This is a genomic window from Streptomyces sp. NPDC034670 (assembly GCF_055574875.1).
In genome coordinates, this window is record NZ_JBVITR010000046.1 from 1 (window position 1) to 56,886 (window position 56,886).

A 56,886-nucleotide genomic window follows, 5' to 3' on the forward strand; every position below is an offset into this window, starting at 1 on the left:
TCTCTCCTCCCCCCCCCCCCCCCCCCCCCCCCCCCCCCCCCCCCCCCCACCCTCCCCCCCCCCCCCCCCCCCCCCCCCCCCCCCCCCCCCCCCCCCCCCCCCCCCCCCCCCCCCGCTCCTGCGTGTGCTCTCCCCGACGCCCGGGAAGGTCCGGGCCCGTTCCCGGAATCCGCCCTTCCGGACCTCACCGCGTCAGTGGCGGGCGCGGCTCCCGCGAAGTGTCCTCCGGCTCGTCCCGGACGACCTCGCCCTGGACCACCTTGCCGTCGGGCCGGTGCATGCGGGCCTGCCGGAAGGCGTCGCCCAGGGATCCCTGCGCGGCCTCGCGCAGCTTGCGCTCGAAGGTGCGCTCGGCACGCCGGCTCACCGCCCGCTGGACCGGCGGCACCAGCAGGAGCAGTCCCAGCACGTCCGAGACGAGCCCCGGGACGATCAGCAGCAGACCGCCCAGCATCGTCAGGCCGTTGCCCTCGCTGTTCGGCCGGGGCACGGGGGCCGTCCCGCCCTGCTGCTGTCGCAGGGTCTCGGTGAGGTTCCGGAAGGCCCGTCGGCCGGCCCGCTTCACGACGGCCGAGCCGAGGACCAGACCGGCCGCCAGGAGCAGGAGGACCACCAGCCCGTCCGACGCCCCGGCCACCACCGTCAGCAGCCAGATCTCCAGAACGAGCCACGCGGCGACGCCCAGCGGCAGGAACGTGCGCAGCCGGGAGCGCCGGGGCCGGGCGGGGTACGGGGTCTGAGCGCCAGTCGTCATACCCCCAGTGTGCCTGGGCCGGCCCGGCCCCGGCGCGAGGGGGCGATCAGGCGCCCTGCGGCCCGGCCGGCTTTCCGTCGCCGCGCCCCAGGACCTTGCCGACCCGCTCCCCCACGCCCCACGCCGTGACCCGCCACAGCGCCTCGACGAGGATGTCGCGGCTCATCTTGGAGTCACCGAGTTCCCGCTCGACGAAGGTGATCGGCACCTCGACGACGTGGTAACCGGCCCTGACCGCGCGGCGGGCGAGGTCGACCTGGAAGCAGTAGCCCTGGGAGGCCACGTCGTCGAGGCCGAGGCCCTCCAGGGTCTCGCGCCGGAAGGCACGGAACCCGCCGGTGACGTCGCGCAGCGGCAGATCGAGCGCCATGCGCGAGTAGAGGCTGCCCCCGCGCGAGATGAACTCGCGGGACTTCGGCCAGTTCACCACCCGGCCGCCCGGCACCCAGCGCGAACCGAGCACCAGGTCGGCGCCCTTGAGGGCGGTCAGCAGGCGGGGCAGCTCCTCGGGCTGGTGGGAGCCGTCGGCGTCCATCTCGATCAGTACGCCGTAGCCGTGCTCCATCCCCCAGCGGAAGCCCGCGAGGTAGGCCGCGCCCAGGCCTTCCTTGCCCTTGCGGTGCAGCACGTGGACCCGGTCGTCCCCGGCGGCCAGTTCGTCGGCCAACTTGCCGGTGCCGTCGGGGCTGTTGTCGTCGGCCACGAGAACGTGCGCCTCGGGGACGGCCTCGCGCACCCGGCCGACGATCGTCCTGATGTTCTCCGCCTCGTTGTAGGTCGGAATGATCACCAGAGCCGTGCCGAGCGGGCCGAAGCGCCTCCCCTGGGCTCCTGCCGCGAGGATCCCGTCGCCGTCGTTCACTGCTGCCCCTTCATGTTTTGTGCGCAGGGTCCCACCATAGTGGTCACGCCCTGCGATGACGCGACAGGATTCCCGTACAGGGGTGTCACCCGCCGGGACCGGCCGGGAACGGGCCTCCGGCGGGCGCGAGCGGGACGGCGCACGGCAACGGATGGGGGCCCGGCGCCCTTCGGGCCGGCCCCGGACCCGCCGGCTGCGGATCGGCCGAAGCCGTTGTCTACTGAGCGCCCGGGCCCCATCCGGGTCACACCTCCCCGACCGGCCAGGAGGTTCCCTCGACCCGGCGCCGGCGCTGAGCCTGGCTCCCAGGGGCGGTGCCCCGGTGCGGCACACCGCTCCTGACCCAGCGGCGCTGACGCGAGTGGCCGGGAGTTGCCCGGTCGGGCGTCCGACGGTGGACCCGGCCGAACCTACCGGTCCCCCGCGGCCGCCTGTCAACAGCCGTTTGACCTGCGGAACACAGCTCGCGTGCCTGGTCAGCGCGGTGGAGGCGCAGGTCGTGCGACGAGGGCGCGGCGCCCGGCGGGCACCGCGCCACCCGCGCGGATCACTCGCCCGGCCGTACGAAGACCGTGCGCCCGCCGACCACGGTGCGCAGGCAGACGGGCAGGTCGCGCCCCGGGGTGAGGTCGGGCAGGCCGGGGGTGCCGGAGCGGGGATCGGTGGACCAGCGCGCCACCCGGTCGTCGGGGGCCTGGACGACGAGCCGGCCGGTGCGCCAGACGGCGTAGTCGGCGGGCGCCCCGGGCACCAGGACGCCGGCGTCGTCGCGTCCGACGGCCCGCCAGCCGCCGCGCGTGTGCGCGGTGAACGCGGCACGCACGGAGACGCGGTGCTCCGGCGTGCGGTGGAAGGCGGCGGCCCGGACCGTGCCCCAGGGGTCGAGGGGTGTGACCGGGCTGTCGGAGCCGAAGGCGAGCGGGACGCCGGCGCGCAGCAGCGCGGCGAACGGGTTCAGGGAGCGGGCCCGCTCCGGTCCCAGCCGCCGGGCGTACATCCCGTCCTCACCGCCCCACAGGGCGTCGAAGGCGGGCTGGACGGAGGCGGTCAGGCCGAGTTCGGCGAAGGCGGCGACGGTCTCGGGGGTGAGCATCTCGGCGTGCTCGACGCGGTGGCGGGCGGCCCGGATCCGGGCGAGGCCGACCTTCTCGGCGGCGGCGCGCACGCCGTCGACGACGGCGCTCACCGCGGCGTCGCCGATGGCGTGGAAGCCGGCCTGGAGGCCGGCCTCGGTGCAGTCCGCGACGTGGGCGGCGACGGCGGCGGCGTCCAGGTGCGCGGTGCCGGTGTGGCCGGCGTCGGCGTACGGCTCGTGCAGGCAGGCGGTGTGCGAGCCGAGGGCGCCGTCGGCGAACAGGTCCCCCGCGGCGCCGACCGCGCCCAGCTCCCGCGCCTTGGCCGTGTCCCGCTCGGCCCAGTAGCCGACGACGCGCGGGCCGGGCTCCTCGGCGGCGAGCCGCAGCAGGCCGGTGAAGTCGTCCTCGGAGGAGATCTCCGGGCCGCCGCACTCGTGGACCGTGCCGATGCCGAGCGAGGCGGCGTGGGCGAGGGCGGCGCGCTGGGCCCCGGTGCGCTGGGCCGGCGTCACGGCGGCGAGGGCGGCGGCGCGGACGGCGTGGTGCGCGTCCCCGGTGAGCGGGCGGTCCTCGCGGGTGAGCTCGCCCGGGACGAGGTCGAGCAGCGCGGTGGTGACGACCGCGGAGTGGACGTCGATCCGGCTCAGGTAGAGCGGACGGCCGCCGGTGGCCTCGTCGAGCTCGGCACGGGTCGGGGGCCGGCCGCCGGGCCAGCGGGCGGCGTCCCAGCCGTGGCCGAGCAGCACCCGGTCGTCCGGGCGGGCGGCGGCGAACTCCCGTACGCGGGCCAGCGCGGCCTCGAGCGAGGAGGCGGTGGACAGGTCGAGGCCGGTGAGGGCGAGACCCGTGGCCGTGGTGTGGACGTGCGCGTCCGTGAACGCCGGGGTGACCAGGGCCCCGTCGAGGTCGATCACTTCGTCGACCCCGTCCGCGAAGGCGTCGGCGGCGCCCTCGGAGCCGACCCAGGCGACCTGGCCGCGCTCGACGACCATCGCGGTCGCGAAGGGGTCGGCGGGGCTGTGGACCTCTCCGCGGCGGAGCAGGACGGTGTGCGGCGGGGCGGTGCGTTCACTCATGCCCCCCAGTCTCGCGCGTCGGGCGGGACGGGCCGCACGCAGGTCCGGGTCGCCGCGGCCGGGAGCGGAAGGGGTGTCCGCCGTGCCCCGCCGGCGCCGCCGTGCCCGTCTCAGACGCGCGGCGGCCGGGCTTCGTACGGCGTGGACAGGACGACCGTCGTCCGGGTCGAGACGCCCGCCAACGTGCGCACGCGTGCGAGGAGTTCCTCCAGTTCGTGCGGTGTGGACACCCGCACCTTGAGGATGTAGTTCTCGTCGCCGGCGACACTGTGGCAGGCCTCGATCTCGGGGACCCCGGCGAGGCGGTCCGCGATGTCGTCGGGAGCGCTGGGGTCGAACGGCTTGACCGAGATGAAGGCGGTCATGGGCAGGCCCACGGCTTCCGGGTCGACGACCGCGGCGTAGCCGCGGATGACGCCACGTTGTTCCAGCCGGCGCACCCGCTGGTGCACGGCCGACGTGGACAGGCCCGTGGCCTTGCCCAGGTCTGTGTAGCTCATCCGCCCGTCCTTGACGAGCAGCTGCACGATCCGTCGGTCCAGCTCCTCCATGACGCAAGAACCTACAGGGCCCCTGATCTCCGCGGATACCCGAACGGCCCGGGTCGCACCCGGTTCGTGATGTGCCGGCCCCCCGCCGCGAGCGGCCGGAGGAGAGCGGGAGGGGACGGAGTCGTCGCGCGGGGCACCTGCGATCGGCATGTGACGAACGCCACAGCTCTCGACCGGTCTCCGTGATGTTCTCGTGATTACCCCCCGGGGCCAACGGGAAGTGCTTGCTGTGGTCGAGGCCGCAGCGCCTTTCACGGCCCAGCCCGAGGGGGAGAAAACCCATGCAGAGTCTCAAGCGCCTTGGTCGCACCCCGTCCAAGCGACAGCAGCCGGTCGTCGAGACCGCTTCGGAGGGCGTCGAACCCGACGCCCTCGACGAGGAGTTCGACGCGTACGACACCTTCGAGATGTACCGGGTGGTCTGCCCGGACTGTGCGCAGCCCATCGCCCTGCTGGCGGACGAGGAGGTCCTTCCGGAGCACGCGCTGTGCGCTTCGCCGTGGAACCCGTTCGGCCTCACCGTCTGCGCCGGCACCGGCCGGCCCGCCTCCGAGGCGCGGCCCGCGGACGAGTCCTTCGCGCTCCAGGAGCAGGACACCGCCCTGCTGCTGACGCTGCCTCAGGGGCTCGACTGGCGCACCCAGCCCTTCTCGCACGTCGGCGGTCCGGGCTCGCGTCCGATCAGGGTGCCGTCGATGCGGCGCCACGCGGCCTGAGCGCACGCCGCAGCGGGGGCGGCGCGGCCCGCCGCCCGTCCACCGCGTGACCCCGTGACGCGCCCGTCGGCGGGGGGGGACGCGCGGAAGGTCTTCCGGTTCACGGTCGCCGCCGTCCGCCGCACGGGACGGCCGCGAACGCACGCCCCGTCCCGGCGGTCGGTGACCCGCCCGGCCGCTCCCGCGCCGTCCGGGCACGACGGCCCCCGCGTACTCGACGACCGGGCGTCAGCGCCGCTTCCCCGTGCCACCGCCCACGGACGCGGCCCCGCCGGCCCGGGTCCCGGACCCGCCCGCCCACCGCGATCCGGCGCGGGCCCGGGCGGACCGGGGCGCGCCCTGCCCGGGAGGCACGCCCTGGAGGGGGCACGGCCCACGGCGCCCCGGCGGGGACTCGGACGGTCCGGCCGGTTCAGCGCGACTCCGGCCCCGCGAGGTGGCGGGCGACGACCATGCGCTGGATCTGGTTCGTCCCCTCGACGATCTGCAGGACCTTGGCCTCGCGCAGGTAGCGCTCGGCCGGGAAGTCCGCGGTGTAGCCGTAGCCGCCGAGGATCTGGACGGCGTCGGTGGTCACCCGCATCGCCGTGTCGGTGCAGTGCAGCTTGGCCATGGCCGCCTGCTTGGCGAACGGCCGCCCCGCGTCGCGCAGCCGGGCCGCCGCGAGGTACAGCGCCCGCCCCGCCTCGATCTGCGTGGCCATGTCGGCGAGCATGAAGCGCAGTCCCTGGAAGTCGGCGATCGGCCGGCCGAACTGCCGCCGTTCGGTCGCGTACCCGAGCGCCTCGTCGAGCGCCGCCTGGGCCAGGCCGATCGCGCAGGCCGCGATGCCGAGCCGGCCCCCGTCCAGTGCCGACAGGGCGATCGCGAAGCCCTGGCCCTCCTCCCCGACGCGCCGGCTGTCGGGGACCCGTACCCCGTCGAGGTGGACCTGGGCGGTGGGCGAGCCCTTCATGCCCATCTTCTTCTCCGGCGCGGCGGCGCTCAGCCCCTCGGCGTCGCCGGGCACCAGGAAGGCGGTGATCCCGCGCGGGCCCTCCTCGCCGGTGCGGGCCATGACGGTGTAGAAGTCGGCGATGCCGCCGTGCGTGATCCACGCCTTGGTGCCGGTGATCACCCAGTCCTCCCCGTCGCGCACCGCCCTGGTGCGCAGGGAGGCCGCGTCCGAGCCGGAGGCGGGCTCGGAGAGGCAGTAGGCGCCGAGCAGGCCGCCGCCGAGCATCGCCGGCAGGTGCTCGGCCCGCTGTTCCTCGGTGCCGTGGTCGGCGAGCGCGTAGGCGGCCAGGGTGTGCACGCTGACGCCGAGGCCGACCGTCAGACGGGCCGTGGCGAGCTCTTCGAGCACCTGGAGGTAGACCTCGTACGGCTGGTCGCCGCCGCCGTACTCGGCACGGTAGGGCAGGCCGAGCAGGCCGGACTCGGAGAGCAGTGCGAAGAGCTCGCGGGGGAAGCGCCCGGCGTCCTCCTCCTCGGCCGCCCGGGGGGCGATCTCGCGCTGCGCGATGTCGCGGACGAGCGAGATCAGGTCCCGGGCCTCCTCCGTGGGCAGTTGCCGGTCCACCGGCTGCGGGGCGCGGTCGGGCATGGCGACGCTCTCCTCCCTGTTCGGGCACATCGGCGGATGTGCGCCTTGGGTGGGGGCAGCTCCGCCGGGGGGGTCGTTCTGGTGCCTGGCCGATGCTCGCACTTCCGGGTCTCGGAAGCTGCTGACCAGCGGCTGTGCGCTGTGAGTATGCCCGATCGGCGGCACCGCGTCATCAGTTAACGACCGCTTACTTCGAGAAACCTCCGGGCCCCTCCGGACCGGGTCCGCGCCCCCGGCCGCGCGGGTCCGGCCCCCGGAGGGCCGGGCGCGGGTGCCGGGGTCTCAGGCGCCGCGGCGGGCGGGCCGCGGGGCCGGATGGGCGGGATCCAGTTCCCCGATGGCGCGCAGGGCCCCGCCGAGCGTCTTCACCAGCAGGTCGCGCATGGCCTCGCGGGACAGTTCGCCCCGGTCTATCCAGTCGAGCGCGGCGCCCTCCACGCCGCACACCCAGGACAGCAGCCCCATCCGCGCCAGCGGCGCGATGTCGGTGCGGCCGTAGGCGCCCTCGGCGATGGTCGCGATGATCGCCTCGCGCACCCCGTCCCGGATCGCGTGCACCTCGGCGTCGAAGCCGACTCCGCCGCTGACGATGGTGCGGTAGGCGGCCTGGTTGTGCTCGGCGTACCGCAGGTAGCTGTCGATGGTGCGGTGCACCCGCTCCACGGGGGGCAGCTCGACCCCGCTCGCCGCGAAGGAGACCAGGCCGGCCACCGAGTCCTGGATGATCGCCAGGTAGTAGCCCCGCTTGGAGTGGAAGTAGTAGTAGATCAGCCCCTTGGCGACATGCGCCTGGCGCGCGATGTCATCCATGGAGAGCGCGTCGTAGGACGTGTCGGCGAACAACCTCCGCCCGATGGCGATGAGTTCCGCGCGGCGCGCCAGCGAGCGCTCGGTGCCGCGCACTCCGGGACGCACGGCAGGCTGTTGACTGATATTCAATTTCGACCCTGGTTTCCTGCGGGCGGCGGGACACCCGCAGTATGGCAGGCCCCAGGGTGGACCAGGTCACAGCGGTGCGATGACGCGGGTCACAGGAGTCCGAGCTGGGTCACCAGCATCGCGACGACCACGACGAGGGTCCATCCCGCGAGGTGCTCGAGGATCTTCGGCCCGTCCTCCCGGGGGCCGCCGGTACGGACACGGGTGACGGTGGCGGTGTTCACGCTCATGGCTGCTCGCTGGTCTCGGTGGTGCTGTGGATTCCCCCCACGGACCCGTCCACCTTGCCACCGTCGACGGCTTCTGCGGCCGAGAGGTTGGTCACACGCCCGGCGGGCCCCGGTCCGCGGGACCCGCCGGGCGGGCCGGCTCAGCGCACCCCCACCGCCGCGAGCGCCTTGCGCTGGCCCGGGGTCGGCCGCGCCGGGAAGTACAGGTAGCAGACCCCGCCGGTGCCGGACACGACCTTGCCCGAGGCGTTGTACCGCTTGGTCCTGAGCCAGATGTTCTCCCACTCGCGCCGCCGGTAGACGCGCCGCACGGCCTCGTTGTCCGGGGACGCCGGGTCGTTGGCGATCACGTCGCCGCCGGCGGTGAAGCCGATGACGGTCATCAGGTGCCCGGAGGTGCCGTACCCCGCCCCGGTCAGCTCCTCCGCCGTGAAGGACTGGGACGTGATGGCCGGGATGCCGGCCGCGATCAGCGTCTCCAGGTCGGTGAGGGAGCCCAGGCGCGTGACCACGCCCTGCAGGCCCTCGAAGGTGGCCGCGTAGGCGGCGTTGAACGGCCAGTTGCCGCAGCCGCCGTACTGGTGGTCGTAGGTGGACCGGGCCGCGTGGCACACCTGCGGGTCGTCGTACGACGGATCCACCCAGGCGAGCTGCTCCGCGGTGAGCCGGCCGCCCCAGTACTCGACGACCATCTGCGAGGAGGTCGGGCTGCACCAGGCCTCGCCGCCGTTGTCGTACTCGGGGTAGCGGCCCTTGTGGATCTCCTGCGAGTAGCGCGGGACGATCAGTTCCCGGGCCAGGCGGGGCCGGGAGGCGGGGACGGTGAACCGGTCGGGGACGTCGGAGCCCATCGCGCCGACCCGCCACACGGTCGGGGTGAGCCCCGTGCCGGGGCGGCGGTACAGGGTCAGCCGCAACCGGTAGGAGACGATGCGCAGGCCGGAGGCCGGATCGTCGACGGCGAGGGTGTCGGTCCAGACGCTGCTCCTGCCGTCGCCCTGGTCGTCCACCGAGGTCCGCCGGATGTCCCGGTCGCCGGCCGCCCAGCGGCCCATGACGTACCAGGGGGTGTCCGTGCCGTCGGAGTACGTGCCCCTCAGTTCGGCCTGGAGCCAGGTGCCGTCGGGGGTGTGCGCGTTCCAGGAGGCGATCGCCTCCGTCGCCGGCACGGCGAGCCGGTGGACGGGCGAGGTCCACGTCGCGTACTCCCAGGCGGCCGTGGTGCCGGTGTGCGGGTCGGTGTGGTCCGTGGTGCCGACGGGTCTCCCGATCACGAGGGCGGGACGGGCCCCGGCGACGGCGCGGGTCCCGGCGGCGCTGCCCGCGCGCCAGTCGCCGTACGAGGTCCAGGCCCGGTTGTCCACGGGGCGGACGGCCCGGGCGGCGGCCGCGGTGGCGGCGGGCGCCGGGCCCGCGGATCCGGCGACGGCGGTGACGACCGCGGCCGCCAGGAGGGTTCGGCGGGAGGGCAGTTCGGCTCTGCTCATGGGCGGAGGTCCCCCAGGTGTCGGAGTCGGGGCGGGTCCGGGGCACGGCCGGCCGGACGGCGTGCGTCCGCCGGGCGGAACGGGTGTGCGCCCACTATGGGCACAGCGGGGCGGCTCCTGCCAGCACCCCGGGCCGTGCCGCACCGGCCGGCAGCGCGGATCCTCCCCACGGCGGCGCCCGCGGCTCCTCCGTCCGGACGGCACCCCCTAGAGTGCTCCCGTCACCCCCTTCCGCCCACCCCGGGAACCAGCCATCCACGCTCTCGCCTCCCGCATCCGCCGGCTCGCCCCCTCCTGCGGCCCGGTCCGGCTCGTCGGCGTCGACGGGCACGCCGGGTCCGGGAAGTCCACGTTCGCCGGGCGGTTGGCCGAGGCGCTGGACGGGGCCCCGGTGCTGCACCTCGACGACATCGCGAGCCACGGGGAGCTGTTCGGCTGGACCGGGCGGCTGCTGCGCCAGGTGATCGAGCCGCTCGGCCGCGGCGAGACCGCGCGCTACTCCCCCTACGACTGGCGGGCCCGCCGCTTCGGACCGCCCCGCCCGCTGCCGCCCGCCCCCGTGGTCGTCGTGGAGGGCGTCGGGGCGGGGCGCCGGGACGTGCGTCCGCACCTGGCGCTGCTGCTGTGGATGGACCTGCCCCGGGAGGAGGCGTGGTCCCGGGGTCGGGCGCGGGACGGTGAGGAGCAGCGGGAGTTCTGGGACGGATGGGTCGGGGCGGAACGCGAGCATTTCGCCGGCGACCCCTCGCGGCCCTTCGCCGACCTTCTGGTGCGGCAGTGCGAGGAGGGGTACGAGGTGACTCCCGGGCCTGCCGGGACTGCCGGAACCGGCCGTCCGTTCACGCACGGTGACGGACCGTCCGCAGTGTGGTGATCGCGTGAAGAACGGTGCCGGACAAGTTGCCGGAGTGTCCCAACACGGCTTGACCGGCGGGCCGTACAGGACTTACGTTCTCAATGTGCGGCCGTTCGGAGCCGCCGAAAGACACGAAGCCCCCGGTTGTTCCCCCGTGACCGGGGGCTTCGTTCTGCCCTTTTCGCGTCTCGCGGGCGCTCAGTGGCATATGACGATCACCCTCGGTCACGACGGCCGTTCCGCGTCCCCCCGGCCCTCCCCTCCCCCCGCGTCCCCCGCGTCCCGCGCCGTGCGCGGCACCCTACGGAGGTGACGCCCCCGCGGGTACGATGCCCCTCGGTGCGACCTACGGACGCTGCTTCGCGCACCTTGCAACTCCGGTCCGCGGCACAGTGGTTCGACCAAAGGGAGCCGACGGACGAGGGCCGACCGGCACACCGACGGGGGCACGGTTCGTGGGGGACGTGATGGACTTCGGCACGCAGGGCACGCAGGCCCCGGCCGACCTCGCCTGGCTGCGGGGCGTGGACGCCTACACGATGGGCGCCTACCCGCAGGCGGAGGAGGAGTTCCGGGCCGCGGTGCGGATCGACCCGGGGATGGCCGACGGCTGGCTCGGACTGCACGCGCTGCGCGTCGACACGACGGCGGCGCTGCTGAGGATGTTCCGGCACCGGGACCGCTTCGGCGAACAGCGCGCCCGGCACCACCGCACCCTCAACTCCTGGTACTGGCTGGGCTGGTGGGTGCAACCGGTGCTGGAGAGCCCCCGCGACCTGCTGCTGGCCCACGCCTCCCACTGGCTGGACGGACGCCATGTCCCCGAGCTGGACCGGGCGCTCGCCGGGCTGCCCCCGGTGGACGCCGATCCGCAGGTCCGCTTCCTGCACGCCTGCCGCGCCTACCTGGTCAAGGACTGGGAGCAGCTCGTCCGGCACACCGACCCGCTGGTCGGGGACCCGGTGCTCGGCATCGAGGCGAGCCTGTTCGCCGGCATGGCCCGGGTCCGCCTGGAGATGTACGGGCAGGCCGAGCCACTGCTGTCGGCGGCCCTGATGCGGTGCCGCAGCGAACAGCCGCAGCGCAAGGAACTGCGCTACTGGCTGGCGCGCGCCCACGAGGGGACGGGACGCAGCGCCGCGGCGCTCCCGCTGTACCGGGCCGTGCACCGGGTCGACCCGGCCTTCATGGACACCTCGGCCCGGCTCGCCGCGATCAACGAGGGCGACGGGTACGACGACTCCGCCGACCTCGCCGCGCTCACGCTCACCGGCGCGGGCCAGGACGTGATCGACGGACCGGACACGCTCGACCCGCTCTTCGGCACCGAGGGCCGCGACCTCAGGTCCTCCGAGCCCGAACCGCCTCCCGCCCCCCTCCCGCCGGTCGTCGGCCCGGCGGTGCGCGAGAGGGCGGGCACGGCGTCGTCGTCCCTGCCCCCGGGCCCCACCGATCCCGCGTTGCTGGAGGAGGCACTCGCCGAACTGGAGCGCATGGTGGGCCTGGAGCCGGTGAAGCGCCAGGTCAAGGCATTGTCGGCGCAGCTGAACATGGCCCGGCTGCGGGCCGGGCAGGGACTGCCGGTGCAGCCGCCGAAACGCCACTTCGTCTTCTCCGGCCCCTCCGGCACCGGCAAGACCACGGTGGCCCGCATCCTGGGCCGCGTCTTCTACGCCCTCGGCCTGCTCGGCGGCGACCACCTGGTGGAGGCCCAGCGGGCGGACCTGGTCGGCGAGTACCTGGGGCAGACGGCCGTGAAGGCCAACGAGCTGATCGACTCCGCGCTCGGCGGCGTGCTGTTCGTCGACGAGGCCTACGCCCTCTCCAACTCCGGTTACGGCAAGGGCGACGCGTACGGCGACGAGGCGCTCCAGGTACTGCTGAAACGGGCCGAGGACAACCGCGACCACCTGGTGGTGATCCTGGCCGGCTACCCGGAGGGCATGGACCGGCTGCTGGCCGCCAACCCCGGGCTGTCCTCGCGCTTCACCACCCGCGTCGACTTCCCCTCCTACCGCCCCGGTGAACTCACCGAGATCGGCAAGGTGCTCGCCGCCGAGAACGGCGACCTGTGGGACGAGGAGGCGCTGGAGGAGCTGCGGTCGGTCGCCGGGCACGTGGTGGAGCAGGGGTGGATCGACGAGCTGGGCAACGGGCGGTTCCTGCGGACGCTGTACGAGAAGAGCTGCGCGTACCGGGACCTGCGGCTGTCGGTGTACCCGGGGACGCTGACCCGGGAGGACCTGGCGACGCTGCGGCTGCCGGACCTGATGCAGGCGTACGGGGAGGTGCTGTCGGGCAGGGGCCCGCAGGACCCGCCGCCGGCCTGACGCCGGCGGGGGCGCGGGTACGGAAGGGCGGTCCGTCCGGCACCGGAGGGGGCGTCGCTCGGGTGACGGAAACCCCTGGCCCGCCGGGCGGGGCGGCCGGGGTGAAGGCGCCGTCGTCGCGCCTTCACCCACCGGACCGGTCACGGCGGTGGCCGCGGCGGGGCGGACGGCCCCGTCGCGGCCCGCGCCTCAGTCCCGGGTCGGCTCCGGGCCGGCCGTGGAACGGGCCTCGACGAGCGCCCGCAGGGCCCGGGCGTCGGCGACGGCGCGCTGCTGGGCGATGCCCGGCTGGATGCCGAGCGCGGGCAGGCTGGTGCCGTCGCTGAGGTCGAGGAAGACCCACGGATCACCCGGACGGAGATTCACCCGGAGGATCTCCGCCCATTCCAGGCGGCGCTTGCTCGTGATGTTGACGACGGTGACACCCGCCTCGTCGGCGACGACCTTCGGCCGCGCCAGCAGGCACAGCACGCCGGCCAGCAGCGCGCCGGTGAACACGAAGCTGACCTGCTCGCCCGGGCCGAGCTGCGGCAGCAGCAGGGCGACCAGGGTGATGACCGCGAAGAGCGCGGCGGCGGCCGTGAGCAGCACCACGCGGGTGCTGCGCGGCCGGAAGGCGACGGGCAGGGCGGGCAGCCCGTCCTGGCTGGCGTCCGACATGGTGGTGCTCCGGGGCGCGGTCAGAGGCGGCAGGCGTGGATGGCGGTGGTGAGGATGGCGCGTGCGCCGATGTCGTAGAGATCGTCCATGACGCGCTGCGCCTCCTTGGACGGGACCATCGCGCGGACGGCGACCCAGCCCTCGTTGTGCAGCGGGGACACGGTCGGGGACTCCAGGCCCGGGGTCAGCGCGACGGCCTTCTCCAGCTGTTCCACCCGGCAGTCGTAGTCCATCATCACGTACGTCCGCGCGACCAGGACGCCCTGGAGGCGGCGCAGGAACTGCTGCACCTTGGACTCGACGGCCCCGTCCGCCTCGTCGGCGGCGCCGGCGCGGCGGACGACGACCGCCTCGGACTTCATGATCGGCTCGCCGAAGGCCTCCAGCCCCGCGTTGCGCAGGGAGGTGCCGGTCTCGACGACGTCGGCGATGACCTCGGCGACGCCCAGTTCGATGGCGGTCTCGACGGCGCCGTCGAGGTGGACGACGGAGGCGTCGATGCCGTGGTCGGCCAGGTGCTTGGCGACGATGCCCTCGTAGGAGGTGGCGACCGTCCTGCCGGTCAGGCCGCTCAGGCCGTCCACCGTGCCGGGCTTGGCGGCGTAGCGGAAGGTGGAGCGGGCGAAGCCCAGCGGGAGGATCTCCTCGGCCCTGGCGCCGGAGTCGACGAGCAGGTCGCGACCGGTGATGCCGATGTCGAGGCGGCCGGAGGAGACGTAGATCGCGATGTCGCGGGGGCGGAGGTAGAAGAACTCGACCTCGTTCACCGGGTCGACGATCCGCAGTTCCTTGGACTCGCGGCGCTGCTGGTAGCCGGCCTCATGCAGCATCTCCGCCGCAGGGCCTGAGAGTGAACCCTTGTTGGGGACGGCGATGCGCAGCATGAGGTCGGCTTCCTTCGTGTGGCGGGGTGACGGGGGAGGTGCGGTCACAGGTGGGCGTAGACGTCGTCGAGGGAGATGCCGCGGGCGACCATCATCACCTGGACGTGGTACAGCAGCTGCGAGATCTCCTCGGCGGCCGCCTCCTTGCCCTCGTACTCGGCGGCCATCCAGACCTCGGCGGCCTCCTCGACGACCTTCTTCCCGATGGCGTGGACGCCCTTGTCCACGAGCTCGGCGGTGCGGGAGGTGGCGGGATCGCCGTGGGCGGCCTTGTGCTGGAGCTCGGTGAAGAGCTCCTCGAACGTCTTCTTGGACATGGTGGTCCTTACCCTACGCGGTGACGGGCCCTCCTCACCGCCAGGGTTCGGATACTGAACGCAGCGTCGCCGCGGTCGCCACCGCCGCGGTGACCGCCTCGTGCCCCTTGTCCTCGCTGGAGCCGGGCAGTCCGGCCCGGTCCAGGGCCTGCTCCTCGGTGTCGCAGGTGAGCACGCCGAAGCCGACGGGCACGCCGGTGTCGACCGAGACCTGGGTGAGTCCCTGGGTGACGCCCTGGCACACGTAGTCGAAGTGGGGCGTGCCGCCCCGGATGACGACGCCGAGGGCGACGACCGCGTCGTAGCCGCGGCCGGCCAGGACCTTGGCGACGACCGGGAGTTCCCAGCTGCCGGGGACCCTGAGCAGGGTCGGCTCGTCGATGCCGAGGTCGTGCAGGGCGCGCAGGGCGCCGTCCACCAGTCCGTCCATCACCTTCTCGTGCCACTGCGCCGCGATGACGGCGACCCGCAGGTCCCCCACGTCGCGTACGGACAGTTCCGGTGCACCCTTGCCGCTCACGTCTCTCCTCGGTGTTCCGTGCGGTTCTTCGCGTTCTCTCACTGGTTGCCGCAGGCGGGCACGGTCGGCGCGTCCAGCCAGGGCAGGTCGTGGCCCATCCGGTCCCGCTTGGTGCGCAGGTAGCGCAGGTTGTGCTCGCCCGCGGTGACGGGCATCGGCTCACGGCCGGCGACCTCGATGCCGTGCCGGACGAGCGCGTCGGCCTTGTCGGGGTTGTTGGTCATCAGGCGGACGCTGCGCACTCCGAGGTCGGCGAGGATCCGCGCGCCGGCGCCGTAGTCGCGGGCGTCGGCGGGCAGGCCGAGTTCGAGGTTGGCGTCGAGGGTGTCCCGGCCGCGCTCCTGGAGCTCGTAGGCGCGCAGCTTGGACATCAGGCCGATGCCGCGCCCCTCGTGTCCGCGCAGGTAGACCACCACGCCCCGGTCCTCCTTCCGGACGCGCTCCAGGGAGGCGTCCAGCTGGGGGCCGCAGTCGCAGCGCCGGGAGCCGAAGACGTCGCCGGTGAGGCACTCGGAGTGGACCCGGACGAGGACGTCCTCGCCGTCGCCGATCTCGCCGTGGACGAGGGCGACGTGCTCGACGCCGTCGACGGTGGAGCGGTAGCCGTACGCGGTGAAGGTGCCGTGCGAGGTGGGCAGGTGCACCGCGGCCTCGCGGCGGACGGGGGGCGCGGACGGGGACGCCTCCCGCTCGGGCGGGGCCGGGAGTCCGGACGGGGGCGTCCCCCGCCCGGCGGAGCGCCGGTAGGCGATCAGGTCCTCGATGGAGATGATCGTCAGACCGTGCTTGCGGGCGAACGGGACCAGCTCGGGCAGCCGCAGCATCCGGCCGTCCTCGCCGGCGATCTCGACGATGGCGCCGGCCGGGCGCAGACCGGCGAGGCGGGCGAGGTCGACGGCGGCCTCGGTGTGGCCGTTGCGCACCAGCACGCCGCCCGGGCGGGCGCGCAGCGGGAAGACGTGCCCGGGGCGGACGAAGTCGGCGGGTCCGGCGGTGCCGCCGGCCAGCAGCCGGAGCGTGGTGGCGCGGTCGGCGGCCGAGATCCCGGTGGTCACGCCGTGGGCGGCGGAGGCGTCCACGGAGACGGTGAACGCGGTCTTCATCGACTCGGTGTTGTCGTCCACCATCTGCGGGAGCCGCAGCCGGTCCAGTTCCTCGCCCTCCATGGGGGCGCAGATCAGACCGCGGCACTCGCTCATCATGAAGGCGACGATCTCGGGGGTGGCCTTCTCGGCGGCGATGACGAGGTCGCCCTCGTTCTCGCGGTCCTCGTCGTCGACGACCACGACCGGACGGCCGGCCGCGATGTCGGCGACGGCCCGCTCGACCGGGTCGAGGGCGAGGTCCTCGGCGCCGGCGGGGCCGTGGAGGACGGAGGGGACCGGAGGGACGGACCGGTGGTGGTCCGCCCAGGCCCCCCGCTGCGGGAGGACCTCGCCCGGGGCGGGAGCGGGGGCGGGGGACGGGAGGGCGGTCATGCGGGCGCTCCTTCCAGGGCGGGCCGCGCGGCGCGGGAGCGCAGCCACCAGTCGCGCAGCCCCCACAGGACCAGCGCGCCGTAGAGGACGTAGACGAAGCCGGAGAACGCGAAGCCGTTGGCGAAGTTCAGGGGGACGCCGACGAGGTCGACGAGCAGCCAGGCGAACCAGAACTCGACCATGCCGCGGGCCTGGGCGTACATGGCGACGATCGTGCCGACGAAGATGTAGGCGTCCGGCCAGGGGTCCCAGGACAGGGACGGGTACAGGGTGAACAGCCCGCCGACCGCGAGGGTGCCGGCGGCCGCGGCGGCGCACAGCGCGCCGCGTTCGCGCCAGGTGGCGAACCGGACCGCGACGGAGCCGTCCTGGGCCTGCCGGCGGCCGCGGTTCCACTGCCAGAAGCCCCAGGCCGCGACGAGCATCACGACGACCTGCTTGCCGGCGCTGCCGGAGAGGTGGGCGGTGGCGAAGGCGGCGAAGAGGATCAGGCCGGAGAGGAACTGGGCGGGCCAGGTCCACAGGGAGCGCCGCCAGCCGAGGGCCAGGGCGACCAGGCCGATCACGTTGCCGATCATGTCCGACCACTTGATGTGCTGGCCGAAGAGGACGAAGGCCTCGGAATTGAGCCAGTTCACCGCGCGGCCCCCTCACCGACGGCCCGGTCGCCGATCATCCGCTCGACGTACTTGGCGATGACGTCCACCTCGAGGTTGACCGGGTCGCCGGGCTGCTTGAGGCCGAGCGTGGTCAGGGCGAGGGTGGTGGGGATCAGGCTGACCGTGAAGAAGTCGGGGCCGGCGTCGACGACGGTGAGGCTGACGCCGTCGACGGTGACGGAGCCCTTCTCCACCACGTAGCGGGAGAGGTCCGCCGGGAGGGAGATCCTCACGACCTCCCAGTTCTCGGACGGCTCGCGCCCGAGGATCTCCCCGGTGCCGTCGACGTGCCCCTGCACGATGTGGCCGCCGAGGCGGGCGCCCAGGGCCACGGGGCGTTCGAGGTTGACCCGGGAACCGACGCCGAGGGCGCCGAGGCTGGAGCGGTTCAGGGTCTCGGCCATCACGTCGGCGGTGAACTCGTCGCCCTCGTGCTCGACGACGGTGAGGCAGACGCCGTTGACGGCGATGGAGTCCCCGTGTTTCGCGTCCTCGGTGACGACGGGACCGCGCAGCCGGAAGCGACAGGCGTCGTCGAGGGTCTCGACGGCGGTGACTTCGCCCAGCTCTTCGACGATTCCGGTGAACACTTCCCGGGTCCTCCTGCCTCTTCGGGCACGGACTCCGGGGCTGCCGACGACGGCAGAACGTACGAGCGGGGACACCGGGAGCGACGCCGGACGGGGTCCGCCTCGACGGCGAACCGGTACGGCGGCGCGCATGATGCCCGCCCGCCGCGCACTGCCTCCCATCCGGACTTTAACCGTCGGTCCAGGAATTTCACCTGGTCAACCGGCCGCTGGAAGCGACCGGGTCGCGGACTGTAACCGCCGGTTCGGACTTTCACCGACCCCGGAGTGCGCTGCTGCTGATACAGGGCCAGTGTGCCATGCCCGATCACCACCCATACAGGGGATGGATGTGGAGTGGCTCACAGTGCGCTCCCCCGGCCCGCGGATCCCCCCTCGCGGAAGCCGGCTCCCGCCCCCGCGGGGGGAGATCCGCGGAATTGGTCCATACCTATTGACGGTGCGGTCCGGTCCTCCTAGGGTCTGCGCCGACGTCGGGGGCCCTGCCGGCCCTCGTCCGAGACCGGCCCGGCGGCGGTGACGAAGGCCCTTGCCCGCCGCCGGGCCCCACCACGCCGCCGCGGTGAGCGCGGACCGCACGGGCCGCGCGCCCCTCGGCCGAACGGGCTCGTCCCCGGGTGCGGGGCACGGGGAACCCGGACAGGCTGGGCCCCGTACGCCGCCGGCCGGTGTCGGCGAGGGGCGCTCCGGCGGGGAGCGCCCGGTGTCCGGAAGGGCTGAACAGCATGACCAGGATCCTGGTGACCGGGGGTACCGGAACGCTCGGCCGGCTCGTCACCGAGCGGTTGCGGGCGGACGGGCACGAGGTGCGGGTGCTCAGCCGGAGCTCCCGGCCGTACGCCGTCGACCTGCGCGAGGGCGGGAGCGGGCTGGACGCCGCGGTCGAGGGGGCGGGGACGATCGTGCACTGCGCGTCCTCGCCGCGCGGCGGCGACGAGCAGGCGGCGCGGAACCTGATCGCGGCGGCGCGGCGGGCCGGGGCGGGCCACCTGGTGTACATCTCGATCGTCGGCGTCGACCGGGTGCCGTTCGGCTACTACCGGACCAAGCACGCGGTGGAGCGGCTGGTCGAGGAGTCGGGTCTCGGCTGGACGGTGCTGCGCACCACCCAGTTCCACGACCTGGTGCTCACCCTCCTCCAGGGCCTGTCCAGGGCGCCCGTCGTGCTGCTGCCCGCCCGCGTGAAGGACCAGCCGATCGACGTCGCCGAGGTCGCCGGGCGCCTGGCGGAGCTGGCCCGGGGCGGGCCGGCGGGCCGCGTCGAGGACATGGGCGGTCCGGAGGTGCGGACGCTCGAGTCGCTGGCCCGCGCGTACCTGGAGGCCGCGGGCCGCCGGCGCGCGGTGGTGAAGGTGCCCCTGCGCGGCGCCGCCTACCGCGCCTTCCGCGCCGGCGGCCACCTGGCCCCGCGACGGGCGGTGGGCGGGCGCACGTTCGACGAGTTCCTGGCGGAGCGGTTCGGGGGTGCGGGGCGCCGGTGAACCGCAGGGCCCCGCCGCGCGGGCGAGGGGCGTCACCGGTGGGACCGCGGCGGACGCCGGGGCTCTCGCGCGCTCCCGCGGCGGACGCGGACCGGCCGGCGGTACCGCCGGCGGGATCAGCCGGGGCTGCCGGGGCTCCAGGAGGCGGGGACTCCGAAGAGTTCGTCCTGGGCGCGGTCCCGGGCGGTCAGCAGCGCGCCCCGCAGGACCGCGCCGCCGCCCAGGGCGCCGGCCCGCACCTCGGCGGGCAGGGGTGAGACGAGGGCCAGGCGGTCCCGCACCCGGGAGGCGAGCGCCTCCCCGCCGGCCTGCCCGACCTCCCCGCCCAGCACCACGCACCCCGGGTCCAGCAGGGCGACCACCGACGCGACGCCCACGACGATCCGGTCGGCCAGCGCGTCGAGGAAGCGCGGCCCGGCGGACGCCGGTCCGGTCCCCCGCACGGCCGCCCGTACCGCCTCCGCCGCCACCGGGCCCGCCCCGGACCCGGCCGGGAGGCCGTGCCGCTCCGCCAGCTCCGCGACCGCCGCCGCCCCGACCAGGGAGTGGAAGCCGCCCGCGCAGTCCGTGGCCGAGGGGAGGCCGCCGGTGCCCGGCACCGGGAGGAAGCCGATCTCGCCCGTGCCGCCGGAGGCGCCCCGGCGCAGGGTGCCGTCGAGGACCACGGCCGCGCCGGTGCCCTGGCCCAGCCACAGCAGGACGAAGGTGTCCCGGTCGCGGGCCGCCCCGTCGCGCTGCTCGGCCAGCGCGGCGAGGTTGGTCTCGTTCTCCACCCGGACCCGGGCCTCGGGAAGGCGCTCCTGGAGCGCGGCGACCAGGCGGCGGTGCCACTCGGGCAGGCCGGTGGAGTCGCGCAGTTCGCCGCTCGCGGGGTCGATCAGTCCCGGCGCGCCGATCCCGACGGTGTGCAGCCGGTCGGCGCCCGCCTCCTTCGCCGTCCGCTCCACCAGCGTCACCGCCCGCTCCACGGCCGGCCCCGTCCCCGCGTCCCCGGTGATGGGCGCGGAGGCCTCGGCCAGGACCTCGCCGACGAGGTCGGAGACGACCACGGCGACGCCTTCGGTGCGCACGTCGAGCGCGGCCAGGTGCGCCCGCCCGGCGACGATGCCGTACAGCTTGGCGTTGGGCCCGCGCCGGCGCTCCCCCGCCTCTCCGACCACCGCGATCAGGCCGGCGGCGGTGAGGCGCTCGACGAGGTCGGCGACGGTCGGCCGGGAGAGTCCGGTCAGCTGCTTCAGCCGGCCCGCCGTCAGCGGCCCCTCCTGCTGGAGCAGGCGCAGGGCGAGCCGGTCGTTGATGGCTCGAGCGGTGCTCGGGGATGCGGCCATGCCGGGATCCTCCCAGATCGGCGGGACCGGTCGGGGCCCGGGACGCGGTGCGGGCCCGGAGACCCCTTATCTATCAGGCAGGCTTCCTGATAGTTTACGGCGGCACACGCGGGGACGGACCGGCAGGGGGCGGACGATGGGCGAAGTGGTGCACGGGCGGCCCGAGGTGAGGCGGGCGCGGTACGCCGTGGCCGCCGTGTTCGCCGTGCACGGCGCCGTCACCGGCTCGTTCGCCACCCGCGTCCCGTGGATCCAGGACCACGCCGGGCTCACCGCGGGACAGCTCGGACTGGCCCTCGCCTTTCCCGCGCTCGGCGCGTCCGTCGCGATGCCGCTCGCGGGGAGGATCAGCCACCGCCTCGGCGCCCGCACCGCCCTGCGCGTGCTGATCGCCCTGTGGACGCTCGCGCTCGTCCTGCCCTCGCTCGCCCCGGACCTGGTCACGCTCTGCCTGGTCCTGTTCGTCTACGGCGCCACGGCCGGCATGTCGGACGTGGCGATGAACGCGCTGGGCGTGGAGGTGGAGAACCGCCTCGACAAGTCGATCATGTCCGGGCTGCACGGCATGTGGAGCGCCGGCGCCCTGATCGGCTCGGCGGTCGGCACGCTCGCCGCCCACCTCGGCGCGGACGCCCGGCTGCACCACCTGCTCGCGGCCGCCGTCCTGACGGCGGTGGGGGTCACCGCCTGCGCCTGGGTGCTGGACCTGCAGCCCGCCGAGGACGAGGAACCGCCGCCGAGGTTCGCGCTGCCGCCGCGCTCCGCGCTGCTGATCGGCGCGATCGGGTTCTGCGCGGTGTTCGCGGAGGGCGCGAGCCTGGACTGGTCGGCGGTCTACCTGCGCGACCGGCTCGACGCCTCGGCCGGTCTCGCCGCCGCCTGCACCACCGGTTTCACCCTGACCATGGCGATCGCCCGGATCGCCGGGGACCGGGTGGTGGACCGCCACGGCGCCGTCCGCACGGTCCGCGCGAGCGGGGTGCTCGCCGTGCTCGGCGGACTGCTGATCGTCCTCGCGCGGCACCCCGCGACGGCGATGGGCGGCTTCGCCCTGATGGGGCTGGGCATCGCGGTGGTGGTGCCGCTGTGCTTCGCCGCCGCCGGCCGCAGCGGCTCCAACCCGAGCCTGGCCATCGCGGGCGTCGCGACCATCACCTACACCTCGGGCCTGGTCGCTCCGAGCGCGATCGGGCTGCTGGCCCAGGCGACCAGTCTGATGGTGTCGTTCGTCCTGGTCACGGTGTTGTCGTGCGGCCTGGCCGGCTTCGCGGGGGTGCTGCGCGGCGGCGACCGCGAGGCGGTCACGCGTCCGGACGCAGCAGTTCCCGGGCCGCGGCCCTGAACGCCTCGCTCCAGGGCGCCGGGCGCAGCGTCCCGGCGTCCAGCCGCACCAGCACCCGGCTGCCCCGGGCGTAGGTCACCGCCCCGTCCGCCGAGCAGAAGCGGAAGCCGTAGGTCAGCCCGGTGGTGCCGAGCCGGTCCAGCCAGAGGTGGACGGCGTGGGCGCCCGGCCGGGTCACCGGCGCCTCGTAGGTCACGCGCAGTTCCCTGACCGCGTTGCAGGCGTCGCCGGCCGCGGCCCAGTCGCCCTCGAAGCGGACGCCGTTGCCGCGCCACAGCTCGGTCCAGGCCCGCTCGACCAGCAGCGGGTAACGGGCGTTGTGCAGCAGCCCCAGCGCGTCGAGGTCGTCGAAGTGGACGGTCACGGGGATCAGCCGGCCGTACGACAGGGCGGGGGCGAGCGGGGCTTCGGCGGTCACGGGTGGGACTCCTGGGGCGTACGGAACGGGTGCCGCCTCCGTCGGAGGGCGGCGCGCCCTCATCCTAAGCAGACGCTCAGCCGGGTCGGGGACGTCCGGCCCGCGGTACGGAGCATCCCTGACCAGCCCGCACAATGGTCCGGACACGCTGGCCGAACGACGAAAGCGACAGCCCATGGATCTCGGCGTCCGCTGGACACTGCACGGCGACGGACGCACCCCGGCGCCCGGCGCGGTGGTCCGCCCCGACGAACGGCTCTCCTGGCCCCGCACCGCGGGCCTGGGCGCCCAGCACGTCGTGGCGATGTTCGGGGCCTCCTTCGTCGCGCCGGTGCTCATGGGCCTCGACCCCAACCTGGCGATCATGATGTCCGGCGTCGCGACGGTCGTCTTCCTGCTGGCGACGCGCGGCCGGGTGCCCAGCTACCTGGGCTGCTCGCTCTCCTTCGTCGGCGTCGCCGCGGTCATCCGGGCCCAGGGCGGGTCGAGCGCCACCGTCACCGGTGCGGTGTTCGTGGTCGGCGCCGCGCTGTTCCTGGCGGGGCTCGCCGTGCAGCGCTTCGGGGCGCGGATCATCCACGCCGCGATGCCGCCGGTCGTCACCGGCGCGGTGGTGATGCTGATCGGCTTCAACCTGGCGCCGGTCACCGCCGCCACCTACTGGCCGCAGGACCAGTGGACCGCCCTGTTCGTGATGCTGTTCACCGGGCTCGCGGTGGTCTGCCTGCGCGGCTTCTGGTCCCGGATCGCGATCTTCCTGGGGCTGGTCTTCGGGTACGCCCTCTCCTGGGCGCTCGACCGGGTCTTCGGCAAGATCCACTCGGCGGACGCGAGCGGCGAGGTCACCGACCACTGGCGCCTGGACCTGTCCGGCGTGGGCCAGGCGGACTGGATCGGCCTGCCGACCCTGCACGGGCCGTCCTTCGAGTGGTCGGCGATCCTGGTCGCCCTGCCGGTGGTCATCGCGCTGATCGCCGAGAACGCCGGGCACGTCAAGGCGGTCGGCGAGATGACCGGCGACGACCTCGACGACAAGCTCGGCACGGCGATCTCCGCCGACGGCGTCGGCTCGATGCTGTCCACCGCGGTCGGCGGCCCGCCCAACACCACCTACTCCGAGAACATCGGCGTGATGGCCGCGACCCGCGTCTACTCGACCGCCGCCTACTGGGCCGCCGCCGGCTTCGCCCTGCTGTTCGGTCTGTGCCCGAAGTTCGGCGCGGTCGTGGCCGCCATCCCGGGCGGCGTGCTCGGCGGGATCACCGTCATCCTGTACGGCATGATCGGCCTGCTCGGCGCCCAGATCTGGATCAACGCCAAGGTGGACCTGCGCAATCCGCTGAACCTGGTGCCGGCCGCCGCGGGCATCATCATCGGCGTCGGCAACGTGACGATGGAGTTCACCGACACCTTCTCCCTCAGCGGCATCGCGCTGGGCACGCTCGTCGTCATCACCGGCTACCACGCGCTGCGTGCCTTCGCGCCGGCCCACCTCAAGACGCAGCAGCCGCTGCTCGACGCGGGCACCTCCGCCTACGACGACGGTCCGGACGGCCGGGGCGACGAGGGCCCTCAGCGCGCCGGTTCGTAGGCGTACGAGGGGTGAGGGCGCCCGGCGCCCTCTCGGCAGCCGTCCGACTCCCCCCGGCAGCTTCACCCGCGGGCAGGCGTCGGTGCCCGGCTCGCCGGTGTCGAGCGCCGGGGCGCGGCCGAGCCTGCGGCCCGCCGGGGCGCACCACTCGCCGTCGGCCGGGGCGCCGTCGCCGTCGCGGCCGGTGCCGGTCACCGCGCCGGGCCCCGGGAGGACCGCCCGGGGCGTCGAGCACGGCCCGGACGTGGGCGACCTCGTCGGCCGTGGCACGGAAGCCGGACACGTTGCTGAAGACCGCCGTCCCCGTCGCCGTCGCCGACGGGGACGGGGACGGGGACGGCGAGGGCGCGGCGGGCAGTGGTTCCGGCAGCGGCGACGCGGTCACCCCGGTGACGGCCTCGTCCGCCCGCGACCGTCACCGCCCGTCCTCGTCCCGGTGACGGTACCGACCGCGGCCACGCGGGAGGCCACCGCGACCGGCGCGCCCCGCCGGGCGGCGCGACGGCGCTCGCTCCTCCGTGCGGCCGGGCGCCGGGCACGCGAGCCCGGCACGGTACTGCTCCCCCCTCCCCCGCGGCGGCGCGTTCCCCCGATCCGGGGAAGCGCCGGGCCCGCCGCCGCGGCCACCCCCCTGAAGGTGCGACCCTGCGCTCATGGCGCAGCGCGAACAACTCCTCACGCCCGTGGACGCGGTCGTCTCCCGGATGCGCGCCCTCGACGCGGCCCTGCCGGACCGGGACGGGCTCGCGGTCTTCAACCGCGTCTACCTCGCCGTGACGGAGGCGGTGGACCGGGACGTCGACGCGGGCCGGTTCACCGACACGCGGGCGGCGATCGCGCTGGACGTGCGGTTCGCGGAGCGCTACCTGTCCGCGGTCGGGGCGCTGTTCGAGGAGCGGCGGCCACCGGCCTGCTGGCGGCCGCTGTTCCAGTTCCGCCGCCACCCCGGGGTGCGTCCGCTGCAGTTCGCGCTGGCGGGCGTCAACGCGCACATCGGCCACGATCTCGCGCTCGCCGTCGTGGACACCTGTCGTGCGCTCGGCTGCGCACCCGCCGACCTGGAGGACGAGTTCGACCGGGTGGGCGACCTCCTCGTCTCGCTGGAGGAACGCGTCCGCGAGGACCTGATGCCGGGTCCCGACCTGCTCCAGGTCGCCGACCCGCTGACCCACCTGCTGGGCGCCTGGAGCCTGGACCGCGCCCGGGACGCCGCCTGGACGGCGGCCCGCGCGCTGTGGGCACTGCGCCGTCTGCCGGACGTCGCCCGGGAGTTCGCCGACCGCCTGGACACGGCGGTCGGTTTCGCGGGCCGCATGCTGCTCACGCCCCTGCCGGACTGACGGGGGGTCAGTCCTCGGGCAGTTCCACCGGGGCGATCTCGTCGTAGAGGTCACCGGGACCCGGGTTGGCCGGGTCGGTCTCGCCGCCGAAGTGGCGCATGACGCCCCAGACCGCGTTCAGCGCGGTCTGGACGGCGCCCTCGGCCCAGCCGGCCGTCCAGGAGATGTCGTCGCCGGCGAGGAAGACGCCCCGCTTGTCCTCGGGCAGCCGGTCCTGCATGAAGTGGGTGAACAGGCGCCGCTGGTAGCGGTAGTGGCCGGGCAGGTTGGCCTTGAAGGCGCCCATGAAGTAGGGCTCGTTCTCCCAGGAGACCGTGACCGGGCTGCCGATGATGTGCTTCCTGATGTCGACCTTCGGGTAGATCTCGCCGAGCGACTTCAGCATGACCTCCATCCGCTCGTTCGCGGACAGCGGCAGCCACTTCAGGCTGTCGTCGCACCAGGTGTAGGACAGGCAGATCACGGCCGGCCGGTCCGGGCCGTCGTCCAGCAGGTAGGTCCCCCGCGTCATGCGGTCGGTGAGCGTCATCGACATGACGTCCCGGCCGGTGTCCTCGTCCTTGTCCAGCCAGAAGGGGCGGTCGACGGGCACGAAGAGCTTGCTGGACTCCATGTAGTGGGTGCGCTCGATCGCCGTCCAGTGGTCGATCGGGAAGAGCGAGTCGTCACAGTCGATCTTGGAGAGCAGCATCCAGGACTGGGCGGTGAAGATCACCGCCCGGTACGTGCGGATGTCGCCGGCCGCGTCCGTCACCGTGACGCGGTTGCCCGCGGTGCGGTGGAGCCGGGTCACGGCCGGGCGCGGCTCGCCGTTCACGTGCAGGGACTTCAGCGAGGTGCCGTACGGCCAGTGGACGATCTTCTCCGGCTCGCGCTCCCACAGGCGCAGCGGCAGCTGCTGGGACCCGCCGACGATGCCGCGGTGGTGGTCGTCGGCCTCGGTGTAGACGACCCGGAGGATCTCCAGGATGGAGTTGGGGAAGTCGGTGTCCCAGCCGCCGGTGCCGAAACCGACCTGGCCGAAGATCTCGCGGTGCCGGAAGGACCGGAAGGCCTCGGACTCGCAGAGGAAGCCGTAGAAGGTCTGGTTGTCGAGCTTCTCGACCAGCCGGGCCCAGATCTCGCGGATGCGGGGGACGTCCCGCTCGCGCATCGCCCGGTTCATGTCGGAGAAGTCGGCGCCCTCCTCCAGGCACCGGGCCCAGGCGTCGGCCACGTCCCGGTACACCTGGGGCAGGTCGTCCAGGGTCTCGGCGTAGTGCGTCTCCCCCTTGAGGTCGACGACGGTCGAGGGGGTCGTCTCGGCGAGGGGGTTGGGGAACGGGCGGGTCTCCAGGCCCACCAGGTCGATGTAGTGCTGGAGCGCCGTGGAGGACGGCGGGAAGCGCATCGCGCCCATCTCGGCGGTCAGGGAGGGGTCGCAGCCCTCGAAGCCCACGGTCCGCAGCCGGCCGCCGATCCGGTCGGCCTCGTACACGACCGGCTTGAGGCCCATCTTCATCAGCTCGTACGCGGCGACGATGCCGGACAGGCCGCCGCCGACGACCGCGACCTCGGTGCCGTGCTCGGTCGCGGGGACCTGGCCGAGGCCCGCCGGGTGGGCGAGGAAGTCGTCGTACGCGTACGGGAAGTCCGGGCCGAACATGGTGATCGGCGGCTGCTGCTCGTCGGTGTGCTCGACGGCGTTGGGCACCGTGGACGTCATGGGGGTGCGGACTCCTTGGACGGAAAGGACTGCGGGGTGATTCAGACGAGGGACCCGTAGAGACCGGGACGACGGTCCCGCAGATACGGGTTGTTCTCGCGGGAGGCGGCGAGGAACACGGGGTCCGCGTCGGCGAGGACCAGTTCCTCCGCGCGGCCGGCCCGGGCGCGGGCGACCCCGTCGGGACCGGCGAGGGTGGACAGGCCCACGAACTCGAACTCGCCCTCCCGGCCGACCCGGTTGACGTACGCGACGTACATCTGGTTCTCGAAGGCCCGCACCGGCACGAGCGATTCCGCGACGAACGGGAAGGGGTGCATCAGGGCCGTGGGCACCAGCAGGAGGTCGGTGCCGGCCAGGGCGTGCGCCCGCGCGTTCTCCGGGAACTCCACGTCGTAGCAGATCAGCAGGCCGACGGTGAGGCCGTTCAGCTCGGCCTGGACCACGGGCCGGTCCCCCGGGGTGAAGTGGTCGCGCTCGAAGCAGCCGAAGAGGTGGGTCTTGCGGTAGTTCGCCAGGCGGGTGCCGTCGGCGGAGACGAGCTGGAGGGAGTTGAAGACCGCGTCGCCGGCGCGTTCCGGGTAGGCGTAGGCGACCGCGAGCCCGTGCCGGGCGGCCGTCTCGGCGACCGCGTCGGCCGCGTCGCCGTCGGCGGGCTCGGCGAGCCGGGCGACGTCGTCGCCGATCGCGTAACCGGTCAGGAACATCTCCGAGGTGACCAGCAGTCCGGCGCCCGCGGCGGCGGCGCGGCCGGCGGCCTCGTCGAGGACCTTGAGGTTCTCGGCGACGGATCCGGGCCGTCCGGAGCTCTGGAGCAGGGCGGTGCGCATGCGTGTTCCTCACCGGTACGCGGGGGTTTCGGGGGGTCGGATAGACGGTACGGTCGGCCGGCTCGGCGGAACAAGGAGGAGCCGTTGCGCACCGGTGGGCGAATCGTTGCGTCCGGGACGGGGCCGGCGGCGATTCGTTGCACGGCCCGTCCCCGCCGCCCGGGCGCGGGGCGCGGCGGGTGCGGCGCCGGGCGGCGGGGACGGCCCGCTCCCCGCGAGGGGGGCGCCGTGCACCGCACCGGGGCCCGTGCGCGGCACCCGGCGGCTGCCGCGCACGGGGGCCCGGTGGTCTCCCGCGGTCACGCCTCGGCGGCCCGCTTCCCGAGCCCCGCGAGCAGCAGCGCCGCCGTCGCCAGGTACGGCACCGCGAACACCGCGAAGGCGGTGCCGTGCGCGTGTCCCGAGGCGATCACCGCGTAGCCGCCGAAGACCGCGACCGTGGCCAGTTCCGTGCCCAGTCCCGCGACCGAGGTGAGGGTGGCGCGCCCGGTGCCCTCGATGCGCCGCTGGAGCCGGGCGTCGGCCAGTACCGTCGCCGCCTGGAAGCCTCCGAAGGCGAGGGCGACGAGGACGAGTCCGGCCGGGGTGCCGGCGGCCGAGCCGGCGGCCAGGGCGAGACCGGCGCCGGCGAGCAGGACCGCGAGCCCGGCCGTGCCGAGGCGCTCGCCCTCCCCGGCGAGCAGGCTGCCGGCGGTGGCGCCGGCCCAGATCAGCAGGAGCAGCCAGGGAACCGTCCCGTCGGCGACGCCCGTGCCGCGGACCAGCAGCGGCGTGTACTCGTCGAGGGCGCCCCACACGGCGCCCACGGCCGGGACGAGCAACAGTGCCCCGCGCACGGAACGGTCGGCGCGCGCCTCGGCGAGTCCGGCGCGCAGGGCCGCCGTCCAGCTGCGGGGGCCGGCCGCCGGGGGGCGGTGCTCGGGGAACCGGCCGGCGGTGGCCGCCGCCAGCAGGCACGTCAGCACGCTGGCGGCGCCGACGGCGGTGTGCCCGCCCAGGGTGAGCACCGGGCCGGCGAGTGCCATGGCCGCCATGACGGCGACCAGTCCGGCCGCCCGGGCCCGGCCCATGACCCGGGCGTAGCGGCCGGCCGCGCCGAGCCGTTCCAGCTCGTCGTGGACCAGCGCCTCCAACGCGCCGGAACCGAGTGCTCCGCCGATGCCCCACAGGACGAAGCCGACCGCGAAGGCGCCGTAGGAGGGCAGCAGCACCCACAGGGCGAAGCCGGCGGCGGTGAGCAGGGGGCCGATCCACAGCAGCAGCCGGCGGGAGACGGCGTCGGCCCAGGCGCCGGAGGGGACCTCCAGCAGCACCCCGGTGATCGACCAGAGCGCGAACAGGGAGGAGATCTGCCAGACCGTGAGGCCGGTGTCGCTGAACAGCAGCGCGTACACCGGGTAGAGCAGGACGAAGTCTTCGAGGAACGCGTAGCCGTACAGCGTGGTCGTCAGCCGACGCACGCGGACGTCGGACCCACGCGTGGACGTGAGAGTCATGAGGCCTTCCCGTGAGGGCGGTTCGGACACCGGACGCGAAGCGCGCACGGCGTCCGGGGCGGCCCTCGGGAGGCACGGCCGGTGGATCAATGTCGCCAGGTCATGGAGTCGATCCTAGGCGGGCGGACCCGGTCCGTCCCGCCGTTTCCCCGCACGGCCGGCGGTCAGGGCCTCCCGGCCGACGGCTGGGGCGGCAGCACCACGTCCCCGCTGCGCTTGAGCCGCTGCCAGGGCAGCCGGTATCCGCTGAGCGCGGTGAGGCAGGCCTGGGCGAGGACCAGGTACATCAGCTGGCGGTGGACGACCTGTTGCAGGGGCAGCGCCCACAGCGGCCGGAGGCTCTCGCCGTCCAGGCGGAACGCGTAGCCGGCGCACACCGCCTGTACCGCCAGCACTCCGGTCCACGCCAGCACCGTGCGCAACGGGTCGCCGAACACCAGGCCGTGGACGGTCAGGATGTCGATCAGGGGGGCGAGGAGCGGGGTGAGGATCTGGAAGACGGCCAGCAGCGGCAGGCCGAGGCGGCCGAAGCGGCCCGCGTGGCCGCGTTCGAGCACCGCCCGCCGGTGCTTCCACGCGGCCTGCAGGGTGCCGTAGCTCCACCGGTAGCGCTGGCGCCACAGTTCCCGCAGCGTGGCCGGTGCCTCGGTCCAGGCGAGCGCGTCCTCGACGTAGCGGACCTCCCACCCGGCCCGGTGCAGGGCCATGGTGACGTCGGTGTCCTCGGCGAGGGTGTCCCCGCTCATCAACCCGGCCTCCCGCAGGGCGGCGACGCGGAACGCGCCGACGGCGCCGGGGACCGTGGGCAGGCAGCGCAGCAGGTCGTACATGCGGCGGTCGAGGTTGAAGCCCATCACGTACTCGATGTGCTGCCAGCGGCCGAGCAGGCCCCGGCGGTTGCCGACCTTGGCGTTCCCGGCGGTGGCGCCGACGGCGGGGTCGGCGAACGGCTGGACGAGGCGGCGGACGGTGGAGGGGGCGAAGACCGTGTCGGCGTCCAGCAGCACGACGAGGTCGTGGGAGGCCCGCAGGATGCCGGTGTTGAGGGCGGCGGGTTTGCCGCCGTTGGGCCGGCGGACGACGGTGACCCGCTCCAGGGCGAGCGATTCCGCGACCTCGGCGGTGCCGTCGTCGGAGCCGTCGTCCACGACGATGATCTCGACGGGATGGTCACTGGCCGCCAGGGAGCGGACCGTCCCGGCGATGCACGGCCTCTCGTTGCAGGCGGGGACGACGACGCTGACGGGCCGGGTGACCGCGGGGCCCGCCCCGGCGCCGTCCGTACCGGTACCGGGCCCCGGACGCCGGCGGGCGTGGTGGCGGGCCAGGACGAGCAGCAGTGCGCACCGGGCGAGGACGAGCGACCCGACCACCAGCAGCAGCGTGCCGACGGCCGACACCGCCGTCTCCGACACCGACACGGCCGTCACGAAGAAGCGGCCCCGCCACAGGGTCGCGGGGTCCGCGGGAGTGGTGAGGCCGTCGGTGTGCAGGGCGTCGGCGAGGGTGGTGAAGCGGTAGCCCTGTGCCCGGAGCCGGGGGATCAGGGTCTCGAGGGCCTCCACGGTCTGCGACCTGTCCCCTCCCGCGTCGTGCAGGAGGACGACCGCGCCCCTGCCCGGCACGTCGGGCACGGCCGCGTCGGCGATCGCCCGGGCGCCCGGCCGCCGCCAGTCCCCGGTGTCCCGGTCGACGAACGCCAGGACGTAGCCCTTGTCGCCCAGGCGCCGGGCCGCGGACCACTGCCGGGCGTCCAGGGCGGAGGGGGTGGCGGAGTAGGGCATCCGCACGAGGGAGCTGTTGACGCCGCCGGCTCCCGCGAGGGCGAGCTGGGTCAGCGCCAGTTCGCGGTCGACGGCGGCCGCGGACTGGGTGGCCAGGTCCCGGTGGGAGAAGGTGTGCACGCCGATCTCGTGTCCGGCCCGGACCACCCGGCGCAGGGTCTCCGGGTGGCGCGCGACCTGCTGGCCGGTGACGAAGAAGGTGCCGGGGACGCCGTGGCGGTCGAGCACCGCCTGCACGCGCGGCGTCCAGACGGGGTCGGGGCCGTCGTCGAAGGTCAGGACCACCGTCCTGTCCGGTACGCGGAAGGTGCGCGGGTGGTCGCCGGTGGCGTCGACGACCGGGCCGCCGCCGGTGACCTCCTCGGGGACGCCGCCGGCCGGCCGCCCGCCGCGCTGCTCCTGGTCACCGGCGAAGCCTCGGGAGGTGTACCCCTCGACCAGGAGCACCGAGACGACGAAGGCCAGCAGGACGAGGGGGACGACGAGGCGGAAGCGGTGCCGGGACGGCGGGTGCGTCCCGGTCCGTCGCGGGCCGGGGGGCTCCGGCGGACGGCGGGCCGGCCGGCGGGGGCGCCGCCCCATCAGGGGGCCTCGGCCGCCGGTGGACCGGAGGACGGGGAGGCGCCGGGGTCCCCGGACGGCGCACCGGGTCCGGGCTCCGCAGCGGTGGGGGGCGGAGCGGGCTGCGGCGTCCCGGCCGGGGGCTCGGGGTCCGGCGGTGGAGCGGGGGGCTCCTCGGCTCCCCCGCCGGGTGCGGGCGGCGACGGGGGAGGCGGGACGGGCGTACCGCCGGGGTCGGGTGCGGCGGGTTCACCGGGGTCGGGTGCGGCGGGTCCGCCGGGGGCCGGGTCCGTGGGCCGGTCCGGTGCGGGCGGTTCCTGCGCGCTCGGTTCCTGCGCGGCCGGTTCCTCCGGTCCGGCGGGCGCCGGCGCGCCGGTGGGCGGCGGGCTCCCGGGGGGTGCGAGGAGCGGCGCGCCGGACGGGCCGAGCAGCGTGAGCTGCGGGACGAGCAGGGCGCCCGGGGCGGTCGCGAGGCGTGGGTCGGCGGCTCCCCCGAGGAGCGGCGCGGGCGGGTCACCGGGCGTCGGGGGGATCCCGGCCGGCGCGTTCCCCTCCGGTGCGGCAGGCGCCGCGGAGTCCGCCGGGAAGGGCAGCATCGCACCCGGCGCGAACGGCGTCGCGCCCATCAGGCTCATCCCCAGCACCGTCATGTACGCGGCCGCCAGCCCGGTCAGGCCGTATCCGGTACGCCGGAGCAGGCGTGCCCGCCGGCCGGAGGAGTCGACGAACACGGGGACGCCCGCATCGGCCGCCGGCCCGGTTCCCGTGTGTCCGGAAGGGGCACGGTGCAGCATGTCCTCAGCGTACGCCGGAAACGGACTCATGGAGTCCGCTTGTGGCCCCGGGTCCCGGTGAAGCCCCGTCGGGGGCCCCCGGGGTCCGTCCGGCGGATCGAGCCGGACGGACCCTAGGCGGGCGACCCCGACGAGAAGCGCCGCAGCAGGGGTGACAGCACCAGCACGGACTTGGTCCGCTCGACGAACGGCTCCCCGGCGATGCGCTCCAGGACCCGTTCGAAGTGGCGCATGTCGGAGGCGAAGACCTGGGCGATCGCGTCCGCCTCGCCGGTGACGGTGGAGGCGGCCACGACCTCCTGGTAGCGCTCCAGGCCCCGCTGGATGGTCTCCGGGGAGGTGTTGCCGCGGCAGTAGATCTCGACGAACCCCTCGGTCTCCCAGCCGAGGGCGGCCGGGTCCACCCGGACGGTGAAGCCGGTGATGGCGCCGGTGGCGCGCAGCCGGTCCACCCGCCGTTTCACGGCGGGCGCGGACAGACCGACGAGGTGGCCGATGTCCGCGTAGGAGCGGCGGGCGTCCTCGGCGAGGGCGTGCACGATGCGTTCGTCGAGATCGTTCAGCACTGCGGGTGGTTCACTTCGTCTCTGGTGCGTCCGGTGCGGCGAGCCGGGAGCGGCGGTAGCCGTACAGGAAGTAGAACACGAGCCCGGCGGCCATCCAGACACCGAAGACCACCCAGGTGACGGTGGACAGGCTGCCCATCATCCACACGCAGAAGCCGAAGCCCAGCGCGGGCAGGAGCGGCGACAACGGCACCCGGAAGGTGCGGGGCATCTCGGGGCGGCTCCGGCGCAGCACCACGACGGCCACGTTGACCAGCGCGAAGGCGAACAGGGTGCCGATGCTGGTGGCGTCGGCGAGCTGGCCGAGCGGGACGGCGGCGGCGAGCACGCCGCAGAACAGGGAGACGATCAGGGTGTTGGCGCGGGGCGTGCCGGTCCTCGGGTGGATCCTGGCGAACACCTTGGGCACGAGCCCGTCCCGGGACATGGCGAACAGGATGCGGGTCTGGCCGTAGAGCACGGTCAGCACGACGCTGGCGATGGCGACGACCGCGCAGAACGCGAGCAGGGTGCCCCAGAAGGCCTGACCGGTGACCTCGCGCATGATCTGGGCGAGCGCGGCCTCGGAGTCGGTGAAGTCCTCCCAGGGCCTGGCGCCGACGGCGACGGCGGCCACGAGGACGTACAGCGCGGTGATGACGACGAGCGACAGCAGGATCGCGCGGGGCAGGTCGCGCTGGGCGTTCCTCGCCTCCTCACCGGCGGTGGAGGCGGCGTCGAAGCCGATGTAGGAGAAGAACAGGGTGGCCCCGGCGGCGCTGACGCCGGCCATGCCGAGCGGCATGAAGTTCTCGTAGTTGCCGGAGCGCAGGCCCTGGACGCCGACGGCGCAGAACAGCACCAGCGCGCCGACCTTCACCACGACCATGACCGTGTTGGCGCGGGCGGACTCGCGGGCGCCGCCCATCAGGAACGCCATGGCGAGCAGGACCACGATCAGCGCGGGCAGGTTGAACACCCCGCCGTCGCCGGGCGGGGCGGACAGCGCGGCCGGGATGGTGACGCCGATGGTGCCGTCGAGCAGTTCGTTGAGGTACTCTCCCCAGCCGACGGCGACGGCGGCGACCGACACGCCGTACTCCAGCATCAGGCACCAGCCGCAGACCCAGGCGACCAGCTCGCCCATCGTTGCGTACGCGTACGAGTACGAGGAGCCGGAGACCGGGATGGCGCCCGCCAGCTCGGCGTAGGAGAGGGCCGAGAAGAGGGCGGTCAGGCCGGCGATGACGAAGGAGAGGGTGACGGCCGGACCGGCCTTGGGGACGGCCTCGCCGAGGACGACGAAGATACCGGTGCCGAGGGTGGCACCGATGCTGATCATGGTCAGCTGCCACAGTCCGAGGGAGCGGCGCAGCGCGCCTCCCTCGCCCTGCCCGCCCTCCGCGACCAGGCGTTCCACGGGCTTGCGGCGCATCAGGCGCGCGCCGACGCCCGGGGCGGGCGGCGCGGTGGGCCTGCTGTTGTGCGGGGGTGCGCCTTGGTCGAGCACGCGCTGACTCCTTCGTCGCTGCCGGTGTTCCGCGGCGGGGGCCGGCAGCGTCCCGCGACAGCCGGGACCCGTCGGGCGGTCCCCGCCGCACCACGTACAGCGCGTAACCCTACGAGGTCGGGCGTTGCTGCTGAAATGCAGCAACCTTGCGCACCACCGCAAGATCGTTGCGTTCCTCGCGCCGGGACGGGTGTTCGTTGCGCCGCGGCTTTCGTCCGTTGCGTCCGGCCGGCCGGACGGCGGGCCGGGCCTCCCGGCACCAAGTGCCCTGCCCGCCGGGGCGGTCCGGTGACCGGACCGCCCGGGGCGGACCCCGTCGACGGCCCGGCGCGTCCGGCGGCCGAGGCGGGCCGGGGAGGGGGAGGGAGCCGGACGCGGCGGGCCGGGCGGACGGGACGCCCGCGCGCGGGGTGGCGGAGGTCACTGCGCGGCCGTGCCGCCGCGTTCCTCCGCGGGGAGGACGGCCGCGCCCGGACGCACCGCGGCCCCCGCCCTCCCGTCGCGGGGAGAGGGGGGCCGCGAAGGAGCCGGTCGCCGTCAGTTCCAGCTGGCGTGCAGCGGCTTGCCCTCGGCGTAGCCGGCGGCGCTCTGGACGCCGACGACGGCCTTCTCGGCGAACTCCTCCAGCGAGCCGGCGCCCGCGTAGGTGCAGGAGGAGCGGACGCCCGCGATGATCGAGTCGATCAGGTCCTCGACGCCCGGCCGGGCCGGGTCGAGGAACATGCGGGAGGTGGAGATGCCCTCCTCGAACAGCGCCTTGCGGGCCCGGTCGTAGGCCGACTCCTCGGCGGTGCGGTTGCGCACCGCCCGCGCGGAGGCCATGCCGAACGACTCCTTGTAGGGGCGGCCGTCCGCGTCGTGCTGGAGGTCGCCCGGGGACTCGTACGTCCCGGCGAACCAGGAACCGATCATCACGTTGGACGCGCCGGCCGCGAGCGCCATGGCGACGTCGCGCGGGTGGCGGACACCGCCGTCGGCCCACACGTGCTTGCCGTACTTCCTCGCCTCCGCCGCGCACTCCAGGACGGCGGAGAACTGCGGACGGCCGACGCCGGTCATCATGCGGGTGGTGCACATGGCGCCGGGGCCGACGCCGACCTTGACGATGTCCGCGCCCGCTTCGATCAGGTCGCGCACGCCCGCGGCGGCGACGACGTTGCCCGCGGCGACCGGAACCCGGGGGTCGAGGTCGCGGACCAGCTTCAGCGCGTTGACCATCGACTCCTGGTGGCCGTGCGCGGTGTCGATGACGAGGGTGTCGACGCCCGCCTCCAGCAGCTGCTGGGCCTTGCCCGCCACGTCGCCGTTGATGCCGACGGCGGCGGCGATCCGCAGCCGCCCCCGGTCGTCCGTGGCCGGCGTGTACAGGGTGGCGCGCAGGGCCCCCTTGCGGGTGAGGATGCCCGCGAGACGGCCGTCGGCGTCGACGGCGGGAGCGTAGCGCCGGTTGGCCGCGTCGAGGGTGTGGAAGGCCTCGCGCGGGTCCAGGCCGGCGTCGATGAGCAGCAGGTCGCGGGACATGACCTCGGTGAGCTGCGTGAAGCGGTCCACGCCGGACAGGTCGGCGTCGGTGACCACGCCGACCGGCTTGTGCCCGTCGTCCACGACGACACCCGCGTTGTGCGCGCGCTTGGGCAGCAGGGCGAGCGCGTCGGCGACGGTCTGGTGCGGGGCCAGCACGATGGGGGTGTCGAGCACCAGGTGGCGGCTCTTGACCCAGGAGACGACCTCGGTGACGACCTCGATCGGGATGTCCTGCGGAATGACCACGAGGCCGCCGCGGCGGGCCACGGTCTCGGCCATGCGGCGGCCGGCCACGGCGGTCATGTTGGCGACGACCAGCGGGATGGTGGTGCCCGTGCCGTCCGGGGAACTGAGGTCCACGCCCAGCCGCGAGCCGACCGCGGACCGGTTCGGCACCATGAAGACGTCGTCGTACGTCAGGTCGTACGCGGGCCGGATGTCGTTGAGGAAACGCACGTGCTGCACATCCCAGTCGATCAGAGGTGGCCCCCGGACAGGTCAGCCAGGGGGAAGAGCACGTACTTCATTGTCCCATGGCGGCCGGTCCGCGATTCCCCGGCGCATCGTCCGAGCGGGCCGGGAGGACTCGGGAGGAACCTCCGAAGGCGACCGGGACACGGGGCGCCGGCGGAGGGGCGCGGCGGCCGCCGCGCCCTCCCGGCCGCCGTCAGTTCCCGTCGGGGTCGGCCCGGTTGAGCGCCGGCCTCGGCGTCGGCCCCGCCGTCATCAGGTAGTCCGCGGCCGAGGTGTCCGTCACCAGGCTGGTGACGAGTCCGGAGCGCAGCACCGCGTCGATCGCGGGCCCCTTGCGCTGTCCGCCCGCGATCGCGACGACCTCGGGGACGCGCCGGAGCTGGTCGGTCTTGACCGTGATGCACCGCTCCCCCAGGTCCCGGCCGACCCGGCGCCCCTCGGCGTCGAAGAGGTGCGCGGACATCTCGGCGGCGACCCCGAGGGAGGCGTAGTGCGCCCGCTCCTCGTCGCTGAGCATGTCGTGCACCGTCGAGATGCCCGGCTCCCAGGAACCGATGGAGACACAGGCCACCGTGACCTTGTCGAAGTACTCGAAGGCCCGCGCGATCCCGGTCTGGTGGCGCAGCGCCTGAGCGGTGGCCGCGTCCGGCAGCAGCATCGGCGCGTAGATGGGGTGGGCGTCGCCGCCCGACACCTGCGCGGCGCGGCGCACGGCCTCCACCGAGCCGCGCTCGGCGGTCCCGGCGTCGTACACGCCCGTCAGCTGCACGACCGTGCAGGGCGGCAGCCGGTCCAGGGCCGCCGCCATGTGGATGGTGGAACGGCCCCAGGCCAGGCCCAGCACGTCCCCTTCGTCGACCAGCTCGCCGAGCAGGTCGGCGGCCACCTCTCCCAGGTTCTCGGGGTCGGGCGTCTCCTCGGCCTCGACCGGGGACTCGACCACGACGGCGTGCCTCAGGCCGTAGCGGGCGCGGAGCGCGTCGGAGCGCTCGGCGTCCAGCTCGGCCGGCACGCGGATCTCGATCCGTACGAGATCCCGTTCGAGGGCGGTCTCCAGCACCCGGGCCACCTTGAAGCGGCTGACGCCGAACTCCTCGGCGATCTGGATCTTGGACTTGCCCTCGAGGTAGAAGCGGCGGGCCATGGCCGCCGCCTGCACCAGCTCAGCGGGTCCCATCCGCATGGCTGACCGGCCCGCCGACATACCCGACACGGGGATCTCCTCACTGCCGTTCACACTCTGGATTCGCCGTTCATCCTTGCAGATCCGGCGCGGTTGATCAGCCCTGCCGGAAGCCGTTCACGTTCCTGACGCTCAGTGGTCGCACGCCCACGACGCCCGGGCCGTGGCCGCCTCGGCCCGCCTGCGCAGCGCACGCACCGCCTCGGCCGGGTCCTCGGCCCCGTACACGGCGGAACCCGCGACGAAGACGTCGGCGCCGGCGTCGGCGCACCGCTCGATGGTGGACGCCGAGACCCCGCCGTCGACCTGGAGCCAGAGCTGCAGACCGTGCTTGCTGATCAGCTCACGGGTGCGGCGGATCTTCGGAAGCATGATGTCGAGGAAGGCCTGGCCCCCGAAGCCCGGCTCGACCGTCATGACGAGCAGCATGTCGAGTTCGGGGAGCAGGTCCTCGTACGGCTCGACGGGGGTCGCCGGCCTGAGTGCCATGGAGGCCCGCGCGCCCTTGGCCCGGATCTCCCGGGCGAGCCGCACCGGCGCGGTGGCCGCCTCGGCGTGGAAGGTGACGGAACCGGCCCCCGCCTCCACGTACTGGGGCGCCCACCGGTCGGGGGCCTCGATCATCAGGTGGCAGTCCAGCGGGGTGTCCGTCGCGCGGGCGAGCGACTCCACGACCGGCACGCCGAGCGTGAGGTTCGGGACGAAATGGTTGTCCATGACGTCGACGTGGAGCCAGTCGGCTCCCTCGACCGACTTCGCCTCGTCCGCGAGGCGGGCGAAGTCGGCGGACAGGATGCTGGGGTTGATCTGCACGGCCATGCACCAAGCCTGCCATGCCCGGGTACGGATGGTGGCTCCGGTCCGGACCCGGGCCCTTCACCGGGTGCTGCGACCCCGTCGTCCGCGGCCCCGGAGGGCACCGCGACCCGGGGGCCGGGGCCCCGCGCGTCCGGTGTGCGACCGGCGCACGAGTGGCCGGTGCTGCCGCTGTGGCCGGCGGTGCCGGCGCCGGCGCCGCCCCCGCCCGGGAGCCCGGCGGCCGCGCCGGCCGTCCCGCCGGGAGGGTCCCCCGGGGCCTGTCGTCAGCCGGTCCGGCGGATGAGCGCCAGGTACATCGCGTCGGTGCCGTGCAGGTGCGGCCACAGCTGTACGTCGGGCCCCTCGCCCAGGTCCGGCACGCCCGGCAGCAGCGGCCGGGCGTCGATCAGGTCCGCGTCCGGGAACTGCCGGAGGAGGTCGGCGACCACGGCCCGGGTCTCCGCGAGGTGGGGCGAGCAGGTGGCGTAGCCGACGACGCCGCCGGCCCGCACGGACTCCAGGGCGGTGCGCAGCAGCCCGCGCTGGAGCGGGGCGAAGCCCTCCAGGTCCTCCGGGCGGCGCCGCCAGCGCGCCTCGGGGCGGCGGCGCAGGGCGCCGAGGCCGGTGCACGGCACGTCGACCAGCACCCGGTCGAAGCTGCCGGGCCGCCAGGCCGGCCGCGTGCCGTCGGCGGCGACGACCTGGTACGGCCCGGGGTTGCCGGCCAGTGCCCTGGCCACCAGCCCGGCCCGGTGGGTCTGCTTCTCGGAGGCGAGCAGCACGGCGCCCCGCTCGGCGGCGAGCGCCCCGAGCAGCGCGGCCTTGCCGCCGGGCCCGGCGCACCCGTCCAGCCAGAACCGGTCCCGCCCCTCGACCGGCGCGGCGGCGAGCGCGAGGGCGACGAGCTGGCTCCCCTCGTCCTGGACGCCGGCCCGGCCCTCCGCCACGGCCGGGACCGCGCCCGGCTCGCCGCCCTCGGTCAGCCGCACCGCGTGGGGCGACCAGCGTCCCGGCACGGCGGCGTCCTCGCCGAGCAGTTCGTCGGTGGTGGCCCGGCCGGGCCGGGCGACGAGCGTGACCTCGGGGCGCTCGTTGTCGGCCCGCAGCAGGTCCTCGATGCCGGCCCGGCCGCCGCCGAGCGAGTCCCACAGCGCGGAGACGACCCAGCGGGGGTGGGAGTGCACGACGGCGAGATGGTCCTCGGGGTCCTCGTCGTAGGGCGGCGCGACGCGCTCCAGCCACCCGTCGAGGTCGTCCTGCGCGACCTTGCGCAGCACGGCGTTGACGAACTTGGCCCGTCCGTCGCCCAGCACCACCCGGGCCAATTCGACGGTGGCGGAGACGGCGGCGTGCGTCGGGATCCGCGTCCCGAGCAGCTGGTGCGCGCCGAGGCCCAGCACGTCCAGCACCGGCGGGTCCACCTCGCGCAGCGGCCGGTCCGCACAGGCCGCGACGATCGCGTCGTACGTCCCCTGCCGGCGCAGCGTCCCGTACACCAGCTCGGTCGCCAGCGCCGCGTCCCGGGCGTCGAAGCCGCCCCTCTCGCGCGCCGCGCGCAGCAGCGGCGGCAGGACGAGGTTGGCGTACGCGTCCCGCTCGTCCACGGCCCGCAGGGCCTCGAAGGCGAGGATGCGGACGGGGTCCTTCTGGGGCCGGCGGTAGGGCTTGGCGGGCCTGCGGGGCCGACGGGGCTGGTCGCTCACGAAAAAGGTGCTCCGGATGTGGGGTGAAGTACGCGCTCCAGCCTACGTCCCGGGAGTCCGCGGGCGTCAGGCGCCGACGGTCTCCCCGGCGGTGATCCGCGCCCCGCGCGCCCAGTCCGCCGCCCGCATCGGCTTCTTGCCCTGGGCCTGCACCCACAGCAGCTCCACGGCGTACGAACCGGTGCCGACGTGCACGTCGTTCTTGCCGACGGCCAGCTGCCCGGGCGCGAGGTCGGTGCGCCCGGGCACGGGGGCGGCCTGAATGATCTTGAGCCGCTCGCCCCGGAAGGTGGTCCAGGCGCCGGGCGCGGGGGTGCAGCCGCGCACCACCCGGTCGACGCGCAGCGCCGGGGCGGTGAAGTCGATGCGGGCGTCCTCGACGGAGACCTTGGGCGCGAGGCTGACGCCCTCGGCGGGCTGGGGCACGGCCTCCAGGGTGCCGTCCTCGATGCCGTCCATGGTCGCGACGAGCAGTCCGGCGCCCGCGAGGGCCAGCCGGGTGAGCAGGTCGCCGCTGGTGTCGGTGGGCCGGATCTCCTCGGTGACCGTGCCGTAGACGGGCCCGGAGTCGAGGCCCTCCTCGATGAGGAAGGTGGAGGCGCCGGTGATCTCGTCGCCCGCCATGAGGGCGTGCTGCACCGGGGCGGCCCCGCGCCAGGCGGGCAGCAGTGAGAAGTGCAGGTTGACCCAGCCCCGGGCCGGGACCTCCAGGGCCGCCCGGGGCAGCAGGGCCCCGTAGGCGACGACGGGGCAGCAGTCGGGCCCGATCTCCTCCAGGCGCTCCAGGAACTCCGGCTCCCCGGGCCTGGCCGGCTTGAGCACCTCGATCCCGGCCTCCTCGGCCCGTTCGGCGACGGGGGAGGCGACCAGCCGGCGTCCCCGCCCGGCCGGCGCGTCGGGCCGCGTGACGACGGCGGCCACCTCGTGCCGCCCGGAGGCGAGGAGTGCGTCCAGGGCGGGAACGGCGACCTCGGGGGTACCGGCGAAGACGAGCTTCATGGGGTGCTTCGGGCCTCTCGGGCGGGGGCGGACACGGGCGGCGCACCAGTCTATGGGGCGCCGGCGCAGGCGTCCGTGCGGGAGAGCCGCCGGCGGCGGGCGCCCCCCGCGGGAGACGTCCGGAGCCCGTCCCCGGAAACGGGTGGTGCGCGGGGGCGTACGCATATGCCGCCACGCCCCGTCCCGTGACCCGCGGAGCGGATCCGCGTTGGTCAAGAAAGAGTTGACCACGGGCCCCCGACACGGGCCCATTCCTTTCAACGCCGGTTCGAGAGGCTTGTTCATGGCCGACCACGCAACCCACGACGCCCAGGCTCGGGCCAGCCTGCACCTGCTGGTGCGGGACATCGAGCGGGTCCGCCGGCAGGTGGACGCACTGCGCACGCTCACCGCCCAGCTGGGCAACGTCTACCGTCCGCGCCGCTCCGGCCCCTCCACGGGCTTCGTCGTCTACGGACGCGCCCCCGCCCCGACGGTCCGTCTCGCCCAGGAGCTGCGGGACAGTGTCGAGACCCTGGTCACGGCGGCCGTGGACTTCGACCGTTCCCTGGGCTTCTCGTGGGACGCGGTGGGCTCCGCGCTGGGCGTCACCAAGCAGGCGGTGCACCGCCGGTACGGCTCCCGCCGCACCCCCGCGCAGGTGCCGAAGGCCACCGGGACCGAGCACGCGGCGGAGCCGTCGGGCACCCGTACGGTCAATGTGGGCACCGGTCTCTCCACGGTGCCGGCGGTCCCCGAGACCCGCTCCATGCCGACGCAGCCCACCGCGGGCAGCCCGTCGCTGCGCGACGAGCCGCGGCCGACGGCCTTCCCCGGGCCCCGCAGCGGCTGAGCCGCCCGCTCCCCCGGCCCCCGGCCCGGCCCCGCCCTTCCGGACGCATCGGTTCCGGGAGGGCGGTGCCCGACGGGCCGCCCGCGGCCGGGCCGCGTACGGCGCCCGGGCCGCGCGGCGCCCCTCACCCGATGTCGGGCGGATCGATCCGCACCCGCACCGCCTCGCCTCCGCCCCGGGCGGTCCGTGCCGCCTGCGCGGCCTTCAGCGCGCCCGCCAGGGCGGCGCCCCTGCCCGGCGGCACCCGGATCAGACTCCGCTCCCAGTGCTCCCCGGGGGGCGGCCCCCCCGGCCGCCGCTGCTGTCCCGCGGCGGTGACCGGCAGCGGCACCGGGCCCAGCACCTCCGCCTCCCCGGGCAGTTCGACCGCGCGGAGGAACTCGGCCACCGCCGGGCCCGGCCCCGACACCGCCGCCATCCGCGACACCGGCGGGAATCCCAGCTCGGCGCGCTCGGCCAGCTCCCGCACCGCGTGCCCGACCGGGTCCCACCGCACCAGCGCCTGCACCGGCCGCAGCGTCGGCTCGGCGACCACCACCACCGTGCCGCCCGCCGGCTGCGGACGGACCAGCGCCGCCGCGCCGATCCAGCGGCGCAGTGCGTCCTCCCCGGCCCGCAGGTCGGGGCGGCCCAGCATGGCCCATCCGTCCAGCAGCAGGGCCGCCGCGTACCCGCCCTCGGCGACCGGCTCCGCGCCGGGCGTGCTCACCACCAGCGCGGGCGCCGCCGGCACCGTGTCCAGCACGTGCTCGCGCCCCGAGGTGCGCACCGGGACGGCCGGGAAGGCGCGGCCCAGTTCCTCGGCGGTCCGCCGCGCCCCCACCACCTGGGCCCGCAGGCGGAACCCGCCGCACTCGGGGCAGTGCCAGCCGCCCTCCTCGCGCCCGCACCAGCCGCACCGCAGATCGTCGGAGCCGTGCGCCTGAAGCGGTCCGGAGCAGTGGCGGCACCGCGCCGGTGTCCGGCAGCGGGCGCACGCCATCCGCGGCACGTACCCCCGCCGGGGCACCTGCACGAGCACCGGGCCGTGCCGCAGCCCTTCCTTGACGGCCTGCCAGGCGAGCGTCGGCAGCCGTGCCGCGCGGGCGGCCTCGTCGCGCGCGAGGTCCTGGTCCCCCACCGTGCGCACCAGCGGTGCGGCCTGCCGTACCCGTTCCCTCCCGGCGACCAGCGGCCGGGCCCAGCCGGTCTCCACCAGCTGGGCGGCCTCCACGGTGCAGCTCCAGCTCCCCAGGAGGAACCCGCACCGGTCCTGCGCCGCCCTCAGCAGCAGCACCTCGCGGGCGTGCGGCTGCGGGGCGTGCTGTTCGCTGTGGCTGCCGTCGCCGTCGTCCCAGAGGGCGACCAGTCCGAGGTCCCGCACCGGCGCGAACATGGCCGCGCGCGTCCCGACGACGGCCCGTACGGCTCCCCGCCGCACGGCGAGCCACTGCGCGTACCGCTTCTCCGGCCCCGCGTCGGCGGTGAGCACCGCGTGCCGCCCCGGGCCCAGCAGCGCGGTGAGCGCGGCGTCGACGCGGGCGACGGCCCGTCCGTCGGGCAGGACGACCAGCGCGCCGCGTCCGGAGGCCAGCGTCGCCGCGACGGCCCGCGCCGTCTCCTCGCTCCACTGCGGCCCGGGCAGCGCGTTCCACACCGCCCGCGGGGAGTTCCCGCGGGCCAGGGAGCGCAGGAACGCGGGCCCCTGCTCGTAGCGGTCCCAGGAGCCCGGATCGGGCGGCGGGGGCGGCGGCAGCGGGGCGGGCGAGGGCCGCCGCTCGGCGCGGGCGTTGCGCGGCGGGACGGCGAGCTGGAGCACGTCGGCGAGGCTGCCGGCGTACCGGTCGGCGACCGCCCGGGCGAGTCCCAGCAGGTCCTCGCTCAGTACCCGTTCGGGCGAGACGACCTGGGCCAGCGCCGCCAGGGGACCGGAGTAGTCGGACTCGGCGAGCCGCTCGACGAGGAACCCGTCGACCAGCCCCCCGCCCTCGCGCCGGCCCTCGCGCACCCGGTGCCGTCCGGCGCCGAACCGCACCCGCACCCGCACTCCGGGCTGTGCGTCGGCGTCCAGTTCCTCGGGGACGGCGTAGTCGAAGTAGCGGTCGAGGTGGAGCACGCCCCGGTCGACGAGGACCCGGGCGACGGGCAGGTCCTTGGCGAGCGCGGCTCCCCGCCAGGTACGCGGCTTGGCCCGGGGCACCTCGGCCTTGCGCACGCTCGCCCGGATGAGCGCGAGCTGCTCGGGCGGCGCGCCCCCGGCGCCCTTGTCCGCCTGTCCGTTCTCGCTGCTCACGCCTGCATTCTTACCAAACGCCACCGACAGCGGCCCCGGCCTGGGACGCGCCGGGGCCCGGCGCGTCCCGTGAGGGAACGCCGGGCCCCGCGCACTGCGGTGCGCTCTGCGCCCTACAGGCCCGCCGCCCTGCGCAGCGCGTCCACGCGGTCGGTGCGCTCCCAGGTGAAGTCGGGCAGCTCCCGGCCGAAGTGGCCGTAGGCGGCGGTGCTCGCGTAGATCGGCCGCAGCAGGTCCAGATCGCGGATGACGGCGGCCGGCCGCAGGTCGAAGACCTCGTCGATGGCCTGCTCGATCCGCTCGGTGTCGACCTTGGCGGTGCCGAAGGTCTCCACGAACAGGCCGACCGGCTCGGCCTTGCCGATGGCGTAGGCGACCTGCACCTCGCAGCGGGCGGCCAGGCCGGCCGCGACCACGTTCTTGGCGACCCAGCGCATCGCGTACGCCGCCGAGCGGTCCACCTTGGACGGGTCCTTGCCGGAGAAGGCGCCGCCGCCGTGGCGGGCCATGCCGCCGTAGGTGTCGATGATGATCTTCCGGCCGGTCAGGCCGGCGTCGCCCATCGGGCCGCCGATCTCGAAGCGGCCGGTGGGGTTGACCAGCAGCCGGTAGTTCTCGGTGTCCAGCTTGATGCCCTCGTCCAGCAGCGCCCTGAGCTCCGGCTCCACGACGAACTCGCGGATGTCGGGGGCCAGCAGCGACTCCAGGTCGATGTCGGAGGCGTGCTGCGAGGAGACCACCACGGTGTCCAGCCGGACCGCCTTGTCGCCGTCGTACTCGATGGTGACCTGGGTCTTGCCGTCGGGGCGCAGGTAGGGGATCGTGCCGTTCTTGCGCACGTCCGACAGGCGCTTGGACAGGCGGTGCGCGAGGAAGATCGGCAGCGGCATCAGCGTCGGCGTCTCGTCCGTGGCGTAGCCGAACATCAGGCCCTGGTCGCCGGCGCCCTGCCGGTCCAGCTCGTCGTCGTCACCCTCCACCCGGGCCTCGTAGGCGGCGTCCACGCCCTGGGCGATGTCCGGGGACTGCGCGCCGATCGACACCGACACACCGCAGGAGGCGCCGTCGAAGCCCTTCTTGGAGGAGTCGTAGCCGATCTCCAGGATCTTGCCTCGGACCAGCGTCGCGATGTCCGCGTACGCCTTGGTCGTGACCTCACCGGCCACGTGCACCAGACCGGTGGTGATCAGGGTCTCGACGGCGACCCGGGAGGCCGGGTCCTCGCGCAGCAGCGCGTCGAGAATGGTGTCGCTGATCTGGTCAGCGATCTTGTCGGGGTGACCCTCGGTCACGGACTCCGAGGTGAACAGACGACGGGACACAACGCTCCCTGGGGTTGCAGCGGCTGCTGGCTGATCGTTGACGGACGGCGGGGGCTGCACCCGACGCCGTCCGTGGAACAGTTTATCGGTCGCACTTCACCGCCGGTCCTCCTGTCTCGCCTCTCGGAAGCCCTGTGACCTGCGGCACGGGCATTCTGCCCGGATCCTCTCGCCCATGGCCAGAGGCGCCACACTTCGAGAGTGCGGGATTTCCGGAAGCCGGCGGCGGAGGGCGCCCCTCACCCGAGGCGCTCGGCCACCAGGTCCCACACGGTTTCGGCCAGGGCCTCCTTCGGGCCGCGCGCGACGCGGGTCTCACTGCCGTCGGCGCCCAGCACCACGGCCTCGTTCTCCTCGGAGCCGAAGGTCTTGCGCTCCCCCACCTCGTTCACCACCAGCAGGTCGCAGCCCTTGCGCTTCAGTTTGGCGCGGCCGTTGGCGAGCACGTCGTCGGTCTCGGCGGCGAAGCCGACGATCACCTGTCCGGGCCGCGCCCGGTCGCCGGAGACCTCGGCGAGAACGTCCGGATTCCGTACCAGGGCGATGGGCTCGGGCTCCTGGCCGTCCTTCTTCTTGATCTTCCCGGTGGCGTAGGCGGCCGGCCGGAAATCGGCGACGGCCGCGGCCATCACCACCGCGTCCGCGTCCGCGGCGGCGCCGAGCACCGCCTCGCGCAGTTCCACGGCGGTCCCGACGGGGACGACGTCCACCCCGGCCGGGTCGGGCAGCGCGGTGTTCGCCGCGATCAGCGTGACGCGGGCGCCCCGGGCGGCGGCGGTGCGGGCGAGGGCGTAGCCCTGCTTGCCGGAGGAGCGGTTGCCGAGGAAGCGGACGGGGTCGAGCGGCTCCCGGGTGCCTCCCGCGCTGACCACCACGTGCCGCCCGGTGAGGTCGGGCGCCGTGGCGCCGCGGGCCAGCACCCGGCGGCAGACCTCGAAGATCTCGGCCGGCTCGGGCAGCCGGCCCTTTCCGGTGTCGACGCCGGTGAGACGGCCGACGGCCGGTTCGACGACCACGGCGCCCCGTGCGCGCAGCGTGGCCACGTTGTCCTGGGTGGCCGGGTGCTCCCACATCTCGGTGTGCATGGCGGGGGCGAAGACCACCGGGCAGCGGGCGGTGAGCAGGGTGTTGGTCAGGAGGTCGTCGGCCAGGCCGTGGGCCGCCCTGGCGAGCACGTCCGCCGTGGCCGGGGCGACGACCACCAGGTCGGCGTGCTGCCCGATGCGGACGTGCGGCACCTTGTGGACGTCGTCCCAGACCTCGGTGGAGACCGGGTTGCCGGAGAGGGCGGACCAGGTGGCGGCGCCGACGAAGTGCAGCGCGGAGGCGGTGGGGACGACCCGGACGTCGTGCCCCGACTCCGTCAGCCGCCTGAGCAGCTCACAGGCCTTGTACGCGGCGATGCCGCCGCTGACCCCCAGAACGACCTTCGGCTTGTCCACCGTCTCTCCCCGGACCTCGGAATGTGTGCGACCACCACCATGAGACACCACAGGCCCGGCAGACGTGCTGCCGGGCCTGTGGAGAAGTCGGCCGCGATCGGACGGTACGACGCGCCGACCGGTGACCGACGCTTACTGACCGGGGCCTTCGACGGCCTCGGAGGTCAGCAGTCCCGCGTTGATCTCGCGCAGGGCGATCGAGAGCGGCTTCTCGTGGACGTGGGTGTCGACGAGGGGACCGACGTACTCGAGGAGGCCCTCGCCGAGCTGCGAGTAGTACGCGTTGATCTGGCGGGCCCGCTTGGCCGCGTAGATCACGAGGCTGTACTTCGAGTCCGTGGCCTCGAGGAGCTCGTCGATCGGCGGGTTGATGATGCCCTCGGGCGCGGAGATGGAAGAGGACACGCTCTACCTTCCGATGGATGGGAAAGATGCAGTCCGTGCGACCACCGACCGGTCCCGCTGATCGGTCCCGGTGGACGGTCCCGCCGGACGGTCGGCAACGGTCACACGACGTTCATCAAGGCTATCAGCTCGCGGGCCACGCCCTCGACGGAGGTGTTGACCAGGGTCGTGTCGAACTCCGGCTCGGCCGCGAGCTCGGTCTTCGCGGCCTGCAGCCGGCGCTCGATCACCTCGGGCGGCTCGGTGCCGCGACCCGTGAGCCTGCGCACGAGCTCCTCCCAGGAGGGGGGAGCCAGGAACACCAGCTGGGCGTCGGCCATGGACTCGCGGACCTGCCGCGCTCCCTGGAGGTCGATCTCCAGCAGCACGGGCACGCCCGCCTCCAGGTGCTCCAGCACCGCCGCCCGGGGCGTGCCGTAGCGGTTGCCGGCGAACTCGGCCCACTCCAGCAGCTCGCCGTTGGCGATCAGCTTGTCCATCTCCTCGTCGGTGACGAAGAAGTAGTGGACTCCGTGCTGCTCGCCCGGACGGGGCCTCCGCGTCGTTGCCGACACGGAGAGCCAGACCTCGGGGTGTTCCTTGCGCATATGGGCGACGACCGTGCTCTTGCCGACCCCGGAGGGGCCGGAGAGCACGGTCAGCCGCGGACGTTCAGTCATGCAGCGATTATTCCAGCAATCCCGGGGCGCCCGGGACGCCGGTCCCGGACCGCCCGGGGTTCAGGAACCGGTGCTGCCGAACTCGCGCTCCAGCGAGGCGATCTGGTTGGACCCGAGCCCGCGCACGCGGCGGCTCTCGGAGATGCCCAGTCGCTCCATGATCTGCTTGGCGCGGACCTTGCCCACGCCCGGCAGGGACTCGAGCAGGGCGGAGACCTTCATCTTGCCGATGACGTCGTTCTCCTGGCCCTGCTTGATGACCTCGTGAAGGGAGGCGCCGGAGTGCTTGAGTCGATTCTTGACCTCGGCCCGCTCCCGGCGAGCCGCGGCGGCCTTTTCGAGCGCGGCTGCGCGCTGTTCAGGGGTAAGGGGCGGAAGAGCCACGCCTACGTCACCTCGGATGTCGAACTGTCGGATACGGACCGGTGAGGAACCTAGTCGCCCCACACCTGGGGAGCCACGAGCAACACGCCTGCCCGTTCTCCCCCACTGCCGCGAGGGCGTGGGAGGTGCTCCACTCGTCGGAGACTAGCGGCCAACTCCGTCTGAGTCAGCGAGAACAGCGGAAAAGTCCTGGTCAGCCTCCGTCAGGCTGGACATTTAAGACATATTGCCCCTGATTTGAGGATGTATCCAGGGTCGGGGAGGCACGGATTCCTCCGCCGACCGGCTCAGACGGCCGTCACGGCGGCCCGGATCTCCTCCGCGAAGCGGTCCGCCGCGTCACGCAGCGCGACGACGTCGGGACCGTGACGCAGCACACCCCGGCTCACGTTCGGCACGACGTGGCGCACCGCGCGCCCGAAGACGGCCGGGAGATCGGCCGCCGTGGCCCCCTGGGCGCCGATGCCGGGCGCGAGGATCGGGCCGCCCATGTCCAGGTCGTACGAGGACAGGTCGCCGAGCGTCGCCCCGACCACCGCGCCGAAGGACCCGAGCGGCTCCTCACCGGCGTTCTCCAGGGCCAGGTGCCCGAGCATCGTCGCCCCGACGGTGCGCCCGTCGGCGCGCACCGCGTGCTGCACCTCGCCGCCCTCCGGGTTGGAGGTCAGCGCCAGCACGAACAGTCCCGTGCCGCTCTCCCGGGCCAGCGCGACGGCCGGGCTCAGCGAGCCGTAGCCGAGGTACGGCGAGACGGTGAGCGCGTCGGAGAACAGGGGCGCGTCCGGGCGCAGGAAGGACTCGGCGTAGGCGGCCATGGTGGAGCCGATGTCGCCGCGCTTGGCGTCCATGACGACCAGCGACCCGGCCGCGCGCGCCTCCCGGACCGTCCGCTCCAGGACGGCGACGCCGCGCGAGCCGAAACGCTCGAAGAAGGCGCTCTGCGGCTTGAGCACGGCGACCCGGCCGGCGAGGGCCTCGACGACCGTGCGGCTGAACCGCTCCAGGCCCGTGACGTCGTCGTCCAGGCCCCACTCGGTGAGCAGGGAGGCGTGCGGGTCGATGCCCACGCACAGCGGGCCGCGCTCGTCCATGGCCCGGCGCAGCCGCGCGCCGAAGGGTGCGAGTCCGCTCATGCCGTCGTCTCCGTCCTCGTGGTCCCCGCGGTCCCTGTGGTCCCTGTGGTCTCCGTGGTCCCCGTGGTCCTCGTACCGGCGCCCACCGCGTCGGCGAGCGTGGCGTACGGGCTGGTGCGCAGGCGCGCGGCGAGCCCCTTGTGGATGCCGCGGGCCCAGAAGGGCCCCTCGTAGACGAAGGCGCTGTAACCCTGGACCAGCGTGGCGCCGGCCAGGATGCGCTGCCAGGCGTCCTCGGCGTTCTCGACGCCGCCGACGCCGACCAGGGTGATCCGGTCGCCCACGCGCGCGTAGAGGCGGCGCAGGACCTCGAGGGAGCGCGCCTTCAGCGGGGCGCCGGACAGCCCGCCGGCCTCCCCGGTCGCGGCGGGCCCGGACGTCAGGCCGAGTCCCTCGCGCGCGACGGTGGTGTTGGTGGCGATGATCCCGTCCAGGCCGAGTTCGACGGCCAGGTCGGCGACGGCGTCGACGTCCTCGTCGGCGAGGTCCGGCGCGATCTTCACCAGCAGCGGCACCCGGCGGGCCGGGACGGCCCGGTCGGCGGCCTCGCGGACGGCGGTCAGCAGCGGGCGCAGGTGGTCGACGGCCTGGAGGTCGCGCAGGCCGGGCGTGTTCGGGGAGGAGACGTTGACCACCAGGTAGTCGGCGTGGGGCGCCAGCCGCTCGGCCGACTTCACGTAGTCCCCGACGGCCTCGGACTCCGGTACGGCCTTGGTCTTGCCGATGTTGACGCCGACGGCCGTCCGGAAGACGGGCGTGCGGGAGGCCAGGCGCGCGGCGACGGCCAGCGAGCCGTCGTTGTTGAAGCCCATGCGGTTGATCAGGGCGCGGTCGCCGACCAGCCGGAACAGCCGCTTCTTCGGGTTGCCGGGCTGCGGTTCCCCGGTCACGGTGCCGATCTCGACGTGGTCGAAGCCGAGCATCGCCAGGCCGTCGATGCCGACGGCGTTCTTGTCGAAGCCGGCCGCGAGCCCGAAGGGGCTGTGCAGGCGCAGTCCCAGGGCCTCGGTGCGCAGTTCCCGGTGGCGGGGCGCGAGCACGGCGGCGGCGAAGGTGCGCAGCACGGGGATCCGAGCGACCAGGCGGATCCAGCGGAAGGCCAGGTGGTGGGCCCGCTCCGGATCCAGCCGGGTGAACACCAGGTGGAAGAAGTACTTGTACATGCCTGTCCTCGTGAAGAGCCTCATCAAGAGCCTCATGAAGAGGGGGACACCGTTTCCGGTGTCCCCCTCGGGGCCGCTAGTCGCGGGCCGCGGTCAGGTGCTGCGCGTGTTCCTGGAGCGAGCGGACGCTCACGTCCCCCCGGCCCAGGGCGTCGATGCCCTGGACCGCGGCGGCGAGCGCCTGGACCGTCGTCAGGCACGGCACGGACCGCGCCACGGCCGCCGTGCGGATGTCGTAGCCGTCGAGGCGGCCGCCGGTTCCGTACGGGGTGTTGACGATGAGGTCGACCTCGCCGTCGTGGATGAGCTGGACGATGGTCTTCTCGCCGTTCGGGCCGGTGCCCTCGAAGTGCTTGCGCACCACGGTGGCGTTGATCCCGTTGCGCTTGAGGACCTCGGCGGTGCCGGAGGTGGCGAGCAGCTCGAAGCCGTGGGCCGCCAGCTCGCGCGCCGGGAAGATCATCGAGCGCTTGTCGCGGTTGGCGACCGAGATGAACGCGCGTCCCTTGGTGGGCAGCGGGCCGTAGGCGCCCGCCTGCGACTTGGCGTACGCCGTGCCGAAGACGGAGTCGATGCCCATGACCTCGCCGGTGGAGCGCATCTCCGGGCCGAGGACCGTGTCGACGCCGCGGCCGTGGATGTCGCGGAAGCGGGACCAGGGCAGCACCGCCTCCTTGACGGAGATCGGCGCGTCCAGCGGCATGTCGCCGCCGTCGCCGTGCGCCGGGAGCAGGCCCTCGGCGCGCAGCTCGGCGACGGTGGCGCCCAGCGAGATGCGGGCGGCGGCCTTGGCCAGCGGCACCGCGGTCGCCTTCGAGGTGAAGGGGACGGTGCGCGAGGCGCGCGGGTTGGCCTCCAGGACGTAGAGGATGTCCCCGGACAGCGCGAACTGGATGTTGATCAGGCCGCGCACCCCGACCCCGCGCGCGATGGCCTCCGTGGAGGCGCGCAGGCGCTTGATGTCGTGGCCGCCGAGGGTGATCGGGGGCAGGGCGCACGCGGAGTCGCCGGAGTGGATGCCGGCTTCCTCGATGTGCTCCATGACGCCGCCGAGGTACAGCTCCTCGCCGTCGTACAGCGCGTCGACGTCGATCTCTATGGCGTCGTCGAGGAAGCGGTCCACGAGCACCGGCCGCGAGGGGCCGATCTCGGTCGACTCGGCGATGTACGCCTCCAGCCGGGCCTCCTCGTAGACGATCTCCATGCCGCGTCCGCCGAGCACGTAGGACGGCCTCACGAGGACCGGGTAGCCGATCTCGTCGGCGATGGCCTTGGCCTCGGCGAAGGTGGTGGCGGTGCCGTGCTTGGGCGCCGGCAGGCCGGCCTCCTGGAGGACCCGGCCGAAGGCGCCGCGGTCCTCGGCGGCGTGGATGGCCTCCGGGGAGGTGCCGACGATCGGCACGCCGTTGTCCTTCAGCGCCTGCGCCAGGCCGAGCGGGGTCTGTCCGCCGAGCTGGACGACGACGCCCGCGACCGGCCCGGCCTGCTGCTCGGCGTGGACGATCTCCAGCACGTCCTCCAGCGTGAGCGGCTCGAAGTACAGCCGGTCGGAGGTGTCGTAGTCGGTGGAGACGGTCTCCGGGTTGCAGTTGACCATCACGGTCTCGTACCCGGCGTCGTGCAGCGCGAAGGAGGCGTGGACGCAGGAGTAGTCGAACTCGACGCCCTGGCCGATGCGGTTCGGGCCGGAGCCCAGGATGATGACGGCCGGCTTCTCGCGCGGGGCGACCTCGGTCTCCTCGTCGTAGGAGGAGTAGAAGTACGGGGTCCGCGCGGAGAACTCGGCGGCGCAGGTGTCGACCGTCTTGTAGACCGGGCGGATGCCGAGCACCTGGCGGACCTCGCGCACGACGTCCTCGCGCAGCCCGCGGATCTCGCCGATCTGCTGGTCGGAGAAGCCGTGCCGCTTGGCCTCGGCGAGCAGGTCGCGCGTCAGCTCGGGCGCCGCGGACAGCTCGTCGGCGATCTCCTTGATGAGGAAGAGCTGGTCGACGAACCAGGGGTCGATCCTCGTGGCCTCGAAGACCTCCTCGGGGGTGGCGCCCGCGCGGATGGCCTGCATGACGGCGTTGATCCGGCCGTCGGTCGGGCGGACGGCCTCGCGCAGCAGCTCGGCCTTGTCGCCGGGCTCGCCGACGAACGTGAACCGGCTGCCCTTCTTCTCCAGCGAGCGCAGCGCCTTCTGGAGGGCCTCGGTGAAGTTGCGGCCGATCGCCATGGCCTCGCCGACCGACTTCATGGTGGTGGTGAGGGTGGAGTCGGCGCTCGGGAACTTCTCGAAGGCGAACCGGGGCGCCTTGACGACCACGTAGTCCAGGGTCGGCTCGAAGGACGCCGGGGTCTCCTGCGTGATGTCGTTCGGGATCTCGTCGAGGGTGTAGCCGACGGCGAGCTTGGCGGCGATCTTGGCGATCGGGAAACCGGTCGCCTTGGAGGCCAGCGCCGAGGAGCGCGACACCCGGGGGTTCATCTCGATGACGATGACGCGGCCGTCGGCGGGGTTCACCGCGAACTGGATGTTGCAGCCGCCGGTGTCGACGCCGACCTCGCGGATGACCGCGATGCCGATGTCCCGCAGGGTCTGGTACTCGCGGTCGGTGAGCGTCATCGCCGGGGCGACGGTGATGGAGTCGCCGGTGTGCACGCCCATGGGGTCGAAGTTCTCGATGGAGCAGACGACCACGACGTTGTCGTGCTTGTCGCGCATCAGCTCCAGCTCGTACTCCTTCCAGCCGAGGATGGACTCCTCCAGGAGCACCTCGGTGGTCGGCGAGAGGGCCAGGCCCTGGCCGGCGATGCGGCGCAGCTCGTCCTCGTCGTGCGCGAAGCCGGAGCCGGCGCCGCCCATGGTGAAGGACGGGCGGACGACGACCGGGTAGCCGCCGAGCTCCTCGACGCCGGCCAGGACCTCGTCCATGGAGTGGCAGATCACCGAGCGGGCGGACTCGCCCTGTCCGATCTTCTTGCGGACCTCCTCGACGACCTCCTTGAACTGGTCGCGGTCCTCGCCCTTGTGGATGGCCTCGACGTTGGCGCCGATCAGCTCGACGCCGTACTTGTCGAGGACGCCGTTCTCGTGCAGGGAGATCGCGGTGTTGAGCGCCGTCTGGCCGCCCAGGGTGGGCAGCAGGGCGTCCGGCCGCTCCTTGGCGATGATCTTCTCGACGAACTCGGGGGTGATCGGCTCGACGTAGGTGGCGTCGGCGATCTCCGGGTCGGTCATGATCGTCGCCGGGTTGGAGTTCACCAGGACGACGCGCAGGCCCTCGGCCTTGAGCACGCGGCACGCCTGGGTGCCGGAGTAGTCGAACTCGGCGGCCTGGCCGATGACGATCGGGCCGGAGCCGATGACCAGGACGGACTGGATATCGGTGCGCTTAGGCACGCTGGCCCTCCATCAGGGAGACGAAGCGGTCGAACAGGTGGGCGGCGTCGTGCGGGCCCGCTGCCGCTTCGGGGTGGTACTGGACGCTGAAGGCCGGCTTGTCGAGCAGCCTGAGGCCCTCCACCACGTTGTCGTTCAGGCACACGTGGGAGACCTCGGCGCGGCCGAACGGGGTGTCGGAGACCCGGTCGAGCGGGGCGTCGACGGCGAAGCCGTGGTTGTGCGAGGTGACCTCGACCCTGCCGGTCGCACGGTCCTGGACCGGCTGGTTGATGCCGCGGTGGCCGTACTTCAGCTTGTAGGTGCCGAAGCCGAGGGCGCGGCCGAGGATCTGGTTGCCGAAGCAGATGCCGAACAGCGGGGTGCCGCGCTCCAGGACGTCCCGCATCACGGCGACGGCGTGGTCGGCGGTGGCGGGGTCGCCGGGGCCGTTGGAGAAGAACACGCCGTCGGGAGCGACGGCGTAGACGTCGTCGGCGGTGGCGGTCGGGGGCAGGATGTGCACCTCGATGCCGCGCTGGGTCATGCGCTGCGCGGTCATGCCCTTGATGCCGAGGTCGATCGCGGCGACGGTGAACCTCTTCTCGCCGGCCGCGGGGACGACGTACGCCTCGGTGGTGGCGACCTCGGAGGCGAGGTCGGCGCCCTCCATCGGGGGGACGTCCCGCACGCTCGCCAGCAGTGCGGCGTCGTCCCGCACGGCGTCGCCGCTGAAGATACCGACCCGCATGGCGCCCCGCTCGCGCAGGTGCCGGGTGAGCGCGCGGGTGTCGATGCCGCTGATGCCGACGACGCCCTGCGCGGCGAGTTCCTCGTCCAGGGGACGGCGGGAGCGCCAGTTGGAGGGGACCCGTGCGGGGTCGCGCACGACGTAGCCCGCGACCCAGATCCGCTGCGACTCGGGGTCGTCGTCGTTGACGCCCGTGTTGCCGACGTGCGGGGCGGTCATCACCACGACCTGGCGGTGGTACGACGGGTCGGTGAGGGTCTCCTGGTAGCCGGTCATGCCGGTGGAGAACACCGCTTCGCCGAAGGTCTCCCCCACCGCCCCGTAGGCACGGCCGCGGAAGATCCGGCCGTCCTCCAGGACGAGTACGGCGGGAACCCTGGCGGCTCCCCTGGTGGAGGTTGTCATCGTGCGCCTTCCGTCTTGGAGATCATGTGGTTGAGGGTGTCGACCCACTCGTTGTGCTCGGCCGCGCGGTCCGAGCGGAAGCCGGAGTCGACCAGCCGGTCGCCGTGCGCCCAGGTGACGACCAGCAGGCCGCCCTCGGTGAGGACCTTGCCGGCGATGCCCTTGTCGAGCCGGGCCCCGCGCAGCGCGCCGGCCGGGACGAAGAAGTCCTCCGCTCCGGGCCGCACGACGTCCAGTCCGGCGTCGGTGAGCGTCAGCTCGGCCCGGCTGCGGGTGCCCAGGCCGTGCGCCACGATGCGGTCGAGCCACTGGCCGGCGGTGGTGGAGCCGTGGTAGCGGCCGCTCATGGTCAGCCTCGCCGGGCCGGGGTCCTCCGGCGCGGTGTGCAGCTCCGGGAGGTCGCCCTGGAGGGTGCCGCGCCACTTCCAGCCCTCGCGCATCAGCCAGTAGACGAGCGCGACGAAGAGGGCGAGTCCGACGATCCAGCCGATCCGGGCGGCCCAGTCGGTCACTTCCGCCGATTCCTTCTCGGCGGCCAGCAGGAGTACAGGTGTCACGTGAGCTTCCCGTCGACGAGTGTGGCCTTGCCCCGGAGCCAGGTGTGCGTGACACGGCCCGGCAGCTCACGGCCCTCGTACGGGGTGTTGCGGCTGCGCGAGGCGAAGCCCGCGGGGTCCACGGGACCACGGTATGCCGTGTCGACGAGGGTGAGGTTGGCGGGCTCGCCTGGCGAGACGGGACGGCCGTGGCCCTCGGCCCGTCCGATGCGCGCGGGGGTGAAGGACATGCGGTCGGCGACGCCGGCCCAGTCCAGCAGCCCCGTGTCGACCATGGTCTCCTGGACCACCGACAGCGCGGTCTCCAGGCCGACCATGCCCATGGCGGCGGCGGCCCACTCGCAGTCCTTGTCCTCGTGCGGGTGCGGGGCGTGGTCGGTGGCGACGATGTCGATCGTGCCGTCGGCGAGCGCCTCGCGCAGCGCGTGGACGTCCCGCTCGGTGCGCAGCGGCGGGTTGACCTTGTAGACCGGGTCGTACGTGCGCACCAGTTCGTCGGTGAGGAGCAGGTGGTGCGGGGTGACCTCGGCGGTGACCCGGATGCCGCGGGACTTGGCCCAGCGGACGATCTCGACGCTGCCCGCCGTGGAGAGGTGGCAGATGTGGACGCGGGAGCCGACGTGGTCGGCGAGCAGCACGTCCCGGGCGATGACCGACTCCTCGGCGACGGCCGGCCAGCCCCCGAGCCCCAGCTCGGCGGAGACGACGCCCTCGTTCATCTGGGCGCCCTCGGTCAGCCGCGGCTCCTGCGCGTGCTGGGCGACGACCCCGTCGAAGGCCTTCACGTACTCCAGGGCGCGGCGCATGATCACCGCGTCGTGGACGCACTTGCCGTCGTCGGAGAAGACGGTGACGCCGGCGGCCGACTCGTGCATGGCGCCCAGCTCGGCGAGCTTGTGCCCCTCCAGGCCGACGGTGACGGCGCCGACGGGCCGCACGTCGCAGTAGCCGTGCTCCCTGCCGAGCCGCCAGACCTGCTCGACCACGCCGGCGGTGTCGGCCACCGGGAAGGTGTTGGCCATGGCGAACACGGCCGTGTAGCCGCCGCTCGCCGCCGCGCGGGTGCCGGTCAGCACCGTCTCGGAGTCCTCGCGGCCGGGCTCGCGCAGATGGGTGTGCAGGTCGACCAGGCCCGGCAGCAGCACCTTGCCGGCGGCCTCGACGACCTCGGCGCCCTCGGCACCCAGTCCGGTGCCCACCTCGGCGATGGTCCCGCCGTCG

Annotated in this window: 50 protein-coding genes and 1 riboswitch (1 of these 51 only partly in view); of the genes, 9 read left to right on the forward strand and 41 right to left on the reverse strand. The window is 74.3% G+C overall.

Features of this window, described 5'->3' with window-relative positions; genetic code table 11:
• Window positions 1–184 precede the first annotated feature (184 nt).
• The 4 genes from fxsA to ACZ56B_RS25445 all read right to left on the reverse strand — a co-directional run bounded on the left by fxsA (window position 185) and on the right by ACZ56B_RS25445 (window position 4,319).
• Window positions 185–754: an FxsA family membrane protein gene (gene fxsA / locus ACZ56B_RS25430; RefSeq protein WP_468795057.1), complete on the reverse strand. Its 570-nt coding sequence runs from the start codon at window positions 752–754 to the stop codon at window positions 185–187.
• Window positions 755–800: 46 nt separating this feature from the next.
• The gene (locus ACZ56B_RS25435; RefSeq protein ID WP_468795059.1) at window positions 801–1,616 is read right to left on the reverse strand and encodes a polyprenol monophosphomannose synthase; all 816 of its coding nucleotides are present in this window, start codon (window positions 1,614–1,616) and stop codon (window positions 801–803) included.
• Window positions 1,617–2,163: 547 nt separating this feature from the next.
• Window positions 2,164–3,768 (reverse strand): amidohydrolase, encoded by a 1,605-nt coding sequence (locus ACZ56B_RS25440; RefSeq protein ID WP_468795061.1) that lies wholly within the window; start codon window positions 3,766–3,768, stop codon window positions 2,164–2,166.
• Window positions 3,769–3,878: 110 nt separating this feature from the next.
• Window positions 3,879–4,319, reverse strand: a complete 441-nt coding sequence (locus ACZ56B_RS25445; RefSeq protein WP_468795064.1) for an Lrp/AsnC family transcriptional regulator — start codon at window positions 4,317–4,319, stop codon at window positions 3,879–3,881.
• 281 nt (window positions 4,320–4,600) lie between these two features.
• Between ACZ56B_RS25445 and ACZ56B_RS25450 the strand changes: the two genes are divergently transcribed.
• Entirely contained in the window at window positions 4,601–5,035 is a 435-nt protein-coding gene (locus ACZ56B_RS25450; protein WP_468795067.1) for a hypothetical protein, read from the forward strand.
• Between the two features lie 412 nt (window positions 5,036–5,447).
• Here ACZ56B_RS25450 and ACZ56B_RS25455 read toward each other — a convergent pair whose 3' ends face one another.
• From ACZ56B_RS25455 to ACZ56B_RS25470, 4 genes are all read right to left on the reverse strand, one after another.
• Window positions 5,448–6,620, reverse strand: a complete 1,173-nt coding sequence (locus ACZ56B_RS25455) for an acyl-CoA dehydrogenase family protein (RefSeq protein WP_468795183.1) — start codon at window positions 6,618–6,620, stop codon at window positions 5,448–5,450.
• A 282-nt stretch (window positions 6,621–6,902) separates the two neighbouring features.
• Window positions 6,903–7,559, reverse strand: coding sequence for a TetR/AcrR family transcriptional regulator (locus tag ACZ56B_RS25460; protein WP_468795069.1), 657 nt, complete (start codon window positions 7,557–7,559; stop codon window positions 6,903–6,905).
• 89 nt (window positions 7,560–7,648) lie between these two features.
• Window positions 7,649–7,789 carry an SCO1431 family membrane protein gene (locus ACZ56B_RS25465; protein WP_468795072.1) on the reverse strand — a complete coding sequence of 47 codons (141 nt, stop codon included), beginning with the start codon at window positions 7,787–7,789 and terminating at the stop codon, window positions 7,649–7,651.
• 140 nt (window positions 7,790–7,929) lie between these two features.
• Window positions 7,930–9,276 carry a peptidase C39 family protein gene (locus tag ACZ56B_RS25470; RefSeq protein WP_468795074.1) on the reverse strand — a complete coding sequence of 449 codons (1,347 nt, stop codon included), beginning with the start codon at window positions 9,274–9,276 and terminating at the stop codon, window positions 7,930–7,932.
• A 253-nt stretch (window positions 9,277–9,529) separates the two neighbouring features.
• Between ACZ56B_RS25470 and ACZ56B_RS25475 the strand changes: the two genes are divergently transcribed.
• Window positions 9,530–10,150 carry a uridine kinase family protein gene (locus ACZ56B_RS25475; RefSeq protein ID WP_468795186.1) on the forward strand — a complete coding sequence of 207 codons (621 nt, stop codon included), beginning with the start codon at window positions 9,530–9,532 and terminating at the stop codon, window positions 10,148–10,150.
• Window positions 10,151–10,599: 449 nt separating this feature from the next.
• Window positions 10,600–12,462: an AAA family ATPase gene (locus ACZ56B_RS25480; protein ID WP_468795077.1), complete on the forward strand. Its 1,863-nt coding sequence runs from the start codon at window positions 10,600–10,602 to the stop codon at window positions 12,460–12,462.
• Between the two features lie 189 nt (window positions 12,463–12,651).
• Here the strand turns inward: ACZ56B_RS25480 and ACZ56B_RS25485 are convergent, their stop codons facing one another.
• The 7 genes from ACZ56B_RS25485 to ACZ56B_RS25515 are packed head-to-tail and all read right to left on the reverse strand — an operon-like array spanning window position 12,652 to window position 17,570.
• Entirely contained in the window at window positions 12,652–13,122 is a 471-nt protein-coding gene (locus tag ACZ56B_RS25485) for a PH domain-containing protein (protein ID WP_468795080.1), read from the reverse strand.
• Between the two features lie 20 nt (window positions 13,123–13,142).
• Window positions 13,143–14,006, reverse strand: coding sequence for an ATP phosphoribosyltransferase (hisG, locus tag ACZ56B_RS25490; protein WP_468795083.1), 864 nt, complete (start codon window positions 14,004–14,006; stop codon window positions 13,143–13,145).
• Between the two features lie 44 nt (window positions 14,007–14,050).
• Entirely contained in the window at window positions 14,051–14,323 is a 273-nt protein-coding gene (locus tag ACZ56B_RS25495; RefSeq protein WP_004990764.1) for a phosphoribosyl-ATP diphosphatase, read from the reverse strand.
• Between the two features lie 34 nt (window positions 14,324–14,357).
• Window positions 14,358–14,843 (reverse strand): 6,7-dimethyl-8-ribityllumazine synthase, encoded by a 486-nt coding sequence (ribH, locus tag ACZ56B_RS25500; RefSeq protein ID WP_309058728.1) that lies wholly within the window; start codon window positions 14,841–14,843, stop codon window positions 14,358–14,360.
• Window positions 14,844–14,881: 38 nt separating this feature from the next.
• Window positions 14,882–16,321, reverse strand: coding sequence for a bifunctional 3,4-dihydroxy-2-butanone-4-phosphate synthase/GTP cyclohydrolase II (locus ACZ56B_RS25505; protein WP_468795086.1), 1,440 nt, complete (start codon window positions 16,319–16,321; stop codon window positions 14,882–14,884).
• Window positions 16,318–16,959, reverse strand: coding sequence for a nicotinamide mononucleotide transporter family protein (locus ACZ56B_RS25510; RefSeq protein WP_468795089.1), 642 nt, complete (start codon window positions 16,957–16,959; stop codon window positions 16,318–16,320). The genes ACZ56B_RS25505 and ACZ56B_RS25510 overlap by 4 nt, the downstream gene beginning before the upstream one ends.
• Entirely contained in the window at window positions 16,956–17,570 is a 615-nt protein-coding gene (locus ACZ56B_RS25515) for a riboflavin synthase (RefSeq protein ID WP_468795092.1), read from the reverse strand. Before ACZ56B_RS25515 ends, ACZ56B_RS25510 begins: the two co-directional genes overlap by 4 nt.
• Before the next feature lie 144 nt (window positions 17,571–17,714).
• Window positions 17,715–17,845: riboswitch (FMN riboswitch) on the reverse strand.
• 450 nt (window positions 17,846–18,295) lie between these two features.
• Between ACZ56B_RS25515 and ACZ56B_RS25520 the strand changes: the two genes are divergently transcribed.
• Complete coding sequence (locus tag ACZ56B_RS25520; protein WP_468795095.1) at window positions 18,296–19,051, forward strand: SDR family oxidoreductase; 756 nt, start codon at window positions 18,296–18,298, stop codon at window positions 19,049–19,051.
• A gap of 116 nt (window positions 19,052–19,167) precedes the next feature.
• Here the strand turns inward: ACZ56B_RS25520 and ACZ56B_RS25525 are convergent, their stop codons facing one another.
• Window positions 19,168–20,379, reverse strand: coding sequence for an ROK family transcriptional regulator (locus ACZ56B_RS25525; protein ID WP_468795098.1), 1,212 nt, complete (start codon window positions 20,377–20,379; stop codon window positions 19,168–19,170).
• Between the two features lie 136 nt (window positions 20,380–20,515).
• On the opposite strand from ACZ56B_RS25525, the gene ACZ56B_RS25530 reads away from it, so the two are divergent.
• Window positions 20,516–21,721, forward strand: a complete 1,206-nt coding sequence (locus tag ACZ56B_RS25530; RefSeq protein WP_468795101.1) for an MFS transporter — start codon at window positions 20,516–20,518, stop codon at window positions 21,719–21,721.
• On the opposite strand, the gene ACZ56B_RS25535 is transcribed toward ACZ56B_RS25530, so the two are convergent.
• Window positions 21,681–22,139 (reverse strand): acyl-CoA thioesterase, encoded by a 459-nt coding sequence (locus tag ACZ56B_RS25535; protein ID WP_468795104.1) that lies wholly within the window; start codon window positions 22,137–22,139, stop codon window positions 21,681–21,683. The genes ACZ56B_RS25530 and ACZ56B_RS25535 overlap by 41 nt on opposite strands.
• A 175-nt stretch (window positions 22,140–22,314) precedes the next feature.
• Here ACZ56B_RS25535 and ACZ56B_RS25540 point away from each other — a divergent pair, with 175 nt between their 5' ends.
• The 3 genes from ACZ56B_RS25540 (at window position 22,315) to ACZ56B_RS25550 (ending at window position 25,070) form a co-directional block, all read left to right on the forward strand.
• The gene (locus tag ACZ56B_RS25540) at window positions 22,315–23,730 is read left to right on the forward strand and encodes a uracil-xanthine permease family protein (RefSeq protein ID WP_468795107.1); all 1,416 of its coding nucleotides are present in this window, start codon (window positions 22,315–22,317) and stop codon (window positions 23,728–23,730) included.
• Window positions 23,731–23,993: 263 nt separating this feature from the next.
• The gene (locus ACZ56B_RS25545; protein WP_468795110.1) at window positions 23,994–24,170 is read left to right on the forward strand and encodes a hypothetical protein; all 177 of its coding nucleotides are present in this window, start codon (window positions 23,994–23,996) and stop codon (window positions 24,168–24,170) included.
• A gap of 213 nt (window positions 24,171–24,383) precedes the next feature.
• Window positions 24,384–25,070 carry a DUF5995 family protein gene (locus tag ACZ56B_RS25550; RefSeq protein WP_468795113.1) on the forward strand — a complete coding sequence of 229 codons (687 nt, stop codon included), beginning with the start codon at window positions 24,384–24,386 and terminating at the stop codon, window positions 25,068–25,070.
• A gap of 7 nt (window positions 25,071–25,077) precedes the next feature.
• Here ACZ56B_RS25550 and ACZ56B_RS25555 read toward each other — a convergent pair whose 3' ends face one another.
• From ACZ56B_RS25555 to fmt, 12 genes are all read right to left on the reverse strand, one after another.
• Window positions 25,078–26,775, reverse strand: coding sequence for a flavin monoamine oxidase family protein (locus ACZ56B_RS25555; RefSeq protein ID WP_468795116.1), 1,698 nt, complete (start codon window positions 26,773–26,775; stop codon window positions 25,078–25,080).
• Between the two features lie 41 nt (window positions 26,776–26,816).
• A complete protein-coding gene (locus ACZ56B_RS25560; RefSeq protein WP_468795119.1) occupies window positions 26,817–27,605 on the reverse strand; it encodes a carbon-nitrogen hydrolase family protein in 789 nt (262 codons plus the stop codon).
• 299 nt (window positions 27,606–27,904) lie between these two features.
• Window positions 27,905–29,101 carry an MFS transporter gene (locus ACZ56B_RS25565; protein ID WP_468795122.1) on the reverse strand — a complete coding sequence of 399 codons (1,197 nt, stop codon included), beginning with the start codon at window positions 29,099–29,101 and terminating at the stop codon, window positions 27,905–27,907.
• A gap of 164 nt (window positions 29,102–29,265) precedes the next feature.
• A complete protein-coding gene (locus ACZ56B_RS25570; protein ID WP_468795125.1) occupies window positions 29,266–31,467 on the reverse strand; it encodes a bifunctional polysaccharide deacetylase/glycosyltransferase family 2 protein in 2,202 nt (733 codons plus the stop codon).
• Entirely contained in the window at window positions 31,467–32,240 is a 774-nt protein-coding gene (locus tag ACZ56B_RS25575) for a hypothetical protein (RefSeq protein WP_468795128.1), read from the reverse strand. The genes ACZ56B_RS25570 and ACZ56B_RS25575 overlap by 1 nt, the downstream gene beginning before the upstream one ends.
• 113 nt (window positions 32,241–32,353) lie before the next feature.
• On the reverse strand, window positions 32,354–32,806 hold the full coding sequence (locus ACZ56B_RS25580) for an Lrp/AsnC family transcriptional regulator (RefSeq protein ID WP_468795130.1): 453 nt from the start codon (window positions 32,804–32,806) through the stop codon (window positions 32,354–32,356).
• A 10-nt stretch (window positions 32,807–32,816) separates the two neighbouring features.
• A complete protein-coding gene (locus ACZ56B_RS25585; RefSeq protein WP_468795133.1) occupies window positions 32,817–34,295 on the reverse strand; it encodes an amino acid permease in 1,479 nt (492 codons plus the stop codon).
• A gap of 537 nt (window positions 34,296–34,832) precedes the next feature.
• Window positions 34,833–36,275 (reverse strand): GuaB1 family IMP dehydrogenase-related protein, encoded by a 1,443-nt coding sequence (locus ACZ56B_RS25590; protein WP_468795189.1) that lies wholly within the window; start codon window positions 36,273–36,275, stop codon window positions 34,833–34,835.
• A 211-nt stretch (window positions 36,276–36,486) separates the two neighbouring features.
• Window positions 36,487–37,530 (reverse strand): sugar-binding transcriptional regulator, encoded by a 1,044-nt coding sequence (locus ACZ56B_RS25595; RefSeq protein WP_468795136.1) that lies wholly within the window; start codon window positions 37,528–37,530, stop codon window positions 36,487–36,489.
• Window positions 37,531–37,608: 78 nt separating this feature from the next.
• Window positions 37,609–38,295 carry a ribulose-phosphate 3-epimerase gene (gene rpe, locus ACZ56B_RS25600; protein ID WP_468795139.1) on the reverse strand — a complete coding sequence of 229 codons (687 nt, stop codon included), beginning with the start codon at window positions 38,293–38,295 and terminating at the stop codon, window positions 37,609–37,611.
• A 263-nt stretch (window positions 38,296–38,558) separates the two neighbouring features.
• Complete coding sequence (locus tag ACZ56B_RS25605) at window positions 38,559–39,977, reverse strand: RsmB/NOP family class I SAM-dependent RNA methyltransferase (RefSeq protein ID WP_468795142.1); 1,419 nt, start codon at window positions 39,975–39,977, stop codon at window positions 38,559–38,561.
• Between the two features lie 66 nt (window positions 39,978–40,043).
• Window positions 40,044–40,976, reverse strand: a complete 933-nt coding sequence (gene fmt, locus ACZ56B_RS25610) for a methionyl-tRNA formyltransferase (RefSeq protein WP_468795145.1) — start codon at window positions 40,974–40,976, stop codon at window positions 40,044–40,046.
• 283 nt (window positions 40,977–41,259) lie between these two features.
• On the opposite strand from fmt, the gene ACZ56B_RS25615 reads away from it, so the two are divergent.
• Window positions 41,260–41,808: a hypothetical protein gene (locus ACZ56B_RS25615; protein WP_468795148.1), complete on the forward strand. Its 549-nt coding sequence runs from the start codon at window positions 41,260–41,262 to the stop codon at window positions 41,806–41,808.
• 124 nt (window positions 41,809–41,932) lie between these two features.
• On the opposite strand, the gene ACZ56B_RS25620 is transcribed toward ACZ56B_RS25615, so the two are convergent.
• The 12 genes from ACZ56B_RS25620 to ACZ56B_RS25675 all read right to left on the reverse strand — a co-directional run.
• Window positions 41,933–44,080, reverse strand: coding sequence for a primosomal protein N' (locus ACZ56B_RS25620; protein WP_468795151.1), 2,148 nt, complete (start codon window positions 44,078–44,080; stop codon window positions 41,933–41,935).
• Window positions 44,081–44,193: 113 nt separating this feature from the next.
• The gene (gene metK / locus ACZ56B_RS25625; protein WP_468795154.1) at window positions 44,194–45,402 is read right to left on the reverse strand and encodes a methionine adenosyltransferase; all 1,209 of its coding nucleotides are present in this window, start codon (window positions 45,400–45,402) and stop codon (window positions 44,194–44,196) included.
• 239 nt (window positions 45,403–45,641) lie between these two features.
• The gene (gene coaBC / locus ACZ56B_RS25630) at window positions 45,642–46,844 is read right to left on the reverse strand and encodes a bifunctional phosphopantothenoylcysteine decarboxylase/phosphopantothenate--cysteine ligase CoaBC (RefSeq protein ID WP_468795157.1); all 1,203 of its coding nucleotides are present in this window, start codon (window positions 46,842–46,844) and stop codon (window positions 45,642–45,644) included.
• 132 nt (window positions 46,845–46,976) lie between these two features.
• Window positions 46,977–47,249 (reverse strand): DNA-directed RNA polymerase subunit omega, encoded by a 273-nt coding sequence (gene rpoZ, locus ACZ56B_RS25635; protein ID WP_004933985.1) that lies wholly within the window; start codon window positions 47,247–47,249, stop codon window positions 46,977–46,979.
• Window positions 47,250–47,350: 101 nt separating this feature from the next.
• On the reverse strand, window positions 47,351–47,908 hold the full coding sequence (gmk, locus tag ACZ56B_RS25640; protein ID WP_468795160.1) for a guanylate kinase: 558 nt from the start codon (window positions 47,906–47,908) through the stop codon (window positions 47,351–47,353).
• Between the two features lie 60 nt (window positions 47,909–47,968).
• Window positions 47,969–48,292, reverse strand: coding sequence for an integration host factor (locus ACZ56B_RS25645; protein ID WP_003977346.1), 324 nt, complete (start codon window positions 48,290–48,292; stop codon window positions 47,969–47,971).
• A 287-nt stretch (window positions 48,293–48,579) separates the two neighbouring features.
• Complete coding sequence (gene pyrF / locus ACZ56B_RS25650) at window positions 48,580–49,425, reverse strand: orotidine-5'-phosphate decarboxylase (RefSeq protein WP_468795163.1); 846 nt, start codon at window positions 49,423–49,425, stop codon at window positions 48,580–48,582.
• On the reverse strand, window positions 49,422–50,588 hold the full coding sequence (locus tag ACZ56B_RS25655) for a quinone-dependent dihydroorotate dehydrogenase (RefSeq protein WP_468795192.1): 1,167 nt from the start codon (window positions 50,586–50,588) through the stop codon (window positions 49,422–49,424). The genes pyrF and ACZ56B_RS25655 overlap by 4 nt, the downstream gene beginning before the upstream one ends.
• A 76-nt stretch (window positions 50,589–50,664) precedes the next feature.
• Complete coding sequence (gene carB, locus ACZ56B_RS25660) at window positions 50,665–53,973, reverse strand: carbamoyl-phosphate synthase large subunit (RefSeq protein ID WP_468795166.1); 3,309 nt, start codon at window positions 53,971–53,973, stop codon at window positions 50,665–50,667.
• Window positions 53,966–55,108 (reverse strand): glutamine-hydrolyzing carbamoyl-phosphate synthase small subunit, encoded by a 1,143-nt coding sequence (carA, locus tag ACZ56B_RS25665; protein WP_468795169.1) that lies wholly within the window; start codon window positions 55,106–55,108, stop codon window positions 53,966–53,968. The genes carB and carA overlap by 8 nt, the downstream gene beginning before the upstream one ends.
• Window positions 55,105–55,665, reverse strand: a complete 561-nt coding sequence (locus tag ACZ56B_RS25670; protein ID WP_468795172.1) for a PH-like domain-containing protein — start codon at window positions 55,663–55,665, stop codon at window positions 55,105–55,107. The genes carA and ACZ56B_RS25670 overlap by 4 nt, the downstream gene beginning before the upstream one ends.
• Window positions 55,662–56,886 carry the 3' portion of a dihydroorotase gene (locus ACZ56B_RS25675; RefSeq protein WP_468795175.1) on the reverse strand. Its footprint extends 62 nt past the window's final position, so only the last 1,225 of its 1,287 coding nucleotides appear in the window; its start codon lies off the right edge, out of view; it ends in the stop codon at window positions 55,662–55,664. Before ACZ56B_RS25675 ends, ACZ56B_RS25670 begins: the two co-directional genes overlap by 4 nt.

Bases quoted from the DNA above. Each gene is read 5' to 3' on its own strand.
- ACZ56B_RS25480 (WP_468795077.1), top strand. From the start codon at position 10,600: ATGGACTTCGGCACGCAGGGCACGCAGGCCCCGGCCGACCTCGCCTGG.
- carA (WP_468795169.1), bottom strand. From the start codon at position 55,108: ATGACAACCTCCACCAGGGGAGCCGCCAGGGTTCCCGCCGTACTCGTC.
- hisG (WP_468795083.1), bottom strand. From the start codon at position 14,006: ATGCTGCGCATCGCCGTCCCCAACAAGGGTTCACTCTCAGGCCCTGCG.
- ACZ56B_RS25450 (WP_468795067.1), top strand. From the start codon at position 4,601: ATGCAGAGTCTCAAGCGCCTTGGTCGCACCCCGTCCAAGCGACAGCAG.
- gmk (WP_468795160.1), bottom strand. From the start codon at position 47,908: ATGACTGAACGTCCGCGGCTGACCGTGCTCTCCGGCCCCTCCGGGGTC.
- rpe (WP_468795139.1), bottom strand. From the start codon at position 38,295: ATGGCCGTGCAGATCAACCCCAGCATCCTGTCCGCCGACTTCGCCCGC.
- pyrF (WP_468795163.1), bottom strand. From the start codon at position 49,425: ATGAGCGGACTCGCACCCTTCGGCGCGCGGCTGCGCCGGGCCATGGAC.
- ACZ56B_RS25540 (WP_468795107.1), top strand. From the start codon at position 22,315: ATGGATCTCGGCGTCCGCTGGACACTGCACGGCGACGGACGCACCCCG.
- ACZ56B_RS25560 (WP_468795119.1), bottom strand. From the start codon at position 27,605: ATGCGCACCGCCCTGCTCCAGAGCTCCGGACGGCCCGGATCCGTCGCC.
- ACZ56B_RS25495 (WP_004990764.1), bottom strand. From the start codon at position 14,323: ATGTCCAAGAAGACGTTCGAGGAGCTCTTCACCGAGCTCCAGCACAAG.
- ACZ56B_RS25555 (WP_468795116.1), bottom strand. From the start codon at position 26,775: ATGACGTCCACGGTGCCCAACGCCGTCGAGCACACCGACGAGCAGCAG.
- ACZ56B_RS25575 (WP_468795128.1), bottom strand. From the start codon at position 32,240: ATGCTGCACCGTGCCCCTTCCGGACACACGGGAACCGGGCCGGCGGCC.
- ACZ56B_RS25470 (WP_468795074.1), bottom strand. From the start codon at position 9,276: ATGAGCAGAGCCGAACTGCCCTCCCGCCGAACCCTCCTGGCGGCCGCG.
- ACZ56B_RS25505 (WP_468795086.1), bottom strand. From the start codon at position 16,321: ATGACCGCCCTCCCGTCCCCCGCCCCCGCTCCCGCCCCGGGCGAGGTC.
- fmt (WP_468795145.1), bottom strand. From the start codon at position 40,976: ATGAAGCTCGTCTTCGCCGGTACCCCCGAGGTCGCCGTTCCCGCCCTG.
- ACZ56B_RS25440 (WP_468795061.1), bottom strand. From the start codon at position 3,768: ATGAGTGAACGCACCGCCCCGCCGCACACCGTCCTGCTCCGCCGCGGA.
- ACZ56B_RS25655 (WP_468795192.1), bottom strand. From the start codon at position 50,588: ATGTACAAGTACTTCTTCCACCTGGTGTTCACCCGGCTGGATCCGGAG.
- ACZ56B_RS25525 (WP_468795098.1), bottom strand. From the start codon at position 20,379: ATGGCCGCATCCCCGAGCACCGCTCGAGCCATCAACGACCGGCTCGCC.
- ACZ56B_RS25465 (WP_468795072.1), bottom strand. From the start codon at position 7,789: ATGAGCGTGAACACCGCCACCGTCACCCGTGTCCGTACCGGCGGCCCC.
- ACZ56B_RS25615 (WP_468795148.1), top strand. From the start codon at position 41,260: ATGGCCGACCACGCAACCCACGACGCCCAGGCTCGGGCCAGCCTGCAC.
- ACZ56B_RS25565 (WP_468795122.1), bottom strand. From the start codon at position 29,101: ATGACTCTCACGTCCACGCGTGGGTCCGACGTCCGCGTGCGTCGGCTG.
- ACZ56B_RS25570 (WP_468795125.1), bottom strand. From the start codon at position 31,467: ATGGGGCGGCGCCCCCGCCGGCCGGCCCGCCGTCCGCCGGAGCCCCCC.
- ACZ56B_RS25520 (WP_468795095.1), top strand. From the start codon at position 18,296: ATGACCAGGATCCTGGTGACCGGGGGTACCGGAACGCTCGGCCGGCTC.
- ACZ56B_RS25530 (WP_468795101.1), top strand. From the start codon at position 20,516: ATGGGCGAAGTGGTGCACGGGCGGCCCGAGGTGAGGCGGGCGCGGTAC.
- ACZ56B_RS25485 (WP_468795080.1), bottom strand. From the start codon at position 13,122: ATGTCGGACGCCAGCCAGGACGGGCTGCCCGCCCTGCCCGTCGCCTTC.
- ACZ56B_RS25455 (WP_468795183.1), bottom strand. From the start codon at position 6,620: ATGCCCGACCGCGCCCCGCAGCCGGTGGACCGGCAACTGCCCACGGAG.
- ACZ56B_RS25445 (WP_468795064.1), bottom strand. From the start codon at position 4,319: ATGGAGGAGCTGGACCGACGGATCGTGCAGCTGCTCGTCAAGGACGGG.
- ACZ56B_RS25550 (WP_468795113.1), top strand. From the start codon at position 24,384: ATGGCGCAGCGCGAACAACTCCTCACGCCCGTGGACGCGGTCGTCTCC.
- fxsA (WP_468795057.1), bottom strand. From the start codon at position 754: ATGACGACTGGCGCTCAGACCCCGTACCCCGCCCGGCCCCGGCGCTCC.